We start from the raw sequence: 55,553 nt of genomic DNA, 5'->3' as shown, positions 1-55,553 counted from the left end.
CACTACAGCGATGACCGCCCGCTGTCCTGGGACATGGAAAAGCTGCGCGATTTCATCCGCGAAGCCGATGTGGGTCAGTGAAAGGCAGCTCCGAGCCGCCCGCCTGCGCCAAAGCTTCGGAGGGGCAACCTGCTTCGCACGAGGAGCGGGCTGTTCCCCGAAGCTCGAAGAACGAGCAGGATGGCGGAGAGGGAGGGATTCGAACCCCCGATGCCCTTGCGAGCATGCCGCATTTCGAGTGCGGTGCATTCGACCACTCTGCCACCTCTCCGCGGTCATGGTCGGCCGTTGCCGGCGCGGCGCACTAGATAACGACTGGACGTCAAGGTTACAAGGCCAAATCTGCCGGATGTCAGGCTTCTTTGACGTGGTGTCGATTTGGTCACCGCCAAGCGCTTCCCGCGGGGCGGCCAGGTGGCCAGTCGGCGGCGTCAACGTTCGCCTCTCACATGGATGACGGCGGCCGGCCTGGGCGCCGCTAACCGCCCGACGTTCATGGTGTCGGCTGCTTGCCTTGACTTTGACCGGACCTTCGGTTAGGGAACGCGCGCAATCGGCGTGGAGGGGTCTTCCGCGCCGCTTGTTTTTTGAACCCGCAGACTGACAAAAAGACGGCCGAACCGCTTGATGCGGTTCATCGAGGCCGACCGAACAGCGAAAGGCAAAAAATGTTCGCAGTCATCAAAACGGGCGGCAAGCAGTATCGCGTCGCCGCCAACGATCTCCTGAAGATCGAGAAACTCGAAGCCAAGGTCGGCGACATCGTCGAGATCGGCAATGTGCTGGCGCATGGCGAGGGCGAGAACGTCACCTTCGGCGCGCCGTTCGTCGATGGCGCTCTGGTCACGGCCGAAGTCGTCGAGCAGGGCAAGAACCGCACCGTCATCGCTTTCAAGAAGCGCCGCCGGCAGAATTCGCGCCGCAAGATCGGCCACCGCCAGCTTTTGACCACCGTCCGGATCGCCGAGATCCTGCTGGGTGGCGCCAAGCCGGCGAAGAAGGCCGCCGCCAAGCCGGAGGCCAAGGCAGAGGTTGCCGCCGAGGCGAAGGCCGAAGCCGCTCCGAAGGAGGCCAAGGCCAAGAAGGAAGCCGCTCCGAAGGCGGAAGCTACTGTCGAGGCCGCTGCCGCGCCGCTGTTCAAGGCGCCGAAGGGCGAGCCGGACGACCTGACCGTGATCAAGGGCATCGGCCCGGTCGCCGCCAAGGATCTCAACGAGCAGGGCATCATCACCTTCGCGCAGCTCGCCAAGCTCTCCGACAAGGATGTCGCCAAGATCGACGAGCACATGCCGTTCAGCGCCGACCAGATCAAGGACTGGCGCGAGCAGGCCAAGGAGCTGGCGAAGAAGTAAGGCGGAGCCGGCGAAACGATCGCCGGATCGGACTTGAAACGGAACGCGAACGCGTTCATAAGACCATTCAAACGCCCCTCGAGGCGTATCGGAGTTAGTTAGATGGCACACAAGAAAGCTGGCGGTTCGTCGCGCAACGGTCGCGACTCGCACTCCAAGCGGCTCGGCGTGAAGAAGTTCGGCGGCGAAGCCGTGATTCCGGGCAACATCATCATTCGTCAACGCGGCACCTCGTGGCATCCGGGCACCAACGTAGGCATGGGCACGGACCACACCCTGTTTGCGCTCGAAGCCGGCGCAGTCGCCTTCAACAAAAAAGCCAACGGCCGAACCTACGTTTCGGTGAACCCGATTACCAAAGCAGCGGAATAGCCGGTTCCGCACCACAACACCGGCACCCATCTCGGGAACCGGTGTCTGGCCAGGCCAGGAAAAGGATCAGGGGAGATGGGTTTCCATCTCCCCTTTTTCTTTGCCTGGAGGACTGAAAATGGTTGCCGAAGCGGAAGACACGGACGACGAAAGTTACGCGATAGACTGCCCGGCGCTGGCCACCGAGCGGCTGGTGATGCGCGCCCCGCGCGACAGCGATGTCGGGCAACTGGTGGCGCTCGCCGACAACCGTCATGTGGCCGAGATGCTGGCCCGCATGCCGCATCCCTACGGCGAGGCCGAGGCTCGCGCCTTCCTGGCCATGGCCTCATCGCGCCGGGCAGGCATCGTCTATGCGCTGACGCTAGCCGGCACCGGCACCTTCGTCGGCTGCGCGGGCTTGAACACCACCGATCGCGGGCTGGAGCTCGGCTACTGGATCGGCGAACCCTACTGGAAGCGCGGCTATGCGACGGAGGCCGCGCACGCGCTGGTCGACCTCGCCTTCCAGAACACCTCGACCCAGGTGCTGCACGCCTCGACCCGGGTCATCAATCCGGCCTCGCGCCGGGTCATCCACAAGTGCGGCTTCCAGTATGCCGGCCAGGGCATGCTGAACTCGATCGTCGCCGGCCAGGTGCCGGTCGAGCGCTACCGGCTCGATCGCAAGACGTGGACCAGCCTGCGCAACTGGGTCCACTTCTAAAGATGGGCCGATATTCAGGTGAGGCTGGCCTGCGAACGGCGACTTCCTGCGCTTCCGGTGCTCACGTGCTTCAAGCACGCTCCGCTCCGGGTCTCGGAAGTCACCATTCTCGGCGCAGCCTGACCTGAATCTCGACCCATCTTGGGCGCATCTGAGGGCGCTCAGCCCAACTCGACCCATACCGGCAAATGGTCCGAACCCACCGCTTGCCGGTCGACCCACGAGCGCTTCAGCGACCTGGCGAGCGAGGCGCTGGTGAAGATGTAGTCGATGCGCTTGTGGCGGCTCGCATCGTCGGGCCGTTTCGGGTCGACCCAGGTGGCGAGATCCGGGACGCCGAGGCGCTCGGCGACGTCGACGGCGAGGTCGGCGGTCAAGGGCATACCGAATTCGTGGTCCGGGCGGCCGGCAAGCTCGGCATATTCCGCCGAGCCGGGCAGCATGTTGAAGTCGCCCATGACGATGAAGGCTTCAGGGTAGGGCAGGTCCGGCAGGCCGATTTCGGGAATGCCGGAAAGGCCGCCGCCCTCCAGCGCATAGTTCAACAGGCGCTGGCGCAGGAAGCGGATCTGGCTCTGGCGCTCGACGGGGCTGCGATGGTCGAGATGGGTGGAGTAGAAGCGGATGAAGCCGAGCGGTGTCTCGATCAGCGCCTCGAGCGCGCCGCGCTGGAAGTTCATCGCTTCCAGGCTGCGGCTGCGCGGCAGAAGAAGGTTGCGCGACAGATGAATGGGTGTCTTCGACAGCACCATGTTGCCGAGCTGGAAGGTGGTGGTGATGGCGCGGCCGGCCTCCAGGCGCGAGGAGATGTTGACCTCGAAATTGCTGCCATAGGCGGCAAAATAGTCGGGCAGCGCCTCGCCGAGCTCGGCCACCATGTCGCGGTTGTTGTTCCTGGGGTTGTTGCGGGTGACCTCCTGCAAGGCGATCACATCGGCGCCGCGCACGGCATCGGCGATGCGGGAAACATCGTAGCTGCCGTCGAGACCTATGCCGTACTGGATGTTGTAGGTGACAAGCTTCATTCCCGCGCCCCTCCAGCTCCGCCCGCCCACAGTGCTACCGCGTCCCTGGCAAAAGGGCATCCGGCGCTTTAGTCGCAAACCGCCCTCGCCCTTCGCCCCGCTTGATGGACCGGGTCTGCGTTTCCCGGAAACGGCGACCCGCCCTATCTCGTTCTTCCTACGCAATTCCGGACGGAAAACCGCTCACACTTTTCCTGGAATTGCTTTAGAGCAATCCCGCAAGCGCAATAGCAGAAACCCGAAGATCCGATGAAATTTCTCGACCAGGCAAAGGTTTATATCCGCTCCGGCGACGGTGGCGCCGGCTCGGTGTCGTTCCGCCGCGAGAAATTCATCGAGTTCGGCGGACCGGATGGCGGCGACGGCGGCCGCGGCGGCGATGTCTGGGCGGAGGCGGTCGACGGGCTGAACACGCTGATCGACTATCGCTACCAGCAGCATTTCAAGGCCAAGACCGGCATGCACGGCATGGGCCGCAACATGACCGGCGGCAAGGGCGCCGACGTCACGCTCAAGGTGCCGGTCGGAACCCAGATCTTTGCCGAGGACAATGAGACGCTGATCTGCGACATCACCGTCGTCGGCCAGCGCTTCCTGCTCGCCAAGGGCGGCAATGGCGGCTTCGGCAACCAGCATTTCAAGACCTCGACCAACCAGGCGCCGCGCCGCGCCAATCCCGGCCTGCCGGGCGAGGAGCTCAGCATATGGCTGCGGCTGAAGCTGATCGCGGACGCCGGCCTGGTCGGCCTGCCCAATGCCGGCAAGTCGACCTTCCTCGCGGCCGTCACCGCGGCCAAGCCGAAGATTGCCGACTACCCCTTCACCACGCTCTATCCCGGCCTCGGCGTCGCCCGGATCGACGGTCGCGAATTCGTCATCGCCGACATCCCCGGGCTGATCGAGGGCGCGCATGAGGGCGTCGGCATTGGCGACCGCTTCCTCGGCCATGTCGAGCGCACGCGCGTGCTGCTGCATCTCGTCTCCGCCCAGGAAGAGAACCCCGGCAAAGCCTACAAGACCGTGCGCGCCGAGCTCGAGGCCTATGGCCACGGGCTGGCCGAGAAGGTCGAGATCGTGGCGCTCAGCCAGATCGACATCCTCGACGCCGAGGCGCGCAAGAAGAAGACGGCCTCGCTTAAGCGCGCCGCCGGCCGCGCGCCGCTGCTGTTGTCGGCCGTCACCGGCGAAGGCGTGGAAGCGGTGCAGCGCGCGCTGATGGCTGTCGTGGCCGAGGCCCGCGACGCCGTTCCGGCGCCCGTCGACACGCGCTGGCAGTGACCATGCAATCGCTGAAGAAATACCGGCGCATCACCGTCAAGATCGGCTCGGCGCTGCTCGTCGACCGCGGCACGGGGCTGAAGCGCGACTGGCTGGATTCGCTCGCCGACGACATCGCCGGGCTTGCCCATGGCGGCGCCGAGGTGCTCGTCGTCTCGTCGGGCGCGATCGCGCTCGGCCGCACGATCCTTGGCCTGGGAAAGAGAGCGCTGAAGCTTGAGGAGAGCCAGGCGGCGGCGGCCGTCGGCCAGATCGCGCTGGCCGGCGCCTGGTCGGATGCGCTCGGCAAGGGCGGGCTGAAGTCCGGCCAGATCCTGCTCACGCTCGGCGACACCGAGGAGCGACGGCGCTATCTCAATGCGCGCGCCACGATCTCGACCTTGCTCAAGATGAAGGCGGTGCCGGTCATCAACGAGAACGATACGGTGGCGACCTCGGAAATCCGCTACGGCGACAACGACCGCCTGGCGGCGCGTGTGGCGACGATGATGGGCGCCGACCTCCTGGTGCTGCTCTCCGACATCGATGGGCTCTACACGGCGCCACCGGCCAGGGACCCGCAAGCGAAATTCATCCCGGTGGTCGACCGCATCACCCCCGACATCGAGGCGATGGCGGGCGCGGCCGCCTCCGAGCTGTCGCGCGGCGGCATGCGGACAAAGCTCGACGCCGGCAAGATCGCCAATGCGGCCGGCACCGCCATGGTCATCACGTCGGGCACCAGGCTGTCGCCGCTGATGGCGATCGAACGCGGCGAACGCGCCACTTTCTTCAAGCCGAGCGCCAATCCGGTGAAGGGCTACAAGACCTGGATCGCCGGGCAGCTCGAACCGGCGGGGCGGCTCACCGTCGATGCCGGCGCCATCGGCGCGCTGCTATCGGGCAAGTCGCTGCTGCCGGCGGGCGTCAAGCTGGTCAGCGGCAATTTTTCGCGCGGCGATACGGTGGCGATCCTATCGCCCGAGGGCCGCGAGATCGCGCGCGGCCTGGTTGCCTACGATGCCGCCGATGCCGTAAGGATCGCAGGCCTGAAGACGGCCGAGATCGAAACCGTGCTCGGCTACGAGGCGCGCTCGGCGATGATCCACCGCGACGACCTTGTGGTGAGCCATTCGAGTGATCAAGTATTGGCCGTTGATCAAGTATTGGCCGGCCGAAGCGGAGGATGAGCCATGCTGAAGCTGCATGAAAAATCCCGAGACGACACTGCGGCGCTGATGGCCGATATCGGCCGCCAGGCGCGCGCCGCAGCCCGACCGCTGGCCATTGCCACCACCGCCGCCAAGAACGCCGCGCTTGTCGCCATGGCCGAAGCCATTCTTCGCAACGAGCAGGCGATCCTCGACGCCAACGCAATCGACGTCTCGAATGGCGAGGAATCCGGCCTTTCCGGTTCCTTCATGGACCGGTTGAAACTGACACCGTCGCGCATCGAGGCGATGGCCGACGGCATTCGCGAGATCGCCGCGCTAAAGGATCCGGTCGGCGACGTGATCGCAGAATGGGACCGGCCGAACGGACTCCATATCGAGCGCGTGCGCACGCCGCTCGGCGTCGTCGGCGTCATCTATGAGAGCCGGCCGAATGTGACGGCCGATGCCGGCGCGCTCTGCCTGAAGGCCGGCAATCCGGTGATCCTGCGCGGCGGCTCGGATTCGCTCAACTCGTCCGCGGCGATCCATGCCTGCCTGGTCGAGGGGCTGAAAGCGGCCGGCCTGCCGCAGGATGCGATCCAGCTGGTGCCGACCACCGACCGCGCCGCCGTCGGCGAGATGCTGAAAGGCCTCGGCGGCAATCTCGACGTGATCATTCCGCGCGGCGGCCGCAGCCTGGTCGAGCGTGTGCAGAGCGAGGCGCGGGTGCCGGTCTTTGCCCATCTCGAAGGCATTTGCCATGTCTATGTCGATCGATCGGCCGATCTCGACATGGCGGTGAAGATCGCCGTCAACGCCAAGATGCGGCGCACCGGCGTCTGCGGCGCGGCCGAGACGCTGCTGGTCGACCGTGCGGCGGCGGGAACGCATCTGGTGCCGATCCTCGAGGCGCTGCGGGCCGCCGGCTGCGAAATCCATGCCGATAACGAGGTGCTGAAGGCGTTCTCCGACGCCAGTCCCGCGACCGATGCCGACTGGGTAACCGAGTATCTCGAAGCCATCATCGCGGTGAAGCTGGTCGATGGCGTCACCGGCGCGATCGAGCACATCGAGAGCTTCTCCTCGCACCATACGGAGGCGATCCTGGCCGAGGACGCTGAAGCGGTGGAGCGCTTCTTCAACGAGATCGATTCGGCGATCCTGTTGCACAACGCCTCGACGCAATTTGCCGATGGCGGCGAGTTCGGCATGGGCGCCGAGATCGGCATCGCCACCGGCAAGATGCATGCGCGCGGACCGGTCGGCGTCGAGCAGCTGACCTCGTTCAAGTACCGCGTGCGCGGGTCGGGACAGGTGAGGCCTTGATGCTATTTGCCGCTAGAGGTTGAAGCTTGCGCCCAGGCCCCCCTCTCTGGCCTGCCGGCCATCTCCCCCTCAAGGGGGGAGATCGACTTGCGCATAGGGCTTCGCCAATCGCCTACGTCATAAGATTTGCGCCTGCGGACGATCTGCCGATCTCCCCCCTTGAGGGGGAGATGCCCGGCAGGGCAGAGAGGGGGGCCTAGCACCGTGCTCTCGTCCCCTCAGCCCGCCGTCCCAGCGCACTATCTGCGCATGCCGCATGCCGGCAAGGGCGTTGCCGTCGGCCTGTTCGGTGGCTCGTTCAATCCGCCGCATGCCGGCCACGCGCTGGTCGCCGAGATCGCGCTGAGAAGGCTGGCGCTCGACCAGCTGTGGTGGATGGTGACGCCGGGCAATCCGCTGAAGAGCACGCGCGAGCTGGCGCCGCTGGCCGAGCGGTTGCAGCTGTCCGAGCAGATCGCAAAAAATCCGAAGATCAAGGTCAGCGCTTTCGAGGCCGCTCAACACATCCGTTTCACCGCCGACACGCTGGCGCTGGTCAAGGCGCGCAATCCCGGCGTCGACTTCGTCTGGATCATGGGCGCCGACTCGCTTCGCGATTTCCATCGCTGGCAGCGTTGGCGCCAGATCGTCATGACCTTCCCGATCGCCGTCATCGACCGCCCGGGCGCGACGCTGTCGTTCCTCTCCTCGGTGGTCGCCAAGACCTTCGACTACGCCCGCGTCGACGAGGGTGACGCGCCGCGGCTTGCTCGTATGAAGGCGCCGGCCTGGACTTTCATCCACGGCCCGCGCTCGTCGCTGTCGTCGAGTGCCATCCGCAAGGCGGCAAGGAGCTGAAACGTCCCCCTTAGCGAGAAGGGGAAAGTTCGGCCATGTCGCTTTTGCGGCGGCCTTTCGCCGGCAGGTCGGCGATGCTGCGTGAATGCTGGAGAAGAACCGCACCACCATCGAGCCAGATGACGGCAACCAGCCGGCGCCGCTGATCGCCATTGCCAGCGTCGTGGCGTCGATGGCGCTGATCGCGATCGGCAACGGGCTGATGTTCGCCTTCATCCCGGTGCGGCTCGGCGCCGACGGCTTCGATCCGACCTGGGCCGGGCTGATCGTCACCGGGCTTTCGGCCGGTGGGCTCGCCGGCTGCATCCTGACCGGGCCTCTCGTCCGGAGAGTTGGTCACGCCCGCGCGTTCATGGTGCTTTCGGCGCTGATCGCGCTCTCCAACGCGGCGATCGGCGCTGGCCCGATCCCGCTTATCTGGATCGCGGCGCGCGCGCTTTACGGCTTTGCCATTTGCGGTCTGTTCATCGTCGCCCAGAGCTGGCTGAACGATGCCGTCCCCAATGCCATACGCGGCCGCGTCATGGCGGTGTTCTACGTCGCCTATGTCGCCGGCCTCGGCGTCGGCTATGCGACGCTCGCCGCCATCGACATCCGCACCGCGGCAGCGCCGCTGATCGGCATCACCTTCACGGCGCTGTCGATCCTGCCGGTCGGCATGACGCGGCTGGCGCAGCCGCCGCCGCCGCAGGCGGCCTCGGTGGCGCTCGGCCGCGCCTGGCGGATCTCGCCGGTCGGGGTGGCGGGCATGCTCGCCGTCGGCGGCCTGTCGATGATCATTTCCGGTTTCGCGCCGATCCATGCCACCGCCAAGGGCTACAGCCAGGCGGATGTGGCGCTGCTGCTGTCGGCGATGCCGGTCGGCACGCTGATCCTGCAGATACCGCTCGGCTGGATCTCGGACCGGACCGACCGGCGCTATGTGCTGATCGGCGCGGCACTGCTTGCCCTCGTTGCCAGCCTGCTCGCCATCGCCTTCGACGGCGGCGCGCTGGCCGTTCTGCTCGTGGTCTATCTGATCTGGGATGGCGCGTCGGAATCGATCTATTCGCTGTCCAGCGCGCATGCCGCCGACCGCGCCGGCAAGGACGATCTGCTCGCCCTGTCGAGCTCGATGCTGTTTGCATGGTCGCTGGCGGGGTTTGTGGTGCCGGGCATCGTGACAGGGCTTTCCGCGGTCTATGGCACCGGGACGTTCATCTATGTCGGGATTGTCATCGCCTCGGCGTTTTGCCTGTTCGTGTCGTGGCGGGTGCTGGCGGCACGGCCGGTCCCAGCCACCGCGACAGGCAGCTTCGCGCCGATGTGCGCGCAGGCGCCGCTGCCGGTGGAGCTTGCCTTCGCGCCGGACGAGCAGCCTCGCCCCGGCAATTGAGGCGCGTTGTCGACAGCTTGCGCTACTGCCTGGTTGAGGGCGGTTCCTGGTGCGATGCTTCCGGCGGCGGCACCGGGACGGAAATGCCTTCGGTGTCGAAGGCCTGCTTGGCGCGTTTGGTGAGATCGATCTGGGTGGCGAAGAAATCGGCGGACGAAGTCCAGTAGCGCAGGCTGATGGCGACGCCGCTGTCGCCGACCGTGGCGACGAAGGCGATCGGCGCCGGCTCGCGCCTGACGCGCCGCTCGGTGGCGGCGACGGCGAGCATCGTCTTTTGCGCGAGGTCGATGTCGTTCCAGGAGCCGATGGTCAGCGTGACGTCGCCGCGGCGGACGCCGTTGCGCGTATAGTTGCGCACCGGCTGGTTCCACAGCGTCGAATTGGGCGCCAGCACATAGACGCCGTCGACCGTCCGCAGCCGGGTCGCGAACAGGCCGATCTCCTCGATGGTGCCGGAAATGGGGCCGACCTCGACATACTCGCCGATGCGAAACGGTCTCAGCGCAAGCAGCATGATGCCGGCGGCGATGTTCTGCAGCGTGCCCTGCAGCGCCAGGCCGATGGCGAGGCCGATGGCGCCGATGGCGGCGATGATCGAGGCGGTCTGCACGCCGAACTGGCCGAGCACCATGATCACGACGAGGATCAGGATGGCGTAGCGGACGATCTTCGAGAAGAAATGGCGCAGCGTCGCGTCGAAGCCGTGGATGTGACCGAGGCCGGCGAAGATCGAGCGCTCGGCAAGGCCGGCGACGAGATAGCCGACGACCAGCAAGATGACGGCGCCGACGGCCGAGAAGGAGTAGGAGACGATCAGGCTGCTGAGTTGCGCGAGGCCAGCCTGCACGGAGAGGAGCGTGTCCTGGGGATCGATCGGCATGGTGGGAAATCCGGTTGGTGGGCGAGCCGATAACCCATGTGGACGCCATGGGTTCCCGACTTTTTTCCCGCTTTGCGGAACCAAGCGGAGGGGGTCGCGTTGGCGAGCGCGGGGCCACCGTCTTGAAACTGCAACGGAACTCTGCCTATCTAAGTGGTGTCACCTGATTTCACGGGTGATTTGGTTGTTCTTGCTGCGAAAGGAAAGACACTGAGAACAGCACTGCGGAAGAAGGCCGACATCGTGCCTTCGCCGGCCGGGATCAGCGGAAATGACGCCGTGTCCCGCGCCATCAAGACAGTCCTTGCCAGTCTGGAAGACTCCAAGGCCGAAAACATCGTCTCAATCGACATCCAGGGGAAATCGAGCCTCGGCGACTACATGGTCGTAGCGTCGGGCCGATCGCACCGTCATGTCTCGGCTGTCGCCGATCATCTCCTCAAGGCGCTCAAGGATGCCGGCCTCGGCATGGCGCGCGTCGAGGGGCTGGCCAGCGCCGACTGGGTCCTGATCGATTCGGGCGACATCATCGTCCATGTCTTCCGTCCCGAAGTCCGCGAATTCTACAATCTCGAAAAGATGTGGCAGGCGCCGGACCTCGAGGAAGAGACCCTTCACTGAGCCGTAACCGTTGGGGTGCGTGTCCCCGAATCCCTGGGTGACATGCACTAGCGGCTCTTCGAGGCAAGGATGAAGATCACCGTTCATGCCGTGGGCCGGATGAAAGCCGGCCCCGAGAGAGAACTCGCCGACCGCTATTTCGAGCGCTTCGCTAGGAGCGGCCCGGCGGTGGGGCTGGAATATGCCGGCCTCGTCGAGATTGCCGAAGGCCGCGCCCAGACCGCCAACGAGCGCCGGCGCGAGGAAGGCCAGAAGCTGCAGACGATGCTGCAGCAAGGCACGGCGCTGATCCTGCTCGACGAGCGCGGCAGGAGCTTCTCCTCCGAGGAATTCGCCGGCCGCCTCGGCCTGCTGCGCGACAGCGGCCGAAAGGCGCTGGTGATCGCCATCGGCGGCGCCGACGGCCACGACCAGTCGCTGCGCGACCAGGCAGATCTGGTGGTCTCGTTCGGCGCGCTGACCTGGCCGCATCAGCTGGTGCGGGTGATGCTGGGCGAGCAGCTCTACCGGGCCGCGACGATTCTTGCTGGACACCCCTACCATCGCTCCTGATGTCGCGGCCAAAGGACACGCCAGGGTCAGCACGCTCGGCCCAAGCTTTCCGGCGGCCGGATCGGCGTCATGAGCCATCCTGCATGATCGGATGGACGTGCCTGTACGCCTGGCCGAGGACCTGAGGACCCTGGAAGCGCGATCGGAAGATGCGTAGTTCTCCGAATTTCCGCCTCAATGGCCCGACATCACGGTAGTTGTGGGTTCTCCATCATGGTTGATGGTTCGTTAACGAAGCGGCGGATAGAGTCTGGGCCTGATGTCTGAAGGCTGGAATTCGAGAACGCGCGCCTGGCGCAGCCGCTGCGGCCTGACATTTGTCGCCGCGCTGATTGCGTTCCGTCCGGCGCTGGCGGCGGAAAACACCCTTGATCCAGCGCCCGATCCCGACCGGAGCCGGGCCGAATACGAACAGGTCTCGAAGGAAATCACGCTCTCGTCCGAGCGGCTGGCCAAGCTCGCCGCCGACATTGCGGCGGTCAAAAAGGACCATGCCTCGATTACCGCGGCGTTGATCCAGTCGGCGATGACCGAGCAGAAGCTCGGCCAGGACATCGAGGACATCGGCGCCAAGCTGGAAGGCCTGAAAGCGGAAGAGCAGAAGATACGTGCCTCCCTGGCGGCGCGGCGCGACGTGCTGGCCGAAGTGCTGGGCGCGTTGCAACGCATGGGCCTCAATCCGCCGCCGGCGATCCTGGTCAAGCCGGAGGACGCGCTGTCGTCGGTGCGTAGCGCCATCCTGCTCGGCGCGGTGGTGCCGGAATTGCGCCAGCAGACCGAGGTGCTGCTCGCCGACCTCAAGGAACAGACGCGGGTGACGACCTCGATCGAGGCGGAGCGGGCCAGGCTGACGACGGCGGTCGGCGAACAGGCGGCGGAAAAGAAGCGGCTGAGTATGCTGCTCGAGGCCAAGCAGAAGCTTCAGGCCGACACCGAGACGGAGATCGCCGCCGAGAAGCAGCGCTCACAGGTACTGGCCGCCAGGGCGGGCAGCCTCAAGGAACTGATCGCCTCGCTGGAGGCCGACAAGGCGCGCAGGGCGACAGACCAGGCCAAGGCGGCCGAGCGCAAATCGGCCGATGGCGACCAGGCTCCGGGAGGAGACGGCAAGACGCCGGCGCCGGCGGAATTGGCCGCGCTGCCGGTGCCGGAAGGCAACCGGCTCACGGCCGCGGCACCGTTCTCGGCGCTGCAGGGACAGATCGCGCTGCCGGTGACCGGCAAGATCAAGCGGCGCTTCGGCGCCGATGACGGTAACGGCGCGGTGATGCAAGGGGACATGGTTGCGACACAATCGGGAGCCATCGTCACCGCGCCGGCGGATGGAAATGTGCTTTATGCGGGGCCGTTTCGCTCTTATGGTCAACTCTTGATCCTCAATGCCGGCGACGGGTATCATGTCGTCCTGGCTGGGATGAGCAGAATCAGTGTCGCGACTGGCCAGTCGGTGCTCGCAGGAGAACCGGTCGGCGCGATGGGAGAGGCCCGGGTGGCGAGCACCTCGGCCTCGCAGAATGGAAATGCCACGCCGGAGCTCTATGTCGAGTTCCGCAAGGATGGAAAACCCGTCGATCCGACCCCATGGTGGGCGGACCGTTTTTCTGGAAGGACGTGAAATGATGCGGAAACTTTCGCTTCTGTTCGCCGGCGCGCTGATGGGCGCGTCAGCGATGAGCCTGGTCTACGGCGCGCCAGGCTCGACGGCGAACGCTGCGGGCTCCGAGACCTACAAGCAACTGGCGATCTTCGGCGACATTTTCGAGCGCGTGCGGGCGCAGTATGTGACGCCGCCGGACGACAAGTCGCTGGTCGAGAACGCCATCAACGGCATGCTGGCCTCGCTCGATCCGCACTCGTCCTACATGAACGCCGAGCAGGCGCAGGACATGCGCGTGCAGACCAAGGGCGAGTTCGGCGGCCTCGGCATCGAGGTCACCATGGAGAACGACCTGGTCAAGGTGATCACGCCGATCGACGACACGCCGGCCGCCAAGGCGGGCGTGCTGGCCGGCGACTACATCGCCAAGATCGACGGCGAGGAGGTGCGCGGCCTGACCCTCAACGACGCCGTCGAGAAGATGCGCGGACCGGTCAACACGCCGATCAAGCTGACCATCCTGCGCCAGGGCGCCGACAAGCCGATCGAGCTGACGGTGGTGCGCGACATCATCAAGGTCAAGGCGGTCAAGTTCCGCGTCGAGAACGACGTCGGCTACATGAAGATCACCTCGTTCACCGAGAAGACCTACGACGATCTCGAGAACGCCATCGACACCATCAAGAAGCAAGTGCCGGCCGACAAGCTCAAGGGCTATGTGCTCGATCTGCGCCTCAATCCGGGCGGCCTGCTCGACCAGGCGGTGAGCGTGTCGGATGCCTTCCTCGACCGCGGCGAGATCGTCTCGACGCGCGGCCGCGATCCGAAGGACGTCACCCGCTTCGACGCGAGGGCGGGCGACGACATCGGCGGCAAGCCGCTGATCGTGCTGGTCAATGGCGGTTCGGCGAGCGCGTCGGAAATCGTCGCCGGCGCGCTGCAGGACCTGCGCCGCGCCACCGTGGTGGGCACCCAGTCCTTCGGCAAGGGCTCGGTGCAGACCATCATCCCGCTCGGCGAGAATGGCGCGCTGCGGCTGACGACGGCGCTCTATTACACGCCTTCGGGCAAGTCGATCCAGGGCAAGGGCATCACGCCCGACATCAAGGTCGAGCAGCCGCTGCCGGCGGACCTGCAGGGCAGGGACCTGACGCGCGGCGAATCGGACCTCAAGGGCCATATCAAGGGCGCGGACGAGAGCTCGACCGGCTCCGGCTCGGCCGCCTATGTGCCGCCGGATCCGAAGGACGACCTGCAGCTGATCTACGCCGAGCAGCTCCTGCGCGGCCAGAAGACCGATCCGGCGTTCCCGCCGAATCCGCAGAAGGCCGTGCTCAACCAGTAAGGATTCGGCGGACCAGACCGAGAGGTCTGGCCGCCCGTTCGAAGCAATGCGATGCTGCCGGGACCGCGAGGTTCCGGCAGTTTGATTCGGGGGGTCGCGGCCGGCGCGCCGCGCCCGAGGCGTGGCAGGCGCCGAGGAGACTTGGATTGGCGTGGCGTTCCGGGAGGTGAGCCCACCTGCCGGTCCCAACGCTTCGGGGTTGCGGCTTGGTGGACATCGGCAAGGACATAGAACGACCGCTCGGGCAGGCTCCCAGGCCGCAGCGCGTTGCCTCGCGCGGCATCAGCACCGGCGCGGTCGCGGCGACGCTCGCTGTGCTTGCGGTGATCGGTGTCTCCGGCGCGATCGCCTTGCGCGAAAAACCGTTCCGCAAGCCGCAAGAGGTCGCGGTGTCGACGCCGAAGGTGACGCCGGCCGCGGCCGCGACGCCTGCCCCGGCACCCGCCGCGGAGACGGCGACGGCAGCACCCAAGGTCGAAACGCCCAAGACCGGCGGACCGCAGATCATCCATGTCCAGACCGAGGAAGGCGATGGCCCGCCCAAGGCGGCCATCGTCATCCGCGATCCTTCCTCGATCGGCCAGAACCTGAAGATCGCGCATATCCCTGACAAGGCGTTGATCGAAGCCAGCGACACCGGCCCGCTGCCGGTCCGCGCCGCCGACGGCAGGCGGCCGTTCGACGTCTATGCGCGGCCGTGGTCGGGATCGCGGGGCGCGCGCGTGGCGATCGTCATCGGCGGGCTCGCCGTCTCCCAGACCGGCACGCAGGCGGCGATCGCCAAATTGCCGGCCGAGGTGACGCTGGCCTTCGCTCCGCAAGGCAACAGCATCGGTCGCTGGATGCAGGCGGCGCGGCAGAGCGGGCACGAGATCGTCATGCAGATACCGCTCGAGCCGTTCGATTACCCCAACGTCAATCCCGGCCGCAACACGCTGACGGTGGCGGCGAGCCCGGACGAGAACCTGAAGAACCTGCACTGGGCGCTGTCGCGGACGACCAACTATACAGGCGTCATGAATTACATGGGCGCGCGCTTCTCGGCCGATCCAGGGGCGATGGCGAGTTTCATGGCGGAGCTCGGCAAAAGGGGTCTCGCCTATGTCGACGACGGCTCGTCGGCGCGCAGCCTGGCGCCCGACCTGGCGCTGAAGGACGGCGTGCCCTTCGTCGCCGGCGACACATCGATCGACGCCGTGCAGGATCGTGGCGCGATCCTGAAGAAGCTGGACGAGCTGGAAGCCACCGCGCGGGCGAAGGGCACTGCCGTCGGCATCGGCTCGGCCTTCGATCTCACCGTCGATACGGTTTCGGCCTGGGTGGCCGAGGCGAGGAAGCGCGGCATCGAGATCGTGCCGATTTCGGCGGTAGCCATCGATCCGCAAAAAGGGTGAATAGTGAATAGTGAATAGTGAATAGTGAATAGTTTCGGTGCCGTGATCTGATTCTGCCAGCTATAGGTACTTACTACTCACTACTCACTACTCACTACTCACTACTCAGACGTCACGCCGCAGCGCAGAAGGTCCGACGATGGCCAAGAATATCGATCCCGAAACGCTGCCTTACCGTCCCTGCGTCGGCCTGATGATCCTCAATGGCGACGGGCTGGTCTGGGTCGGCCATCGCATTGCCGAGCCGGACAGCGAGTTCGCCGGCACGACGCAGCTCTGGCAGATGCCGCAAGGCGGCATCGACAAGGGCGAGGAGCCGTTCGAGGCGGCGGGACGGGAACTTTACGAGGAAACCGGCATGCGCTCGGTCTCGCTGCTCGCCGAGGCGCCGGAATGGATCAACTACGATTTGCCGGCGCACTTGGTCGGCGTTGCCTTCAAGGGGCGCTATCGCGGCCAGACGCAGAAATGGTTCGCCTATCGCTTCCACGGCGACAGCGGCGAAATCCAGATCAACCCGCCGCCTGGCGGCCACACCGCCGAGTTCGACAAATGGGCTTGGCGGCCGATGCAGGACCTGCCCGGGCTGATCGTGCCGTTCAAGCGCAAGGTCTATGAAGAGGTGGTGGCGGCGTTCCGGCATCTCGTCCCGTAGAGGCGCGTTCGATCGCACTGTTCGGGATCGGGCACTCTTGATATTGATGCCGGTGCGCCGCAAGTACCAGAGGCTGACATGAACCATGCATGGCAAGAGCATCATAGAGGAGCGCCGGCGCTGCCCCTCACCTGCCTGCCGGCATCCTCTCCCCGTATAGTGACGGGGAGAGGGAAGCTGTCGGCGCCGATTTCGCTAATCGCCAACGTTGCAGGAAGACAACCGAGGCTGCGGCCAGCCCCTTCTCCCCGTCACTATACGGGGAGAAGTGGCCGGCAGGGCGATGAGGGGCGGCGCCGGCGTCGGCAATCGCGCGTCTTCGCAACAGGCGCAACCCTGGCGCGGTCGCCTCGATGAGCGGCGACAAGGCGCCTTTGCCGCAAGCGCCTGACGCGGGTAGCTGCATGCCTAGCGAGGCCACAGCCGGGGCGATCCTGACCATCGATCTTGGCGCCATCAGGGAAAACTACCGGCGGCTGAAGGCGCGACTCGGCGCCGCGCAATGTGCCGGCGTGGTCAAGGCGGACGGCTATGGGCTGGGTGCCGCCGAAGTGGCGCGGGCGCTGGCGGCGGAAGGCTGCACGAGCTTTTTCGTTGCGCTGCTCGCCGAAGGCGTGGCGCTGCGTCGGGCGCTCGGCCCCGGACCGGCGATTTATGTGCTGAACGGGCTGCCGCCCGGCTCGGAAAACGAGGCGGTCGAAGCCGAACTTGCTCCCGTCATCAACAGCGCCGCGCAGCTCAAGGCCTGGGGTGAGGCCGGCCAGGCCGCCGGCCGCAAGCTGCCAGCTGCGATCCAGGTCGACAGCGGCATGTCCAGGCTCGGCATGTCGCCGGCGGAGGTCGAGGCGCTGAGCCGTGAGCCGACTTCCTTCGACGGCGTCGCGGTCACCCTCGTCATGAGCCATCTCGCCTGCGCCGACGAGCCGGCGCATCCGGCCAACGAGCGACAGTGGCTGGCCTTCGAGCGCCTGCGCAAGATGCTCCCCGAGGCGCCCGCGTCGCTCGCCAACTCCTCCGGCATCTTCCTCGGACCGGCCTTCCATTTTGATCTCGTGCGCCCCGGCGCGGCGCTCTACGGCATCAATCCGACGCCGGCGGAGCCGAATCCGATGCTGCCGGTGGTGCGGCTGCAGGCCAAGGTGGTACAGACGCGAAGCGTCGAGAAAGGTGCCGGCGTCGGCTACGGCCACACCTATCGCGCGGAGGATCCGCTCGGGCTGGCGACGATCTCTCTCGGCTATGCCGATGGCTGGCATCGCCGCGCAGCCTCGGCCGCCTGGTTCGAAAACGTGCGGCTGCCCTTTGTCGGGCGGGTGTCGATGGATTCGATCATCCTCGACATTTCCGCGCTGCCGCAGGGCAAGCTCGGCGCAGGCGACCTGGTCGAGCTGCTCGGACCGTCGCAAAGCGTCGACGCCGCAGCCGGCCATGCCGGCACGATCGGCTACGAGATCCTGACCAGCCTCGGGCCGCGCTTTCACCGGCGCTATACCGGCTGAACGAGTGCCTTGCTTGACAAGCAGGCGCTTCTCGGCAAGGGTTCCGGGATGAGCAACCTCGCCCATACCAGAACCTTTTTCAGGGTCTGCCCCATCGCGGGAGCGTAGCCCCGGCCCGGCCACCAAGCTGGCGGCCGCCTGAACCGGGGCATTTGAATTCCATACATCGCCATTGAGCCGGCCGGCCTTGTGCGGCTGCCGGCTTTGTCCGCCGCCCCTGATTTGGCGCCAGCGCAGTCGTCCTGTGCGCCGGGCCCATGAGGTTTGCCATGCCTGCAACAACTCCATCACGTTACCGAAACCTGCTCCTCGTCAGCGACGCCGATCACAACAGGCTGACCGGCCTAGCCAGAGCCTGTCTCGACCGAGCGCCCGACATTGCCGAGGGTCTGCTCGCGGAAATGGACCGCGCCAGGGTCGCGGCAGCGGCGGCCATGCCGGCAGATGTAGTGCGGATGGGCTCGACAGTGACTTTGCGCAACAGCGATGGAAGTTGCCAACGCGTCACGCTGGTCTATCCCGGCGAAGCCGACATCGCCGAGAAGCGCATTTCCGTGCTGACGCCGCTCGGAACAGCGCTGATCGGAGCGCGTGCCGGCGGGTCGGTGCACTGGCAAAGCCGTGACGGCCGGGTCCTGTCGGGCACAATCGACGCTGTCGAGCAACTCCCGTCCGGGAGGCCGTCATGACCAAGACCATCTACTGCGTGACGACGAAGGATTTGGGGATGATTGAGGTGATGCTGTTGCGCAGGCGCGCCTTTGCCGATCCGATCGTGCCAGTGCTCGAGCGCAAGCTCTCGCAGAGCAGCATTGTTCCGGTCGACCTGGTCGGGCCCGACTTGGCGACGTTGGCCAGCCGCGTGACTTTTTGCATAGATGGCGGCCCGGCGGAGACGCGAACGCTGGTGCAGAGCGAAACATTCGCTTCCATAGGGGCCGGCCTGTCCGTCAGCACGTGGCGGGGCCTCAGCCTACTCGGCATGAGGAAAGGCCAGAGCCTACTGGTCGAACGGCCCGACGGCAGGAACGAGCGGATTGTGGTCGAAGATGTACCTTACCAGCCTGAGGCTGCGCGACGAGCAGCTCGGAACGTCGGCGGACGTCTGTCGCAGGGCCTGACCCTTGTCCACAGCGCCTCAGCGACCAGCAGGCCCCTTGGCGAGACGGGCAAAATCCGGCAGACAGAGGAAGACGATCCGGGCCCTTCGGCGGCATGATCGGCCTTTGAGGGAGCAAGCGATGAAGATCTTCGTGCTGGGCGGCGGCGTGATCGGGGTCACCACCGCCTACTTCCTCGCCGAGGCCGGCCACGAAGTGACGGTGTTCGACCGCCAGAAAGGTCCGGCGCTGGAAACCAGCTTCGCCAATGCCGGCGAGGTCTCGCCGGGCTATGCCTCGCCCTGGGCCGGCCCCGGCATTCCGCTGAAGGCGATCAAATGGCTGCTGATGAAGCATGGTCCGCTGGTGGTGCGGCCGGCCTTCGACCCGCATATGTGGACGTGGCTGCTGAAGATGCTGCGCAACTGCACGGCCGAGCGCTACGCGCTCAACAAGTCGCGCATGGTGCCGCTTGCCGAATACAGCCGCGACACGCTGAAGGCGCTGCGCCAGGCCACCGGCATCGCCTATGACGAGCGTTCCAAGGGCACGCTGCAGCTTTTCCGGACGCAAAAGCAGCTCGACGGCACCGGTGGCGATGTCGAGGTGCTGAAGAAATACGGCGTCCCCTATGAAGTCCTCGATCCCGAAGGCTGCATCGCGGCCGAGCCGGCGCTGGCCAACGTGCGCGGCAAGTTCGTCGGCGGCCTCAGGCTGCCGGGTGACGAAACCGGCGACTGCAAGATGTTCACCGACCGCCTGGCCGAGCTCTGCGTGGCGCGCGGCGTGACCTTCGAATACGACACCCTGATCAGGCGCATCATCCGCAGCCGCAACCGCGTCCACAACATGCATACCAGCACGGGCTGGAGGGCGGCGGATGCCTATGTGATGGCGATGGGCAGCTACTCGGCGCAGGCGATGCGCTGGCTGAAACGGCCGATCCCGGTCTACCCGGTCAAGGGCTATTCGATCACTGTGCCGATCAAGGATGCCGAGGCGGCGCCGGTTTCGACCGTCATGGACGAGACCTACAAGGTGGCGATCACCAGGCTCGGCGACCGCATCCGCGTCGGCGGCACGGCGGAGATTTCAGGCTTCGACATGAGGCTGCACGAATCGCGCCGGCGCACGTTGGAGCATTCGGTCGGCGATCTCTTCCCGGGCGGCGGCGATCTCAAGGCCGCAACCTTCTGGTGCGGCTTGCGGCCGATGACGCCGGACGGGCCGCCGCTGGTCGGCCGCAGCGAGCTGTCCAACCTCTATCTCAACACCGGCCACGGCACGCTCGGCTGGACCATGGCCTGCGGCTCGGCGAAGGTGCTGGCAGACATCATCTCCAGCCGGGTGCCCGAGATCAACGCCCACGACCTCGGGCCGGAACGCTACCTGAAGTAGGGCAACTGCTCCTTCAGGTTGTCCCCAGGACCGCAGCGCGCTTTGGGGCGACCTGCCTTAAAACGCCTGCTTCACCCAGCCCTCTCTGAACAGCAGCCGGTAGGCCCAGGGGATGGTCACGTTGGTGGCGACCGGCTTTGAATGGGCAAGATAGTCGTCATAGACCGGTTTCATCCTGGCGTAGAAGGCGGGGTCGAGAACGGTCATGCCGTTCTCCGAATCGTGGAAGAAGCTGCGGTTGTTGAGGTTGACCGACGAAATCGTCACCAGCCTCTCATCGATCATCATGATCTTGGAATGCAGGACCACGTCGGGCGCCTTGAATTCGCGGATATCGATGCGGTCGCCATACTTCTCGACGAACAGCTTGTTGAGCGCGGTGAGGAACTTGCCGCCGATGTCGCCCTTGAGGTCGATGCGGCCGACAATGTCGATCTTCACGCCTCTGGCCAGCGCCCGGTCGAAAGCCAGCGCAAGCTTTGGCGTCAAGTTCAGGTAAGGGTTGACGATCTGGATATGGTGCTCGGCGGTGTCGATCAGCTCGACGAAATAGCTCTCCAGCGCGTGCCCGTCTTCATAGGGCACGGAGATGAAATGCCGGGCGACGCCTTGCGGCGGCCGGCCGCTGGCGCGGACCGGGATCGAAAACGGGCGCGAGATGTTGGTGTCGGGATCGCGCAGCCACACGGTCGAAAGATGCGCGGCCAGCGTCTCGACCGTGGCCGGATCGGCGATCTCGACGTCGAAATCGCTCCAGTTCGAATAGTAGTTCAGCGAGAAGCCGTCGGTCCTGCCGTATTGCTGCAGGTCCGGATAGCGCGACAGGTCGACCGGCTTGTGGAACAGGAAGCCGTCATGGATGTTGCGGCCGCCGATGATGACGCGCGATCGGCCGGGATCCTCGGCCAGCGTCGCCAGCATCTTGACGTGGTGGGTCTTGTGCAGCTGTGAGATCTGCTCGTCGATCGGCGCGCCGTGGTCGGCCCGCCAGCGGTATTCCTGAAGCTGGATATTGGGGAATTCGGCCGCCAGTCGGTGCAGCATGGCGTCGTCCTTCTCGCGCTCCAGCACGTCGGTCACCAGGATGCGCACCTTGGTGCCCGAGGCGGCATGATGGCGGATCAGCCGCTCGATGATGCGGCCGGAAAAGTCCGCCTTGAACTCCAGCGACGATAGATAGATCAGCCTGAGTTTCGGCGCGTGCGAGAAATCGAGCGGCAGCTCGGGATCGGCCTTGTCGAACGCGCTGTCGGGAAGCCGCTCTCCCAGCAGCGCCTCGACCTTGGCGTTGAAGCCGTCGCGCGACTTGCGCAGCAGCAGCGGTTTGCCAAGTGGCAGCGCGCAAGTCTGCGACAGCCAGCGGCCGGCGTAGAAAACGCGGTCGAGCTCCTTGAGCCCATCGGGATCGGGCACCGGGCAGCGGTCGTAGCGGCTGTCGAGGCCGGCGACCCAAGGGTCGGCAACCTCCTCGCGGAAAATGGTCAGCGGCGCGCCGGCCGGCGCCAGGCCGGAGCTGACGCTGAGGTCGCAGCGGCTGAGCGCCTCGCCGGGATAGAGGCTCGCGGATGCCTCGCCCGCCGGCAGGGTGAGATGGAATGCCGAGCCCGCGGCGATTGTGCTCGATCGTCCCGACGCGCGGATCGCCAACGGCCCATCGCAGGTGCCGCCGATGTCGAGGGGCTTCTGGCCGGCCTGGCTGAGCACAATCTCGACCGAGCGCGCCTCCAGTCCGGAAAAGCTGAATGTCTTGGGCGCAAAGGGTCGGGCGGCGGCATCGAGATAGAGTGTCTGCCGCGACATGCGCCAGCGCCCGGTGAAATGATCCTCGCCGGGTTTGCCGCGCGCCGGCGTCACCGCGGTCGTGTCGAGCGGCTTTGCCAGCTGTTGCAGCGCCCGGTAGGTCGCCTGGAAACGGCTGTTGTGAATGTCGCGCCAGTCATGCCCGAAACGGCCGGTGCCGTTCGTGCGGTCGAGCGCGTCGAGCCGGCTTTGGGCCAGCAGCGCCTGGAAGCGTTTCTCGTAGGCGCTGTCGCCGGCCTTGAAGTAATGCGCGGTGGCGATCGCGGCGCCGGTGCTGTCGGCCGAGATCGGCGGCCGGTCGCAGGCATCGTCGCCTGGAAAGAAGGCGCAGGCGGAGCGGCCGGGCATGCCGGCGCAGCCGGCCATCGCCGCGAGCGCCAATCCGAACAGCGCTTTTGTTGCCGCGGACCTTACGTTCACCCGGTCGCCCCGTTCATCGCCTTGAGCTGAGCGGGGTCGCGCGGCGGCATGAAGCCTTGCGGAAAGACCTTGCAGACCGGGACGGCGAAAGTGGCGATCAAAAGCTCGGCCTCGTTGCGCATCGTCCTCGGGGCGGTCTTGTCGTCGCGGATCACTTTCGCCGAGGCGACAAGCGCACCGTCGCAGTCGCAATGGTTGCGGCGGGCGATGTAGCAGGCGTCGTGGACCTGGCAAGCGGCGTCGAGGCGGCCGACCGGCCGCAGCGACAGATCGCCGGAGCGGGTCCCCGGCCCGCAATAATTGCCGAAGACGAAAGCCGAGGGGCGCGCCATCGCAGTGCGGATCGGCTTCGGAAGTTCAGCCTCCGGCACTTTCGTCCACGGGTTGGCGCAAGCCGAGAGGAAGGCCAGCGGCAGGATGGCAAGAACGGCTCGCATTTTATCCGCGCCAGCTTTCTGAATGACTTTCCCACGCGGGCTATCGTTCCCGCGCCGACGGCCGCGTGCCTGATGCCACACTGGCCGGTTTTGTGGCAAGTAAAAGGCCGCGTGTATCGCCCGATTGTGATATGCCGCCTTGTCCCATCCACCCGGGCATAGCTCCCGTCTTGGCATTTCGCGAGCATCGTGATGCGTTTCTGCTTTCTGACTACCAGTGTTGGATTTCTGTTCTACGCCTCCGTGGTCAGCGCCGCGGACAAGACCGTCCACGACCAGCAGAACGGGTTTTCTCTGACCTTTCCAGAGGAATGGATCAACGAGCCGCTCTCCGAAGAAGAGATACGGCTGAGCGTGAAATTTGCCGATCTCATCTGCATGGTATCGGCTTCATTTTACGATCAATCGGCACCGGGCTCGCCGTCCGATACGGGCAAATTCATGGAGGGCTGGTCGATGAATAATTGGGAAAAGACAATAGGCACCTCATTCAGCACAGCCGATTTCAGCAATGATAGCCTTGCAAGGTTTCCCGACGGCTACCCCGTCCGCCTGGCCGACGTGGACTTCACGGTTCTCAGCGGGAATGCCACCTTTTATGGCCATTCCAGGTTCGCGTTCTCCGTCCGGGCGCGCGCTACGGTTATGTGAACTGCGGCGTGATGGGCGAGAGCGCCGAGCAGGTGGCGCGGATGTGGGCGCCGCTGGCGGACAAGGCTGAACGAGTGGTGAATTCGTTCATTCTCGACACGCCTTGAAACACGAACTGCGTTGCAGGCTTGTGAAATCAGCTAAACAGGCCGCGCTCCCGCTCCACCGCCCTGTTGATGAAATTGGCGACGAGCTGGACGCGACGCAGCGGCCTCACCGATTCGTGATAGACCAGCCAGTAGGCGCGGCGGATCGGCGCCACGATATCGACCGGCACCAGCTCCGGCATCGAGCGGGCGACGAAAGTGTGCAGGATGCCGATGCCGGCGCCGGAGCGCACCGCTTCGGCCTGGCCGAGCGCCGAGGAGATGGCGAAGCTCGAACTCCAGTCGGCGCTGAACTCGGCGGCATAGTCGAGCGAAGGGCTGACGATGAGGTCGGGCACGTAGCCAATCAGCGTGTGCCGGCCGAGCTCGGCCGCTGTCGCCGGCAGACCATTGGCTTCGGCATAGGCGCGCGAGGCGAACAGGCCGAGCGTGTAGTCGACCAGCTTTCCCGCCACCAGCCGGCCTTCGGTCGGGCGTTCCACGGTAATGGCGATGTCGGCCTCGCGCCGCGACAGCGAAAACGAGCGCGGCACCGGCACAAGCTGGATGGTGAGCTCGCGGTGGAGGGCGGTCAGTTCTCCCAGCCGTTTTGCCAGGAAGGCGACGCCAAAACCGTCCGGCGCGCCTATGCGCACCGTGCCCGAGACATCGTCGCCTTCGCCGGCAATGGTCGCACGCGCTGCGATCATGTCGCTTTCCATGCGCTCGGCAATGTCGAGGAAACGCTCGCCGGCCGGCGTCAGCTCGCTGCCGGTGGTCAGGCGGCGGAAGAGTTTTGTGCGCAGCGCGTCCTCGAGCGCGGCGATGCGGCGCGAGACGGTGGCATGGTTGAGCTCCAGGCGTTTCGCCGCGCCGAGGATCTGGCCGGCGCGCGCCACGGCGAGGAAGATGCGGACGTCATCCCAGTTCATGGGAGTGACCTTGATGACAACTCACCCTGAAAAATCCTTCACGACACGGCAGCTCGCTATTTGCGAGAATTAATGCACAGTCGGCTGCCGTTGTCCATTTCCTGCACAACGGTTGCGATTCCGCTCGCGTTGCCATCGCCGCCGCAAAGGCGGACAATGCCTCATCACCAAAACAGGGAGAGAAACCATGATCGACTACGGTCATTTCATCGGCGGCAAGCGTGTCGCCGGCACCAGCGGCCGCAAGCAGGACGTGATGCAGCCGATGGACGGTTCCGTGCGCGGCACGGTGGCGCTGGCTTCGCAGGCGGAACTGCGCGCCGCTGTCGAAGACGCCAAGGCGGCGCAGCCCAAGTGGGCGGCCACCAACCCGCAGCGCCGCGTGCGCGTGCTGATGAAGTTCCTCGAACTGGTCCAGCGCGACTATGACGAACTGGCCGACATCCTGGCGCGCGAGCACGGCAAGACCATCGCAGACGCCAAGGGCGACATCCAGCGCGGCCTCGAAGTGGTTGAAGTCTGCATCGGCGCGCCGCACATGATGAAGGGTGAGTTCACCGACGGCGCCGGCCCCGGCATCGACGTCTATTCGATGCGCCAGCCGCTCGGCGTCGTCGCCGGCATCACGCCGTTCAACTTCCCGGCGATGATCCCGCTGTGGAAAATCGCGCCGGCGATCGCCTGCGGCAATGCCTTCATCCTGAAGCCGTCGGAGCGCGATCCTGGCGTGCCGATCCGCATCGCCGAGCTGTTCATCGAGGCTGGCCTGCCTGCCGGCATCCTCAACGTCGTCAACGGCGACAAGGAAGTGGTCGACGCCATCCTCGACGATCCCGACATCAAGGCCGTCGGCTTCGTCGGTTCGACGCCGATCGCCCACTACATCTATTCGCGCGGCACCGCCGCCGGCAAGCGCGTGCAGTGCTTCGGCGGCGCCAAGAACCACATGATCATCATGCCCGACGCCGACATGGACCAAACTGTCGACGCGCTGATCGGCGCCGGCTACGGCTCGGCCGGCGAGCGCTGCATGGCGATCTCGGTGGCGGTTCCCGTCGGCAACGATACCGCCAACCGGCTGATGGAAAAGCTGGTGCCGCGCGTCGAGAGCCTGAAGGTCGGCCCGTCCACCGATTCCTCGGCCGATTTCGGCCCGCTGGTGACGGCGCAGGCGCTGGAGCGCGTCAAGGGTTATGTCGACATCGGCGTCAAGGAAGGCGCGAAGCTCGTCGTCGACGGCCGCGGCTTCAAGATGCAGGGCTATGAGAACGGCTACTATATGGGCGGTTGCCTGTTCGACAACGTCACCGCCGACATGCGCATCTACAAGGAAGAGATTTTCGGCCCGGTGCTCTCCGTGGTGCGCGCGCCGACCTACGAGAACGCCATCAAGCTCGCCAACGACCACGAGATGGGCAATGGCGTCGCCATCTTCACCCGCGACGGCGACGCCGCGCGCGACTTCGCATCCAGAGTCCAGGTCGGCATGGTCGGCGTCAACGTGCCGATCCCGGTGCCGATCGCCTACTACACGTTCGGCGGCTGGAAGGCCTCGTCCTTCGGCGATCTCAACCAGCACGGCCCGGATGCGTTCCGCTTCTACACCAAGACCAAGACGGTCACCTCGCGCTGGCCGTCCGGCATCAAGGACGGTGCCGAGTTCGTCATCCCGACGATGAACTAGCCGGACGGTTTACTGCTTGCGCGTCCTCGCCGCGATGCGGCTGCGGGCGCGCGGGCAGGCATCAAGGATGGTGCCGAGTTCGTCATCCCGACGATGAACTGATCCAGATCCGACGACCGACTGATAAAGGCCCGGCCATCGCCGGGCCTTTACGCTTTCCGATCGCGGCCGGTATCCGCCAAAACACCGATGTGATGGAACCAAGCGGGCTCGATCCGTCTTAGGTTGTATTCCTGCAAACTTGCAGGCCAATCCAACAGCGCCGGTGGCTGCCGGGGTTCTCGTCTGGCGCAAGGAGTTGTCAGATGACACGACGTCTTTTGGCGGGAACGTGCTTTGCGGTGTTTGCGATATGCGGTGGTGTCGCGCAGGCCGTTGCGGGGGGACAATGCGCCGCGCGTGCCGACGTCATCAAGGCGCTCGGCGAGAAGTTCCATGAAAGCGAGGCCGCGCGCGGTCTGGTCAACCCGAATGTGATTCTCGAAATCTTCGTGTCGGAAAAGGGCACTTGGACCATCCTGGCCACCGACACGCACGGCCTGAGCTGCATCATCACGGCGGGCGACGGTTGGGACGGAGCCATGATGGCGGCTGCCCTGCCGGGCACCTGAGCGGACGTCGTTCCCGCTGTCGTAGGGAGGCGGCCCGCGGCCGGGTCTTTTGGCATTTCGAATGGATTGCGGGCGCCCGAAAGGGTGCCCGCTTGTGCTTTGCCTTCGCCGTCACCATATATGGAACATAATGGGAACATCCGGAAGGTTCCCATTGGTGGCAGACCGGAACGCAGAAAGGAACGACGCGATGATGACGTCGGAACCGGGCTGGGCCGCTCCGGCAAAATGAGGCTGTCTCCTTTTGCCGGGACGCGATGGCAAAAGGAGGTGCCCCATGGCACGCAAATCCCTGTTGGGTTGGGTGAGAAACCTGGTTCTTGCCAGCGCGCTGGCGATGGGTACGAACAGCGCCGGCGCTCAATATCAAAACTGTGCCGAACACAGCGCTCTGGTTACCCACCTGAGCGAGAACTTCCAGGAACGGCAGTTTGCCTTCGGGCTGATCGGCCAAGTCGCGATCATGGAAATGTTTGTCGGCCAGAGCGGAACGTGGACCATCATCGTCACTGACGTTACCGGCACGAGCTGCATAATCGCCGCCGGCAACAGTTGGGAAAGCGTGGCGGCGCCGGCCGACCATAGCGCGCGATACTGAGATCGAGCATCGCTCAGCGGGTGGCGGCCACCTCGGCATGGCTGCGCAGCAGCGCCATCAGCCGCTTGGCATCCTTGGCCGCCCCCTCCTCGTCGCCGTCGAGGATCGAGCGGATCAGCGCGACATGATGTTCGGCCGATTCGGCCAGGCCGGTATCCGACTTGTAGCGGAACCAGAAGCGGCGGCTGTGGGTCTGCAAGGGCGCCGCCAACCGCGCCGCGAAGGGGTTGTCGGCGGCCAGTGCGAGCGCCTCGTCGAGCGCCTTGTCGGCCTGGATGAAGGCCAGCACATTGCCCGAGATGACCGCCTTCTGCATGGCAAGGGCGGCGTCGTGAAAGAGGTCGGCTGCCTCGCGGGTGACGAAACGCGCGGCCGAGCGGGCCAGCACCACCTCGACGCCGCGCCTGGCATCGAGGACACGCAGCCAGTCGCCGGGATGGAGCGGCGCAATCGCGATGCCGGCGCGCGGCCGGACATCGAGCAGGCCCTCCCAGGCCAGACGCTGGATCGCCTCGCGCACCGGCGTGCGGCCGAGCCCGAGACGCTCGATCAGCGCACCCTCGGTGACAAAGCTCGACGGCGCCAGTTCGAGCGTGACGATCATGTGCTCGAGCGCGCGATAGGCCTTCGCAGCCGCCGGCTCGAAACGAGATATATCTTCCAATAGAGCCATTGGGCCTCCTGATATATTTTCCATATATCATAGCAGATTCCGCATTGACAGCCGGTTTCCTGTTAGATATATCACTGATATATCAGATTGGAGATGATGCCATGTGGACTGGAGTTTTCCCCGCCGTCACGACCAAATTCACCGAGGACGACCGTCTCGATCATGCCGAGATGGAGCGCTGCTTTTCGCTGCAGATGGAGGCCGGCTGCGACGGCATCATCGTCTGCGGCTCGCTCGGCGAAGGGCCAATGCTGTCGCATGATGAGAAGATCGAGGTGCTGAAGACGGCGCAGCAGGTCGCCGGAGGCAAGCCGGTGCTGCTCACTGTGAACGAGCCCGGCACCCGCGAGGCGGCAAGCATCGCGCGTCGCGCCGCGCAGGCCGGAGCCAGCGGGCTGATGGTGGTGCCCAGCCCGATCTACCATACCGACCCGGCAGAGACGGCCGCCGCCCTGCGCGCCGTGGCCGAGGCCGGCGACCTGCCGGTCATGATCTATTCGAACAGGCTGGCGTACCGCGTCGACGTCACCGTCGACCTGATGGAGGAGCTGGCGTCCGACGCGCGCTTCGTCGCCATCAAGGAATCCTCCGACGACATCCGCCGCTCGACCGAGATCATCAACCGGTTCGGCGACCGCTACGACCTGTTCACCGGCGTCGACAATCTTGCCTTCGAGGCACTGTCGGTCGGCGCCATCGGCTGGGTGGCGGGGCTGGTCACCGCCTTCCCGCGCGAGACGGTGGCGATCTACCAGCTGATGAAGCAGGGCCGGCGCGAGGAGGCGCTGACGATCTATCGCTGGTTCCGGCCATTGCTCGACCTCGACGTCTCGACCTATCTGGTCCAAAACATCAAGCTTGCTGAAGTGCTGGCGATCAATACCAATGATCGCGTTCGCATGCCGCGCCGGCCGCTGTCGGGCGAGCGCCGCAAGGCGGTGGAAAAGATCGTCATGGATGCGCTGGCTGTGCGGCCGAAACTGCCGGCGCTGCAGGCGTCTCCTCGATCGGCGGACAAGCTGGTGGCAGCCGAATAGGGGTAGCATCGCGTGCAGGAAAATTCCGATGAGACCGAGGAGGGACGCCGCCCCTCATCCGCCCTTCGGGCACCTTCTCCCCGTGAACGGGGAGAAGGGCAAGACATCGCCATCATCGGCGGCGGCATCATCGGCATCTGCGCCGCCACCTACCTGACCGAGGCAGGGCGAAACGTCACGATCTTCGATCGCACGGGCATCTGCGAGGAAACGAGCTCGGGCAACGCCGCCGCCTTCGCCTTCACCGACGTGCTGCCGCTGGCGCATAAGGGCATGGTGCGGCAATTGCCGAAATGGCTTGCCGATCCGCTCGGCCCGCTCACCATTCCGCCCGCCTATCTGCCGAAGCTGCTGCCCTGGCTGATCCGCTTTTGGCGCGCCGGGCGCGGCGCCCGCTACGAGACCAGCCTTGCCGCACAGGCCGCGATGATGAGGCTTGCCGAAGCGGAGTGGATGGGCCTGCTCGACCGCTCCGGGACGAGGCCGATGCTGCGCGAGGACGGCTCGCTCGAACTCTACGAGAGCGAGGCCGAGTTCCGCGCCTCGCTTTCCGGCTGGGCGGCACGTGAGCGCTACGGCATCGGCTTCAACCATGTCGAGGGCGCGGAGATGGCTGCCCTGCAGCCGGGGCTTTCGCCGCGCTTCATCAAAGCCACCTTCGTGCCGGGCTGGAAAACGGTCTCCGACCCCAAGCTGCTCGGCAAGGCGGTCTGGGCCCACGCCGCACGGCTCGGCGCCCGCTTCGAGCACGCGCTCGTCGCGCGGATCGTGGGCGGCGCGGATGGAGCGACGATCGTGCTTGCCGACGGCTCGACCCGGAAGGCGAACCAGCTCGTCATCGCCGCTGGCGCATGGTCGCATCTTCTGGCCAGGGACCTCGGCGAGCGCATCCCGCTGGAGACCGAGCGCGGCTACAACACCACGCTGCCTAAGGCCGCGTTCGATGTCAGGCGGCAGCTGATCTTCTCCGGGCACGGTTTCGTCATCACGCCGCTGGAAACCGGCCTGCGCGTCGGCGGCGCCGTCGAACTCGGCGGCATCGAGCGCCCGCCTAATTTCGCGCGGTCGAAGGCCATGCTGGAAAAGGCCAGGCGCTTCCTGCCGGGGCTCGATCCGTCGGGCGGGCGCGAATGGATGGGCTATCGCCCGTCGCTGCCGGATTCGCTGCCCGTCATCGGCCGGGCGCGCGCGCCGAACGCTTTCTATGCTTTCGGCCACGGCCATCTCGGCCTGACCCAGGCAGCGGCAACCGGGCGCTTGATCCGCGATCTCGTTCTCGGGCAGGCTCCGCCCGTCGATCTCGCCCCCTTCAGTCCGCAGCGGTTCTGACCGGTCTCTCTTGTCTTGACGCAATTGCGGACGGAAGGTTACGGCGAAGGCGCCGAACTTAACCGCTTCACACTTTTCCTGAAATTGCTTTAGGAAGCATCATCATGGCCAAGAAAACCTTCTCCTGCATCGACGGCCACACTTGCGGCAATCCGGTCAGGCTGGTCGCCGGCGGTGGGCCGCTGCTCGAGGGCAAGACGATGATGGAGCGGCGGGCGCATTTCCTCGCCGAGTACGACTGGATCCGCACCGGGCTGATGTTCGAGCCGCGCGGCCATGACGTGATGTCGGGCTCCATCCTCTATCCGCCGACGCGCGAGGACTGCGACATCGCCATCCTGTTCATCGAGACGTCGGGCTGCCTGCCGATGTGCGGCCACGGCACCATCGGCACGGTGACGATGGCGATCGAGCATGGGCTGGTGCAGCCGAAGACGCCGGGGATCTTGCGGCTCGACACGCCGGCCGGCCTGGTCATCGCCGAATACAAGCAGGTCGGCGAGTATGTGGAGGAGGTGCGCATCACCAACGTGCCCTCCTTCCTCTATGCCGAGGGGCTGACGGTCGAGTGTCCCGGCCTCGGCGAGATCAGCGTCGACGTCGCCTATGGCGGCAATTTCTACGCCATCGTCGAGCCGCAGGCGAACTATCGCGACATGGCCGACCATTCGGCCGGCGACCTCATCGCCTGGAGCCCGGTGGTGCGGCAGCGGCTCAACGAGAAGTACTCCTTCGTGCATCCGGAGAACCCCGGCATCAACCGGCTGTCGCACATGCTGTGGACCGGCCAGCCGACCAATCCGGAAGCCGATGCGCGCAATGCCGTTTTCTACGGCGACAAGGCGATAGACCGCTCGCCTTGCGGCACCGGCACCTCGGCGCGCATGGCGCAGCTGCACGCCAAGGGCAAGCTCAAGGCCGGCGACAGCTTTGTCCACGAATCGATCATCGGTTCGCTGTTCAAGGGCAGGGTCGAAAAGGAGGTCGTCGTCGCGGACAAGCCGGCGATCGTCCCCTCGATCGGCGGCTGGGCGCGGATGACCGGGTTGAACACCATCTTCATCGACGACCGCGATCCGTTCGCGCACGGGTTCGTCGTCACCTAGAGCAATTCCAGGAAAAGTGTGTAGCGGTTAAGTTCGGCGCCTTCGCCGTAACCTTCCGTCCGGAACTGCGTAAAAAGCAAATAAGGCGACGCCGTCGCTGCTCGAGGGCGTCAGGCTTCCTCGCCGTTCGTCGAGACCTGATCGCGGAACCAGTCGGCGAAGGTGATTTCGGCGGCCGAGGGTTGCGCCGACATGGTCAGATAGTAGCCCTTGTCCGTGTCGGTCGCGATGTCGGAGACGACGACGAGATCGCCGCGCCGCAGCTCCTCGCGAAAAACCTCGATCGGGCAAAGGGCGACGCCGTGACCGGCGATGACGGCCGTCGCCAGTATGTTGAAATCGGCAAAGACAGGCCCGGTGCCCACGTCGGCCCCGGCCATGCCGGCTTGCGAGAACCACTCGCGCCAGCCCTGACGGGTCTCGTCATGCAGAAGGTCCGCCGCGGCAATCTCCGCCGGCGACCCGAGCCGGCCCTTGCGCGCCAGATAGTGCGGGCTGCAGGCGGGCCGGCTCATGCGCGAAAACAGCTTGAGGCTGGCGGCGGTGGGAGACGGGTCCGCGCCAAGCGTGATGAGGACGTCGTTGTCGTCGTCCTCGAGCCGGTCTTCGGCTTTCGCGTAGGCGACGCGGATGGCGATCTCCGGGTGGCGTTCGGTGAAGTCCGGCAAGCGCGGCACCAGCCATCGGCTGGCGATGGATGGAATGCAGCCCACCGACAGCGATGCTACGGCCGCGTTCCTGCGGATGCGCCGGCAGGCGGCGGCAAGGTCGGAGAGCGCGGCGTTCGCCGAGAGCTGCAGGGTCAGGCCGGCATCGGTCAGGCGGACCTTGCGGGCATCCCGGTGGAACAGAGGCACGCCCAACCATTCCTCCAGCCGCCTGATCTGATGGCTGATCGCCGGATGGGTGACATGCAGCTCCTCGCCGGCGGCCGAGAAGCTGAGATGGCGCGCGGCGGCCTCGAAAGCGCGGATGGCGTTCAGCGGCAGATAGTCCATTTGTAAATTTTTCTAATGTGTCTAACGAAAAACGGTCATTTGAAACCCGCCTCGGGTCGCGACATGCTGAAGGAAGCTTCGAATGTTGATCCAGAAAATAGCAGCCAAAACAGAGCGAAGCCAGATCATTCCGTCGTCGTGGTCGTCCCACGCCCCTTTCATAGAGAGAGATACCATGTTCACCAGGCAACTGGCCGATGTAGAAAAAACTGACTTCTTCGTCGACTGGGGCAACGGCACCAGCCACCGGCTGCTGACCCAGCGAGACGGCATGGGGTTCACCGTCTGTCATACAGTCGTGCGGGCAGGGAGCGAGTCGCGCCTGCAATACCGGCGGCATCTCGAGGCCTGCTATTGCATCTCGGGCCAGGGCGAAGTCGAGGATATGTCGGGCGCGATCCATCGCATCGAGCCCGGGACCATCTATGTGCTTGACGCGCATGACGATCATTACCTGCGCGCCGATGCCGCCGGCGACATGGTGCTGGTCAGCGTCTTCAACCCGCCGCTGAGCGGCACCGAGCGGCACAGCCTGAGCGGAGAAGGCGGCTCCGCCTACTGAAACTTCATGCCCCGCAAGCAACCCCAACGAGCAGGCCGGCGCTCGCCCACGGCCGAGCCGTCACACGAATGTCATATGTCAAAGAATCCCGACCTGGCGAAAGGCGAAGGAGCGCGAGACGGGCGACCTTCGCCGACGCAAGGAATCGCTCCATCACCTAATCTTGACGGCGATTTCTTCGAAACGAAGCGCATCATACGGCCGAATCGTCAAAGACATTGCGTTATGCCAATGATAGGGTCCGCGATAGTCCAGGGGTCGGACGGCGTAAAACGGGCAATCGGACGGCGTGCTTCCAAAACACGCGAGGCGATTGAAAAATCACGTTGCAATCCGGGCTCGAAACTTTACGACTAGGGGAAATACGAAAAGGAGTGCGACCCGAAAGCGGGCGACATTCCAGGGGAGCCACGGCAGTATGCAGTACTTCGTCCAGCAGCTTATCAACGGGCTGACGCTGGGATCGATCTATGGCCTGATCGCGATCGGCTACACGATGGTCTACGGCATCATCGGCATGATCAATTTCGCCCATGGCGACATCTTCATGGTCGGGGCCTTCACCGCCCTCATCGTCTTCCTCATCCTCGGCGCCCTGTTCTATTCGGTGCCGGTCGTCATCGCGCTCTTGATCATGATGATCGTGGCGATGCTTCTGACCAGCCTCTACAACTGGACGATCGAGAAGGTAGCCTACCGGCCACTGCGTGGTTCGTTCCGGCTGGCGCCGCTGATCACCGCCATCGGCATGTCGATCGCGCTGTCCAATTTCGTCCAGGTCACGCAGGGCCCCCGCAACAAGCCGATCCCGCCGCTGGTGTCCAAGGTCTACAGCTTCGACGGGATCAGCGTGTCGCTGAAGCAGATCATCATCGTGGTGGTCACCGTGGTGCTGCTGGCGCTGTTCTGGTACCTGGTCAACAGGACGGCGCTCGGCCGGGCGCAACGCGCCTGCGAGCAGGACCGCAAGATGGCCGCGCTGCTCGGCATCGACGTCGACCGCACCATTTCGATCACCTTCATCATGGGCGCTGCGCTGGCCGCCGTCGCCGGCACGCTGTTCCTGATGTATTACGGCGTGGTGGTGTTCTCGGACGGCTTCGTGCCCGGCGTGAAGGCCTTCACCGCCGCGGTGCTCGGCGGCATCGGCTCGCTGCCCGGCGCCGTGCTCGGCGGCCTCTTGATCGGCTTCATCGAGAGCATGTGGTCGGCCTATTTCTCCATCGACTACAAGGACGTCGCCGCCTTCTCGATCCTGGCGATCGTCCTGATCTTCCTGCCTTCCGGCATTCTGGGCCGGCCTGAAGTCGAAAAGGTCTGAGCTCATGGCCGTTACCGTGTCCCCGGAGAGCGATACCGTCGCCACTCCCATCCAGCGCGCTTTCCGCGAGGCGCTCTATGCCGGCGCCGTCTCGCTCGGCCTGTTCGTGCTGTTCATCGGTCTCAGGACCGACCAGAACATCTCCAACGAACTGATCCTGGTGCAGCGCTGGGGCCTGCTTGCCCTGGTGGTGATCCTCACCGCCGTCGGGCGCTTCCTCTATGTCGGCTTCGGGCAGCCGGCGCTGGAGCGCGCCAAGGCGCAGAAGGCTGCGGCGCCCGCCGTCGCGGCTGAACCCAGCTTCGTGCGCCGCAACTTCAACAAGATCGGCATCGCCGTGCTGTTCCTGTACCCGATCGCGATGGTCCTGCTTTTCGGCTTCCAGGGCTCGCTGAAATGGGTCGATAATTTCGGCATCCAGATCCTGATCTACGTGATGCTTGCCTGGGGGCTGAACATCGTCATCGGGCTGGCCGGCCTGCTCGACCTCGGCTACGTCGCCTTCTACGCGGTCGGCGCCTATGCCTACGCGCTGCTCGGCACGCATTTCGGCCTGTCGTTCTGGATCCTGCTGCCGGCCGCCGGCTGCATGGCCGCCTTCTGGGGCGTCATGCTCGGCTTCCCGGTGCTGCGGCTGCGCGGCGACTATCTGGCCATCGTGACGCTTGCCTTCGGCGAGATCATCCGCCTGGTGCTGATCAACTGGCGCGAGGTGACCAACGGCTCGGCCGGCATTTCCGGCATTCCGAAAGTCTCCTTCTTCGGCCTGATATCGTTCAACGTCTCGGATCCGAACTACATCTCCAAGGTGCTGGGCATCGCCCAGTCGGGCGCCTACTACAAGATCTTCCTCTACTATCTCATCCTGCTGCTTTGCCTGCTCACCGCCTTCGTCACCATCAGGCTGCGCCGGCTGCCGGTCGGCCGGGCCTGGGAAGCGTTGCGCGAGGACGAGATCGCCTGCCGCTCGCTCGGCATCAACACCACCACCACCAAGCTGACGGCGTTCGCCACCGGCGCCATGTTCGGCGGCTTCGCCGGGTCGTTCTTCGCTGCCCGCCAGGGCTTCGTCAGTCCGGAGTCCTTCGTCTTCCTGGAATCGGCGATCATCCTTGCCATCGTCGTGCTGGGAGGCATGGGCTCGCTGGGAGGCATCGCGGTCGCGGCGGCGGTGATGATTGGCGGCACCGAGATCCTGCGCGAGCTGGACTTCCTCAAGACCGGCCTGAGATGGGGCGACACAACCCTCATTCCCGGCTTCGGTCCCGACTTCACGCCGGAACTCTACCGCATGCTTTTGTTCGGCGTGGCGATGGTCGTCGTCATGCTATGGAAGCCGCGCGGCTTCGTCGGCAGTCGCGAGCCGACAGCCTTCCTGAAGGAGCGAAGAGCGGTCTCAGGCTCCTTCACCAAGGAGGGTCACGGCTGATGAACGCGACCCCTTCCTCGAGCGACTTCATCCTGCAGGTCGAGCACCTGTCCATGAAGTTCGGCGGCCTCATCGCCATCGGCGACCTGTCCTTCCAGGCCAGGCGCGGCGAGATCACCGCGCTGATCGGCCCCAACGGCGCCGGCAAGACCACCGTGTTCAACTGCATCACCGGCTTCTACAAGCCGTCGGAAGGCATGATCACGCTCAACCGGAAAGACGGTTCAAGCTATCTGCTCGAGCGCCTGCCCAACCATGAGATCCCGGCGCGCGCCAAGGTGGCGCGCACCTTCCAGAACATCCGCCTGTTCTCCGGCATGACGCTGCTCGAGAACCTTCTGGTCGCTCAGCACAACAAGCTGATGAAGGCCTCCGGCTACACGTTCCTCGGCCTGTTCGGCTTCTCGAGCTACCGGCAGGCCTCGGCCGAATCGATCGAGCTTGCCAAGCACTGGCTGGAGAAGGCCAACCTGGTCGATCGCGCCGACGATCCGGCGGGCGACCTGCCCTATGGCGCGCAGCGGCGCCTGGAGATCGCGCGCGCCATGTGCACGGGCCCCGAGCTTCTGTGCCTCGACGAGCCGGCCGCCGGCCTCAATCCGAAGGAATCGGCGGCCCTCAACGAGCTGCTGAACGACATCAAGGACAACACCGGCACCTCGATCCTGCTCATCGAGCACGACATGTCGGTGGTGATGCAGATCTCCGACCATGTCGTCGTGCTCGAATACGGCCGCAAGATCTCCGACGGCAGTCCGCAGTCGGTCAGGACCGATCCACGCGTCATCGCCGCCTATCTCGGCGTCGACGACGAGGAGGTCGAGACGGTGCTGACCGAGGTCGGCGACGAGGCCGTGATCGAGCAGCTCGACACCGGCCCCGATTCCGCGCACGGGCCAGGAAGCTCGGCTTCGATGATGGCGGGCCCGGTTTCCGATTCTGTCGAGCATGCGGACCAGGGCGAGCGGGTCACGGTGTCGAGGGGCGCCTCGAAGGCAGCTCAGGTCGATGCGCGCGCGCGCGCCGCCGTTGCGAGCAAACCTGTGAAGCCCGTTGCCGCCGCGAAGCCCGCTTCGCCGGCCCCGGCCAAGCCGACCGGAAGATCCCCGACACCCAAGCCGCGTGGAGGGCGCAAGTAATGGCCGGCACAACGCTGCTCGATATCAAGGGCGTCCAGACCTACTACGGCAACATCCGGGCGCTGAATGGCGTCGACGTCACCGTCAACCAGGGCGAGATCGTGGCGCTGATCGGCGCCAACGGCGCCGGTAAGTCGACGCTGATGATGACCATCTTCGGCGCGCCGCGCGCCCGCGCGGGCACCATCACATTCGCCGGCACCGACATCACACAGTTGCCGACGCACGAAATCGCCCGCATGCGCATCGCCCAGTCGCCGGAAGGACGCCGCATCTTCCCGCGCATGACGGTGATGGAAAACCTGCAGATGGGCGCCAGCCTCGACAACCTCAAATACTATGACGAGGACGTCGAGAAGGTGTTCACGCTGTTCCCGCGGCTCAAAGAGCGCATCGGCCAGCGCGGCGGCACGCTGTCGGGCGGCGAGCAGCAGATGCTGTCGATCGGACGCGCGCTGATGGCGCGGCCGAAGCTGCTCCTGCTCGACGAGCCGTCGCTGGGCCTGGCGCCGCTGATCGTCAAGCAGATCTTCGACGCCATCCGCGAGCTGAACCGCATGCAAGGGCTGACCGTGTTCCTGGTCGAGCAGAACGCCTTCGGCGCGCTGAAGCTCGCCAATCGCGGCTATGTCATGGTCAACGGCAATGTGACGATGAGCGGTTCCGGCAAGGAACTGCTCGCCAATCCGGAAGTGCGCGCCGCCTATCTCGAAGGCGGCCACCACTGAGATTGGAGCGGAATATGTGCATCCGGTATTCCGCTCCACCTTGTTTGTTTGTCGCATGATCGTTGTCCGAAAAGTCTGCACCTTTTCGGGATCGTGCTAGGGAGACTTCATCATGCAGGGCATTCTCTACGAGGAACCCTCGATCTTCCAGTTCCTGTTCGTCACCTGCCTGCTCGGCGGCTGGGCCGCCTGGATGACCGGCAAGGCCAGCGCGCAGACATGGCGCAGCTTCTTCCAGCTGTTCCTCTACATGCTCGGGCTCGGCATCGGCATCCGGTTCATCCATCATGCGCTGTTCGACGGCACGATGTTCTCGCTGCATTACTATATCGTCGACACCATCGTGCTGATCATACTGGGCTTCCTTGGCTATCAATACACGCGCACCAACCAGATGGTGACACAGTATAATTGGCTCTACGAAAGAGCCTCGCTTTTGAGCTGGAAGCCGAAAGGCTGACGTTCATGATTAACGCCGTCTCGGGGATGAAACGGCGTGACAAGTGCCTGAAAATCGGCAAACTATGCTTTCTGCGATAAGGGTGGGCATCGCATGAAAGTATCATCCACGCCCACTCCGTAAATGGGAGCGTTTATATGAAAAAGTCACTCTTGTCCGCCGTGGCTCTGACCGCGCTTGTCGCGTTCAGCGGCAGCGCGTGGGCTGACATCCTGATCGGCGTCGCCGGTCCGATCACCGGCCCGAACGCCGCCTTTGGCGCGCAGCTGCAGAAGGGCGCCGAGCAGGCCGCCGCCGACATCAATGCTGCAGGCGGCATCAACGGCCAGCAGATCAAGCTCGAGATCGGCGACGACGTGTCGGATCCGAAGCAGGGCATCTCGGTCGCCAACAAGTTCGTCGCCGACGGCGTCAAGTATGTTGTCGGTCACTTCAACTCGGGCGTCACCATCCCGGCCTCGGAAGTCTATGCCGAGAACGGCATCCTGGTGATCACGCCTTCGGCCACCAACCCGCAGCTGACCGAGCGCGGCCTGTGGAACACGTTCCGCACCTGCGGACGCGACGACCAGCAGGGCAAGGTCGCCGGCGACTATCTCGCCAAGAACTTCAAGGACGCCAAGATCGCCGTCATCCACGACAAGACGCCTTACGGCCAGGGCCTCGCAGACGAAACCAAGAAGGCGCTGAACGGCAATGGCGTCACCGAAGCCCTCTATGAAGGCATCAATGTCGGCGACAAGGACTTCTCGGCCCTCATCGCCAAGATGAAGGAAGCCGGCGTCTCCGTCGTGTACTATGGCGGCCTGCACACCGAAGCCGGCCTGATCATGCGCCAGCTGGCCGACCAGGGCCTCAAGGCCCAGTTCATGTCGGGCGATGGCATCGTCTCGAACGAACTGGCCTCGATCGCCGGCGACGCCGTCAACGGCACGCTGATGACGTTCGCTCCGGATCCGCGCAAGAACCCGAACGCCAAGGAACTCGTCGAGAAGTTCCGCGCCGCCGGTTTCGAGCCGGAAGCCTACACGCTCTACTCCTATGCCGCCCTGCAGATCGTCGCCGCTGCCGCCGCCAAGGTCGGTTCCGCTGACGACGCGCAGAAGGTTGCGGACGAGATCAAGAAGAGCGGCCCGTGGAAGACCGCCATCGGCGACATCGGCTATGACGCCAAGGGCGACATCACCCGCCCTGACTACGTGCTGTACACCTGGAAGAAGGGTGACGACGGCAAGTACACCTACTTCGAGCAATAAGCCGGCAAAACGGCCTCAATTGCGAATGCCCGGCGCTACGCGCCGGGCATTTTCTTTTGTTCGAACAAGGTTGGCGCGAACGAACTATTTAAATCGGTTTAGGTGTCGCGCGAATCCGTTTGCACTGCAGCATTTTCACGCTAATCATTGCTCCAGCCCCCATCCTCCCAGCCTTTGGAGCCCTGTCCTTGGCCATCACGAAGATCCTCGTCGCCAACCGATCCGAAATCGCCATCCGCGTCTTTCGCGCGGCCAACGAGCTCGGCCTCAAAACCGTGGCGATCTGGGCCGAGGAGGACAAGTACTCGCTGCACCGCTTCAAGGCTGACGAAAGCTACCAGGTCGGGCGCGGACCGCATCTTGCCAAGGACATGGGGCCGATCGAAAGCTACCTGTCGATCGACGAGGTGATCCGCGTCGCCAGGCTGTCGGGAGCCGACGCCATCCACCCGGGCTATGGCCTGCTTTCGGAAAGCCCGGAATTCGCGGAGGCTTGCGCCGCCGCCGGCATCACCTTCATCGGCCCGAAGCCGGAGACGATGCGCCGGCTCGGCAACAAGGTCGCGGCGCGCAATCTGGCGATCGAGGTCGGCGTGCCCGTCGTGCCTGCCACCGATCCGCTACCGGACGACATGGAAGCGGTGAAGAAGCTTGCCGAGAAAATCGGCTATCCGGTGATGCTTAAGGCCTCGTGGGGTGGCGGCGGCCGCGGCATGCGCGCCATCCGCGCCGAAGCCGACCTTGCCCGCGAGGTGATGGAAGGCAAGCGCGAGGCCAAGGCCGCCTTCGGCAAGGACGAGGTCTATCTCGAGAAGCTGATCGAACGCGCCCGCCATGTCGAGGTGCAGGTTCTCGGCGACACGCATGGCAATGCCGTGCATCTGTTCGAGCGCGACTGCTCGATCCAGCGCCGCAACCAGAAGGTCGTCGAGCGGGCGCCGGCGCCTTATCTGAGCGAAGCGCTGCGCCAGGAGCTGTGCGGGTACGCGCTGAGGATCGCCAACGAGACCAGCTATATCGGCGCCGGCACGGTCGAGTTCCTGCAGGACGCCGATACCGGCAAATTCTACTTCATCGAAGTCAATCCGCGCATCCAGGTCGAGCACACCGTCACCGAGATGGTGACCGGCATCGATATCGTCAAAGCGCAGATCCACATCCTCGACGGCTTCGCCATCGGCACGCCGGACTCGGGCGTGCCGGCGCAGAAGGACATCAGGCTGAACGGCCACGCGCTGCAGTGCCGCATCACCACCGAGGATCCGGAGCACAATTTCATCCCGGACTATGGCCGCATCACCGCCTATCGCGGCGCCACCGGCTTCGGCATCCGGCTTGACGGCGGCACCGCCTATTCGGGCGCGGTCATCACCCGCTTCTACGATCCGCTGCTGGAGAAGGTGACGGCGTGGGCGCCGACGCCGGCCGAGACGATCGCTCGCATGAACCGCGCGCTGCGCGAGTTCCGCATTCGCGGCGTGGCAACCAACCTCACCTTCCTCGAGGCGATCATCAATCACCCGAGCTTCGCCGACAATTCCTATACGACGAAGTTCATCGACACGACGCCGGAACTGTTCCAGCAGGTGAAGCGGCAGGACCGCGCCACCAAGCTGCTCAACTACCTTGCCGATGTCAGCGTCAACGGCCATCCGGAAACGCGCGGCCGGCCGATGCCCAAGGCCGATGCGGCGGCGCCCGTGGTGCCCTATCTCAACGGCAAGGTGCCGGACGGCAGCAAGCAGCAGCTCGATGCGCTCGGCCCGGAAAAATTCGCCGCCTGGATGCGCGCCCAGACCCAGGTGCTGGTCACCGACACGACGATGCGCGACGGCCACCAGTCGCTGCTCGCCACCCGCATGCGCACGCATGACATTGCCGGCATCGCCGGCACCTATGCGCGGGCGCTGCCGCAGTTGCTGTCGCTGGAATGCTGGGGCGGCGCCACTTTCGACGTCGCCATGCGCTTCCTCACCGAGGATCCCTGGGAGCGGCTGGGCAAAGTGCGGGAGGCCGCGCCGAACCTTTTGCTGCAGATGCTTTTGCGCGGCGCCAACGGCGTCGGCTACACCAACTATCCCGACAATGTCGTGCAACATTTCGTCCGCCAAGCCGCTGCCGGCGGCGTCGACCTGTTCCGCGTCTTCGACTGCCTGAACTGGGTCGAGAACATGCGCGTCGCGATGGACGCGGTCGGCGCCGAGGGCAAGCTGATCGAAGCGGCGATGTGCTACACCGGCGACATCCTCGATCCGGCAAGGGCCAAATACGACCTCAAATACTATGTCGGGCTGGCGAAGGAACTCGAGGCCGCCGGCGCCCACATCATCGCCGTCAAGGACATGGCCGGACTCTTGAAGCCGTCGGCGGCGCGCGTGCTGTTCAAGGCCTTGCGCGAGGCGACCGACCTGCCGATCCATTTCCACACCCATGACACGTCGGGCCTGTCGGCGGCCACCGTGCTGGCGGCGGTCGAGACCGGCGTCGATGCCGTCGACGCGGCGATGGATTCCTTCTCCGGCAACACCTCGCAGCCCTGCCTCGGCTCGATCGTCGAGGCGCTGAAGGGCACCGAGCGCGATCCCGGCCTCGATCCGCAATGGATCCGCAAGATCTCGTTCTACTGGGAAGCGGTGCGCAACCAGTACGCGGCCTTCGAAAGCGACCTCAAGGGGCCGGCCTCGGAAGTCTACCTGCACGAAATGCCCGGCGGACAGTTCACCAACCTCAAGGAACAGGCGCGCTCGCTCGGCCTCGAAACGCGCTGGCACGAGGTGGCGCAGGCCTATCACGACGTCAACCTGATGTTCGGCGACATCGTCAAGGTGACGCCGTCGTCCAAGGTCGTCGGCGACATGGCGCTGATGATGGTGAGCCAGGACCTCACCGTCGCCGATGTCGAAAACCCGGCGCGCGACATCGCCTTCCCGGATTCGGTGGTCTCGATGCTGCGCGGCGATCTCGGCCAGTCGCCCGGCGGCTGGCCGCCGGCGCTGCAAAAGAAGGCGCTGAAGGGCGACAAGCCGATCACGGTGCGGCCAGGCTCGCTGCTTAAAGCGGCCGACCTCAAGGCCAGCCGCAAGGACATCGAGGGAAAGCTTGAGCGCAGGCTCAGCGAGTATGAATTCGCCTCCTGGCTGATGTACCCGAAGGTGTTCACCGACTTCGCCGCCGCGCAAGAAACCTATGGGCCGGTCAGCGTCTTGCCGACGCCGACCTATTTCTACGGCATGAAGTCGGAAGACGAGATCTTCGTCGATATCGAGAAGGGCAAGACGCTGGTGGTGCGCTGCCTTGCCATCGGCGACGTCGACGAGAAGGGCATGGTCACCGTGTTCTTCGAGCTCAACGGCCAGCCGCGGCGCGTCAAGGTGCCGGACCGCGCGCATGGCGCGTCAGCCGCCAAGGCGCGGCGCAAGGCGGAGCCCGGGAACGAGGCGCATGTCGGCGCGCCGATGCCGGGCGTGGTCTCGGCACTTGCCGTTGCCGCCGGCCAGGCGGTCAAGGCCGGCGACGTGCTGCTTTCAATCGAGGCGATGAAGATGGAGACGGCGCTGCATGCCGAGCGCGACGGGGTGGTCGCCGAAGTGCTGGTCAAGGCCGGCGACCAGATCGATGCCAAGGATCTGCTGATCGCATTCAGCTAAAGTGTGTTGCCATTCAGGTGATGCCGGCCTGCGAATGGCGGCTTCCTGCGCTTCCGGTGCTCACGTACTTCAAGTACGCTCCGCGCCGGTTCTCGGAAGCCACCATTCTCGACTCGGCCTGACCTGAATCTCAACGCACCTTGGGGCGTGCCTAACCGTTCATGCCGCACCGATAATGTCTTGACCCGCCGCGCCTGCTCGGGCATCGAACCCGCTCCAATTTGCCGGCCGGCCTTCGCGAGTCGCCGGTAGCCAAACGATGCGGAGAGAAAAATGGCCGACGATATCACCGAGACCAGCCAGACTGTTGCCGCCGGCCAGCTGCGCGCCTTCATCGAGCGCATCGAGCGGCTCGAGGAAGAGAAGAAGACGATTTCCGACGACATCAAGGACGTGTTCGCCGAGGCCAAGGGCACCGGCTTCGACACCAAGGCGATGCGCAGCATCATCCGGCTGCGCAAGAAGGACCAGGCGGAGCGCCAGGAGGAGGAGTCCATTCTCGACCTCTACAAAGCCGCCCTCGGCATGGTCTGAGAACGCGGTCCGATCCGCTTTCGCAATTCTTTCGGACTGACGCGGGCGAGGCATCTGGAGCCTCGCCCCATAGCCTCCTCGCTTTAGCCTGGAGGCATTGCCGCGCGCGATAGCCGGCGGAGCGGCGTCGACTGCATTCACCACGACATGATTGACCCGGCCGCCCTTGGCGACCGGGATGTATCAGTTGTGCTCCGGCCGGCTGCTGTGCTGTAAGACAGGCTCTATACCTTTGCATTGACGCAATTCCGGACGGAAACGGTTTCACACTTTTCCTGGAATTGCTCTGGGCAGGCTGCTGCGAGCATCAGACCATGAGCGAATTCGACTTTGGCGGCCGCCGCGCCTCGGAGTTCCGCCAGCGCGGCTTCTGGACCCTGTTCGCGGAGCGGCACCCTGAGGAAAGGGCCTCGCTGGCGCGCCGCGGGCCCTGGTTCTGGCAGCGCGGGCTGCCGGATTTCGCACTGGTCCTTTCCATGTATGTCGCGCCGGCGCAGAACCATGTCGGCGTCTTCTTCGGCCGCAATGAAAAGTTCGGCGCCACCGAATCGTGGTCGCGGCTGAAGCCGTTTCAGCCGGCGATCGAGGGCAGGCTGAAACTCACATCCGAACAGAGTTGCGAGGGCCTAGGCATCAATTCGATGTGGCGGGTGAATTGCTACGCCGAGGACAACTGGCCGGCGATGGCCGACTGGCTGGTGACGGAATGCTCGCGCTTCGAGCAGGCCGTCGTCATGGTTTTGGGGGAAGCCCGGCCTTAGGCCCGACGGTCGTTCGCTCTCCCGACCTGCCTGCTTCTCAGTTTGGCCCGGACCCGTCGCGGCCGATTTCGTCCAGATGCTGCTGCAGCGCCAGTTTGTCGAGCGAACCCATCGGCAGGTTGGTGAACACCGCGATGCGGTTGCTCAGCATGCGATAGGCTTCGGCGAAGGCGAGATGCTGTTCGGCCTCGGTGCCGGATGCCTTGGCGGGGTCCGGGACCGCCCAAAGCGCGGTCATCGGATGGCCGGGCCAGATCGGACAGCTTTCATTCGCCGTGTTGTCGCAGACGGTGAAGACGAAGTTCATCTCCGGCGCGTCAGGTCCGGAAAACTCCTCCCAGCTTTTCGACCGGGCGAAAGACGTGTCGTATTTCAGGCTTTCCAGCAGCTGCAGCGCATAGGGGTTGACGGTTCCTTTCGGCTGCGAGCCGGCAGAATAGGCTTTGAAACGACCGGCGCCGACCCGGTTCAGGATGGCCTCCCCCATGATCGACCGGGCCGAGTTCGCATTGCAGAGAAAAAGTACATTGTAGACATGATCGCTCATTTTGAACTCCTCCATGCTGGCGCTGCAAAATGACTGGCTGGCAATGCGGAACACAGGTTTCCGGCCCGCTTGAGCATTGATGCCAGATTTCCGTGTCATATTCGCGTCACGTGTCGCGGGGGCTTGCTTTGACGGCAGGCTCCGGCATTTTCGAAGCGGCATGATCGCAAGCGGGGCCCCAACCGATGGACGATTCGCATCCGGCCGGCATGGTGTCCAGCAAGCTCGTTGGCCTGGCCGGCTTCTTCCGCTCGCGCTGGCGGGGCCGGGCGCCGCTCGAGCGGCTGTTCTGGCGCGACATGGCCTTTGTCGGCACGGCCATCAACATCGCATCGTCGGTGCTGGCGCTGATCCTGCTCGGGCTGAAGCTGCCGCTCTGGCTGGTCCTGAGCGTGCATTTCGCGCCGGTGCCCTACAATCTCTTCCTGACCTTCGCCGTCTGGCGAACCGCGGAAAAGTCAGGCGGTGGCAAGGCCTCGCTGATGATGCTGGGCTCGGCGCTGTGGCTGATCGCGACAGTCGTGGCTTGAAACGAAAAAGGGCGGCCGGAGCCGCCCTTTGCAGACAATGAGGTTGCGACGGCCGTTAGTGCGGTTCAGCGTTTCATGAGATCGCTGACCCGCCCTAACTATTTATTTTTACGCAATTCCGGACGGAAAACCGCTGCGCACTTTTCCTGGAATTGCTCTAGGCGGCCGGCTCGAATTTCAGCGCCACGCCGTTGATGCAGTAGCGCAGGCCGGTCGGCGGCGGGCCGTCCTCGAAGACATGGCCGAGATGGCTGCCGCAGCGGGCGCAGTGGCATTCGGTCCGCACCATGCCGTAGCTGCGGTCGACCGTGGTCTCGACGGAGCCCGGCACCGGGTCGTTGAAGCTAGGCCAGCCGGTGCCGCTCTCGAATTTCAGCTTGGATTCGAACAGCGGCTGGTCGCAGCCGACGCAGGAAAACGTGCCGGCGCGCTTCTCGTAAAGCAGGGCGCAACTGCCGGGCCGCTCGGTGCCATGATTGCGCATCACGGCATATTGCTCGGGCGTCAGCCGGGCGCGCCATTCGGCATCGGTACGGGTGACGGGATAGGCGTGGGTGTCCATGAAAATCTCCTCGGCCTTGGCGGCTCGTTGTTGGTTGGCGCCTCATATTCGCACCAAGATAGGTGTTTGTTACACCACTGACCAGCGCAGGGACTGACAAGGCAATCGCCGCTGGCTTCGAATTGGCCTCTCCTTATTGTCGTCGGCGCCGCCCCTCACCTGCCTGCCGGCATCCTCTCCCCGTATCGTGACGGGGAGAGGGGCGCTCTCATTGATGGTTTCGCCAATCGCCAACGTCGCAGGAAGAAGTGTTGAGCTTGCGGCCGGCCCCCTTCGCCCCGTCACTATACGGGGAGAAGGTGCCGGCAGGCGGATGAGGGGCGGCGCCGACTTCCGCGAATTACCGCCACGCTCAATGCTTCCTTGAAAGCTGCTTCGTCGCGGCTTCCAGCCCGGCAAGCGTCAGCGGAAACATGCGGCCGCCGAAGGTGTCGCGGATCATCCCGATAGAATGGGTGTAGCCCCAGTTCTTCTGGCTCTCCGGATTCAGCCATATCGCATTCGGCCATTGCTGCAGCAGGCGGCCGAGCCAGACGTTGCCGGCCTCAGGGTTCCAGTGCTCCACCGAGCCGCCGGGATGCGCCAGCTCGTACGGGCTCATCGAGGCATCGCCGACGACGATCACCTTGTAGTCAGGGCCGTATTTGTGGATGAGGTCGAAGGTCGGAATCGTTTCGGCCAAGCGGCGGCGATTGTCCTTCCAGACGCGCTCGTAGAGGCAATTGTGGAAGTAGAAATATTCGAGCTGTCGGAATTCGGCGCGAGCGGCGGAGAACAGCTCCTCGACGCCTCTGATATGATCGTCCATCGAACCGCCGACATCGAAGAACATCAAAAGCTCGACCGCGTTGCGCCGCTCCGGCCGCGTCTTGACGTCGAGATAGCCGTGCTCGGCGGTGGCGTGAATGGTGCCGGGCAGATCGAACTCCTCCTCGGCGCCTTCGCGTACCCAGCGGCGCAGCCGCTTCAGCGCCACCTTGATGTTGCGCGTGCCGAGCTCGACGCCGTCGTCGAAATTCCTGAATTCGCGCTTGTCCCAGACTTTTACCGCGCGGCGGTGGCGGCTTTCGTGCTGGCCGATGCGCACCCCTTCGGGGTTGTAGCCGTAGGCGCCGAAGGGCGAAGTGCCGCCGGTGCCGATCCATTTCGAGCCGCCCTGGTGGCTGCCCTTCTGCTCCTCCAGCCGCTGCTTCAGGGTCTCCATCAGCTTCTCGAAGCCCCCCAGAGCCCCGACCAGCTTTTTCTCCTCCTCGGTCAGGTGCTTCTCGGCGAGCCGGCGCAGCCATTCCTCGGGGATGTTGGCGACTTCGACGGCGTCCGGCCCGCCAAGCGCCTCGACGCCCTTGAAGACATGCGCGAACACCTGGTCGAAGCGGTCGATATGGCGCTCGTCCTTCACCAGGGCCGCGCGGGCGAGGTAATAAAAACCCTCGACATCATAGTCGACCAGCCCGGCTTCCAGCCCCTCCAGCAGCGACAGATATTCCCTGAGCGAAACGGGAACCCGCGCGGCTTTCAATTCGAGGAAGAAGGGGATGAACATGCGGCCATCTATAGCAGATCGTATTCGATGAAGCCCGTGCGGCGCGCGACATGGTCGTAGAGCCGGCGCGCCGTGGCGTTGGTCTCGTGCGTCATCCAGTAGACGTTCTTCACCCCGATCTTGCCGGCCTCGTCCTGCACCGCCTTGATCAACGCGGCGCCCACGCCCTTGCCGCGCACGCCCGGGTCAGCGAACAGGTCCTGCAGGTAGCAGTTGTTGACCAGCGACCAGCAGGAGCGGTGGTAGAGATAGTGGGTGAGGCCGACGGCCTTGCCGTCGAGCGTGGCGATAAAACCCTTCGGCTCGAACTCGCCTTCCGTGAACAGCCGCTTCCAGGTCAGGTCGTAGACCTCGTCCGGCAGCTTGGTCTCATAGAAGGTGAGGTAGGCCGTCCACAGGCGCCGCCAGTCGGCATGGTCTGACTGCGCGAGCGGGCGGATGGTGATCTGGGTCATTTCGTTTCCTCCGAACTTTTCCGATAAGACGCTGCCTCGGAGGCCGGTTGACGGCAAAGGTCCACAGCCGGGGAAAGCGCTGTTGCTGGCGGCCTAGCCCTGCCGTCTCGCCATGAAGGCCAGGCGCTCGAAAAGATGCACGTCCTGTTCGTTCTTCAGCAGCGCGCCGTGCAGCTTCGGCAGCATGTTCTTGGGGTCGGCGCGCAGGTCTTCCAGCGCGATGTCGTCGGCGACCAGCAGGCGGATCCAGTCGAGCGCCTCGGAGGTCGACGGCTTCTTCTTCAGGCCCGGCACGTCGCGGATCTCGTAGAACTGCGTGAGCGCCGCCCGCACCAGGTTCTGCTTGATGCCCGGATAGTGGACGTCGACGATGCGGTGCAGCGTCTCGATGTCGGGGAAGCGGATATTAGTGGAAGAAGCAGCGGCGCAGGAAGGCGTCCGGGAGTTCCTTCTCGTTGTTCGAGGTGATGATGACGATCGGCCTCAGCGCCGCGTGGATCGTCTCGCCGGTCTCGTAGACGAAGAATTCCATGCGGTCGAGTTCCTGCAGCAGGTCGTTGGGAAACTCGATGTCGGCCTTGTCGATCTCGTCGATCAGAAGCACCACCTTCTTCGGCGCAGCGAAAGCATCCCAGAGCTTGCCGCGCTTGATGTAGTTCCTGATGTCGCTGAAGCGGTCGTCGCCGAGCTGGCTGTCGCGCAGCCGCGAAACGGCGTCATACTCGTAGAGGCCCTGCTGCGCCTTGGTGGTCGACTTGACGTTCCATTCGATGAAATCCAGCCCGAGCGCTGACGCCACCTGGCGGGCAAGCTCGGTCTTGCCGGTGCCGGGCTCGCCCTTGACCAGCAAGGGCCGCTCGAGCGCGATCGCCGCGTTGACCGCAACCATCAGATCCTTGTCGGCAACATAGGCCGCGGTGCCTTCGAAACGCATTTTTTCTCCTGGCCGTTTTGCGGCGACCGTAAGGAGGCGAACTCGGCGGCGCAAGAGCGGGGCAGGGGGACGCTTCATTCGGCGGTCCCGGAAGCGGCGAATAACGTCGGTGCGGCCAGCCGTTTCTCTGGCGCTCGGGCAGCCATCGGCCTATATTGGTCTCGGCGGTCTGCGCTTCCCGGCAGGTGAAACTTATCCCCGGGGCCTTATCGATCCTTAGGGAGCTGTCCCTGGGAAGACCCGTGGGTTTTCTCACACGGCGCCCACCTACTTTGTAGGCACCCGGGATCGACCTCTCCACCGGTTGTGTGGATCGTCACCTGACGGCAAAGGATCCACTCCCCGTGGATGATGTGTCAGAAAACGTCGCTCCTAAAGCTCCCTCCAGATCTGACCTTTTCTAGCGTCCGCGCATGACCTCTTCCAAAGACCTGAAAAAACATCTGCGCAAGGAAGCGCTGGCGCGCCGCGATGCGCTCGACGAATTCTGGCGCGTGGAGATCGCGCTCGAGATGGCCGAGACGGCGCGCGACCAGATCGCCGTCGAGCCGGGGCAGATCATCTCCGGCTTCTGGCCGATGCGCTCCGAGGTCGACGTGCGGCCGCTGATGTTCGCGCTCCGCGAAAAGGGCGCCAGGCTCTGCCTGCCGGCCATCCTCGACAAGAGCACGATCGTCTTTCGCGAGCTGGTGCGCGGGGCGCCGATGGTCGAGATGGGCTTCGGCACGGTCGGACCGCATGAGGAGGCGGCGGTGCTCGATCCGTCCGTCATGCTGGTGCCGCTCGCCGCCTTCGACGCGCGCGGCCATCGCATCGGCTACGGCGCCGGCTACTACGACCGTGCCATCGGCAAGCTGGCCGACAAGGGGCTGACGCCGAGGCTGATCGGCATCGCCTTCGACTGCCAGGAGGTGGCACAGGTCCCCGATGAGAACCACGACGTCATCATTCCGGAAATACTGACAGAGAGCGGGTTGCGCCGGTTCACGCCGGAATTGTAGAAAAGCGTTTGAGAACGCATGATCTTTTGCGGAAAGTCATGCAGCTTTTGCTTGGCGGACTTTCGGCACGGGATCATATGAGACTTCTTTTCCTCGGCGACATGGTCGGAAAAACTGGACGCACGGCGGTGTGGGAGCAACTGCCGGGCCTGATCTCCGACTTCAAGCTCGACTTCGTCATCGTCAACGGCGAGAACGCCGCCGGCGGCTTCGGCATCACCGAGGAGATTTTTCGCGAGACGCTCGCCGCCGGCGCCGACGTCGTCACCACCGGCAATCACGTCTGGGACCAGCGCGACGCGCTGGTCTTCGCGCCGCGCGAGGAGCGCTTCCTGCGTCCGTCCAATTTCCCCAAGGGCACGCCCGGGCGCGGCTCCGGCGTCTACATCGCCCGGAACGGCGCGCGCGTGCTGGTCGCCAACATCATGGGGCGGGTCTTCATGCATCCCGAGCTCGACGATCCATTCCAGGCCGGCGAGCGCGAGCTCGCCGCCTGCCCGCTCGGCGAGCAGGCTGATGCCGTCGTCATCGATTTCCACGCCGAGGCAACGTCGGAAAAGATGTGCTTCGCGCATTTCGTCGACGGCCGCGCCAGCCTGGTCGTCGGCACCCATACCCACCAGCCGACCGCCGACCACCAGATCCTCAACGGCGGCACCGCCTACCTGTCGGATGCGGGCATGTGCGGCGACTACGATTCCTCGCTCGGCATGGACAAGGAGGAGCCGCTCAACCGCTTCCTGTCGAAAGTGCCGAAAGGCCGCTTCGAGGCGGCGAGCGGGCCGGCGACGCTGTGCGGCATCGGCGTCGACATCTCCGACCGCACCGGGCTGGCCGAGAAGATCGCGCCGTTTCGTCGCGGGCCGCGGCTCGAGGAAACCGCACCGTCCTTCTGGTCGTGACATTGATATGAGCGGCGTCAGTACCTAACTGGCGGCGACATCTGCTTCAGATCGTAGAGGGGACGACCTCCATGCAGCTCATCGAATTCCTGGCGCCACACTTTGCCTTCGTCTCCGACCCGACCGCCTGGGTGGCGCTGCTGACGCTGGTGGTGCTGGAGGTCGTGCTCGGCATCGACAATCTGATCTTCATCTCGATCCTGACCAACAAATTGCCCGAGGCGCAAAGGGCGCGCGCGCGCCGGCTCGGCATTTCGGCGGCGCTGATCATGCGGCTGGTGCTGCTCGCCACCATCTCGATCATCGTCCAACTGACGACGCCGGTGTTCACCGCGCTCGGCCACGGCTTCTCCTGGCGCGACCTGATCCTGATCGCCGGCGGCCTGTTCCTGGTCTGGAAGGCGACCAAGGAAATCCACCACACGGTCGATCCCGAGGATCACAAGGACACGATGCTCGGCGAGACGCTGCAGATCTCGCTCGCCGGCGCGATCTTCCAGATCCTGTTGCTCGACCTCGTCTTCTCGATCGATTCGATCATCACCGCCGTCGGCATGACCGACGAGATCGCCATCATGTACATCGCCGTCATCGTGGCGGTGAGCGTGATGATGCTGGCGGCCGGGCCGCTTGCCGACTTCATCGCCAAGAACCCCAGCATCGTCATGCTGGCGCTGGGCTTCCTTTTGATGATCGGCATGACGCTGATCGCCGACGGCATGGGCTACCACGTGCCGAAGGGCTACATCTACGCGGCGATGGGTTTTTCGGCGCTGGTCGAGGGCCTCAACATGCTGGCGCGGCGGCGCAAGAAGGCAAGGTCCGGCGAAGGGCATTGAAGCGAAGCAGGTTTCGTCGTCAACTCCGAGGCCTGCGGCAGATGCCTTGCGCATCCGATGTCACGCGCGGCTGGACGAATTGAGCCGATTTATCTATAAGCCGGCCATTCCGACAGCGAGCGCCATATGCCCTACAGGCGTATCAGGGACGCTCTGAAATTTTGAATTCGAGCATTTTGAGAAGAGCGAGGTGTCTTCACCTGGCTTCAGGATGCTCTAGCCGAACACGACAGGGGTGCCATGGCTGGCCATTCACAGTTCAAGAACATCATGCACCGCAAGGGCCGCCAGGACGCGGTGCGGTCGAAAATGTTTTCCAAGCTGGCGCGCGAAATCACCGTCGCCGCCAAGACCGGCACGCCGGACCCGGCGATGAATCCGCGGCTGCGCCTTGCCGTGCAGAACGCCAAGGCCGTGTCGATGCCGAAGGACAACATCCAGCGCGCCATCAACAAGGCTTCGGCCGGCGACGGCGAAAACTACGAGGCCGTGCGCTATGAAGGCTACGGCCCGGGCGGCGTGGCGCTGATCGTCGAGGCGCTCACCGACAACCGCAACCGTTCGGCTTCGAACGTGCGCGCCGCCTTCACCAAGGCCGGCGGGGCGCTGGGCGAAACCGGCTCGGTGTCGTTCATGTGGAACCGGGCCGGCGAGATCTACTATCCGGCATCGGCCGGCGACGCCGACAAGGTCATGGAAGCGGCGATCGAAGCCGGCGCGGACGACGTCGAATCGGACGAGGAAGGCCACACCATCTACTGCGCCTTCGAGAATCTCGGCGACGTGTCGAAGGCGCTGGAAGCCTCGCTCGGCGAGGCGGAATCGGTGAAGCCGATCTGGCAGCCGCAGAACAACGTTCCGGTCGACGAGGAACGCGCGCAGTCGCTGATGAAGCTGGTCGCCACGCTCGAGGACGACGACGACGTGCAGAGCGTCTACGCCAATTTCGAGGTCGACGACGAGACCATGGCCAAGCTCAGCGCGGCCTAAGTCCGAAATATGAGCGAAGCTCAATCCGAAATGAGCGACAAACCGCTGCCCACCGTCCGCATCACCTATTGCACGCAGTGCCAGTGGCTGCTCAGAGCCGGCTGGATGGCGCAGGAGCTGCTCTCGACCTTCGGCACCGATCTCGGCGAAGTGACGCTGGTGCCCGGCACCGGCGGCATCTTCAGCATTTCCTGCAACGACACGCTTGTCTGGGAGCGCAAGCGCGACGGCGGGTTTCCCGACGCCGCGAAGCTCAAGCAGCTGGTCCGCGACGTCATCGATCCGGAGCGGGATCTCGGCCACTCGGATCGCAAGGGCCACAAAACGAAAGACCCGGCTTGAAGCCGGGTCTTTTGCGTTGAGCCAGACGCCTTTCAAATCAGCGCCATGATAAAGCAGGCCATCGACACGATGGCGGTGACGGTGCGGACGTGGTTCCACATCACCCATGCATTCAGATGGTTCGCCCACACGGCGGCGCCGTTGGCACTTGCCGGGTCGACGGCGGCGAGCGCGTCGTTGAGCGGCACGTTGAAGACCATGGTCACGATCGGGTTGCCGATCAGGTAGATCACGGCGCCGACCACAAGCCAGTACGAGCCCGACTGGCTCCAGCCAAAGAGAACGGCGGCAATGAGCACGAGACAAATGAGGCCGGTGCCGAACAGCGCCGTCATGAAGGTCGGCGTGATCACCGTGACGTTGATCGAATTCATTGCAGCGATGCCGCTTGGGACAGGAAGCCGGGCGAGCGCCGCCATGACGAAATTGGAAAAGGCGAAGAAGACGCCGCCGACGACGCCGGAGCCGATCGCGGCGATGAAGGTGAGTGTGGGAAGCAGTTTCATCATCTCAGTTGCTCCAGACGCCGCTGGCGGCGGTTTCGGTTGCGTAAGCGGAAAAGTCCTTCGGCTGGCGGCCGAGCGCGCGCTGCACGCCGTCGGCCAGCGTCTCGTTGCGGCCGTCGAGCACCTTCGTGAAGAGCTCGTCGAGCAGCCAGGCGAATTCCGGCGGCAGGTTGTGCGCCGCCACCGCCTCGGTGAATTCGGCATGTGAGATCTGCCGGTAGCGGATGTCACGGCCGGCGGCCTTGCCGATCTCGGCGACGGCGTCGGCGAAGCTCAGCAGGCGCGGGCCGGTGAGCTCGTAAAGCTGGCCGATATGACCTGGCTCCGTCAGGACGGTTGCGGCGACGTCGGCGATGTCGTCGACATCGACGAAAGGTTCACCGACATTGCCGACCGGTAAGGCGACCTCGCCTTCGAGGATAGACTCGATCAGGAAGCCCTCGCTGAAATTCTGCGAGAACCAGGGGCAACGCAGGATGGTCCAGTCGGCGCCCGAGGCCTTCAACATCTCCTCGGCGCGCTGGGCTTCAGGCTCGCCGCGACCGGAGAGCAGCACCAGGCGCTTGACGCCGCGTTCGACGGCAAGCCGGGCAAACGCCTCGACGGTTTCGGCGGCGCCCGGCACGGCGATGTCTGGATAGTAGCTGATGTAGACGGCGCCGACGCCTTCGAGCGCACGGCCCCATGTTTCCTTGTCCAGCCAGTCGAAGGGTGGCGTGCCAGCGCGGGAGCCGATGCGCACGGGAATGTTCCTGGCGGTCAGCCGTTCGGCCAGGCGCCGGCCGGTCTTGCCGGTGCCGCCCAGGATCAAAATAGGTTTTGTAGTCATCTCGATCTCCTCGGTTCATAAATATGAGTAATCCTCACATTTGCAAAACGTGATAAACCCTCGTATTTTGTGAGTCAAGCCAGTCGTCGCAGAATCTTTCCGGAGGGCTCCATGGAAGGCAGAAGTGCCGCGCCGCATCAGCAGGACGGATCAGTGGCCTCGCCACGCCGCTCCCCGACCCAGCAGCGCAGCCGCGAACGGGTCGAACGCATGCTCGCCGCCGCCTCGGCGCTGATCGCCGCGCAAGGCAGCGACGCCATGCGCATGGGCGAGGTGGCAGAGCGGGCAGGCGTGTCGATCGGCTCGCTCTACCAGTTCTTCCCCGACAAGCGGGCGATCGTCTGGGCGCTGGCCGAGCGCTACACGGCCGAAAGCCAGGCCTGTATCGCCGCGGCGCTCAAGGATGTCGCAGACGCCGAGGGCTTGCGGCGGGCATTCTCGGAACTGGTCGATATTTACTACCGGCTGTTCCTGGCCGAGCCGGTGATGCGCGACATCTGGTCGGGCACCCAGGCCGACAAGGCGTTGCGCGAGCTCGAGCTCGCCGACAGCCGGGCCAATGCCGAATTCCTGGTCGCGGTGCTGAAGCGACTGCGGCCCGACGCCGATCCGGTGGCACTGGAAACCACAGCCTTCCTGGTCTGGCAGATGGGCGAGGCGGCCATGCGGCTGGCGATCTCCGTCGACCGGCAGGAGGGCGACAGGCTGGTCGCGGCCTACAAGCGCATGGCGCTGAGGGAGCTGGTGGACGCGTGAGAGTTTGCGAAACCGCCGGCGAGAGCGCCCCTCTCCCCGTCACTATACGGGGAGAGCGACTGTCTTGGCTGTCAAGCTGTTTGCCATGGTTTTTGGTCGCGGATGATGGCGTTGAGAATGGTCAGCAGCTTTCGCATGACGGCCACGACGGCGACGATCTTCGGCTTGCCGAC

55 protein-coding genes, 1 tRNA gene, 1 other RNA gene and 3 pseudogenes (1 of these 60 running past the window's edge) are annotated in these 55,553 nt (G+C 64.8%); 44 read left to right on the top strand and 16 right to left on the bottom strand.

All coding sequences use genetic code 11. From position 1 onward, the window contains the following. Window positions 1-81 carry the 3' portion of a histidine ammonia-lyase gene (gene hutH, locus EN846_RS15285; RefSeq protein ID WP_127390805.1) on the top strand. The gene continues 1,407 nt to the left of window position 1, outside the view, so the window shows 81 of its 1,488 coding nt (coding positions 1,408-1,488); the start codon falls outside the window, past its left edge; the stop codon is at window positions 79-81. A 100-nt stretch (window positions 82-181) separates the two neighbouring features. On the opposite strand, the gene EN846_RS15280 is transcribed toward hutH, so the two are convergent. Then, a tRNA-Ser gene (locus EN846_RS15280) sits at window positions 182-271 on the bottom strand. Between the two features lie 397 nt (window positions 272-668). Between EN846_RS15280 and EN846_RS15275 the strand changes: the two genes are divergently transcribed. The 3 genes from EN846_RS15275 to EN846_RS15265 all read left to right on the top strand — a co-directional run bounded on the left by EN846_RS15275 (window position 669) and on the right by EN846_RS15265 (window position 2,430). Beyond that, a complete protein-coding gene (locus EN846_RS15275) occupies window positions 669-1,352 on the top strand; it encodes a 50S ribosomal protein L21 (RefSeq protein ID WP_127390818.1) in 684 nt (227 codons plus the stop codon). 102 nt (window positions 1,353-1,454) lie between these two features. Next, on the top strand, window positions 1,455-1,724 hold the full coding sequence (gene rpmA / locus EN846_RS15270) for a 50S ribosomal protein L27 (RefSeq protein ID WP_126057796.1): 270 nt from the start codon (window positions 1,455-1,457) through the stop codon (window positions 1,722-1,724). 118 nt (window positions 1,725-1,842) lie between these two features. Further along, a complete protein-coding gene (locus EN846_RS15265; RefSeq protein ID WP_127390819.1) occupies window positions 1,843-2,430 on the top strand; it encodes a GNAT family protein in 588 nt (195 codons plus the stop codon). A gap of 161 nt (window positions 2,431-2,591) precedes the next feature. On the opposite strand, the gene EN846_RS15260 is transcribed toward EN846_RS15265, so the two are convergent. Then, complete coding sequence (locus EN846_RS15260; RefSeq protein ID WP_127309312.1) at window positions 2,592-3,455, bottom strand: endonuclease/exonuclease/phosphatase family protein; 864 nt, start codon at window positions 3,453-3,455, stop codon at window positions 2,592-2,594. A gap of 249 nt (window positions 3,456-3,704) precedes the next feature. Here EN846_RS15260 and obgE point away from each other — a divergent pair, with 249 nt between their 5' ends. The 5 genes from obgE (at window position 3,705) to EN846_RS15230 (ending at window position 9,404) form a co-directional block, all read left to right on the top strand. Further along, the gene (gene obgE / locus EN846_RS15255; protein ID WP_127284549.1) at window positions 3,705-4,733 is read left to right on the top strand and encodes a GTPase ObgE; all 1,029 of its coding nucleotides are present in this window, start codon (window positions 3,705-3,707) and stop codon (window positions 4,731-4,733) included. 2 nt (window positions 4,734-4,735) lie between these two features. Further along, a complete protein-coding gene (gene proB, locus EN846_RS15250) occupies window positions 4,736-5,902 on the top strand; it encodes a glutamate 5-kinase (RefSeq protein WP_127390820.1) in 1,167 nt (388 codons plus the stop codon). 3 nt (window positions 5,903-5,905) lie between these two features. After that, window positions 5,906-7,192: a glutamate-5-semialdehyde dehydrogenase gene (locus EN846_RS15245; RefSeq protein WP_127390821.1), complete on the top strand. Its 1,287-nt coding sequence runs from the start codon at window positions 5,906-5,908 to the stop codon at window positions 7,190-7,192. A gap of 249 nt (window positions 7,193-7,441) precedes the next feature. Beyond that, window positions 7,442-8,029: a nicotinate-nucleotide adenylyltransferase gene (locus EN846_RS15235; protein ID WP_127394277.1), complete on the top strand. Its 588-nt coding sequence runs from the start codon at window positions 7,442-7,444 to the stop codon at window positions 8,027-8,029. 85 nt (window positions 8,030-8,114) lie between these two features. Next, window positions 8,115-9,404: an MFS transporter gene (locus tag EN846_RS15230; RefSeq protein WP_135858899.1), complete on the top strand. Its 1,290-nt coding sequence runs from the start codon at window positions 8,115-8,117 to the stop codon at window positions 9,402-9,404. 22 nt (window positions 9,405-9,426) lie between these two features. Here EN846_RS15230 and EN846_RS15225 read toward each other — a convergent pair whose 3' ends face one another. Further along, on the bottom strand, window positions 9,427-10,284 hold the full coding sequence (locus tag EN846_RS15225) for a mechanosensitive ion channel family protein (protein WP_127310251.1): 858 nt from the start codon (window positions 10,282-10,284) through the stop codon (window positions 9,427-9,429). A 243-nt stretch (window positions 10,285-10,527) separates the two neighbouring features. On the opposite strand from EN846_RS15225, the gene rsfS reads away from it, so the two are divergent. From rsfS to EN846_RS15175, 10 genes are all read left to right on the top strand, one after another. Next, window positions 10,528-10,905 (top strand): ribosome silencing factor, encoded by a 378-nt coding sequence (rsfS, locus tag EN846_RS15220; protein ID WP_127284554.1) that lies wholly within the window; start codon window positions 10,528-10,530, stop codon window positions 10,903-10,905. A 69-nt stretch (window positions 10,906-10,974) separates the two neighbouring features. Then, on the top strand, window positions 10,975-11,457 hold the full coding sequence (rlmH, locus tag EN846_RS15215; RefSeq protein ID WP_127284555.1) for a 23S rRNA (pseudouridine(1915)-N(3))-methyltransferase RlmH: 483 nt from the start codon (window positions 10,975-10,977) through the stop codon (window positions 11,455-11,457). 259 nt (window positions 11,458-11,716) lie between these two features. Beyond that, the gene (locus EN846_RS15210; RefSeq protein WP_128345955.1) at window positions 11,717-13,072 is read left to right on the top strand and encodes a murein hydrolase activator EnvC; all 1,356 of its coding nucleotides are present in this window, start codon (window positions 11,717-11,719) and stop codon (window positions 13,070-13,072) included. 1 nt (window position 13,073) lies between these two features. Then, a complete protein-coding gene (locus EN846_RS15205) occupies window positions 13,074-14,399 on the top strand; it encodes a S41 family peptidase (RefSeq protein WP_187331394.1) in 1,326 nt (441 codons plus the stop codon). Window positions 14,400-14,605: 206 nt separating this feature from the next. Beyond that, window positions 14,606-15,793 (top strand): divergent polysaccharide deacetylase family protein, encoded by a 1,188-nt coding sequence (locus tag EN846_RS15200; protein WP_127391008.1) that lies wholly within the window; start codon window positions 14,606-14,608, stop codon window positions 15,791-15,793. 139 nt (window positions 15,794-15,932) lie between these two features. Next, window positions 15,933-16,448, top strand: a complete 516-nt coding sequence (locus tag EN846_RS15195) for an RNA pyrophosphohydrolase (RefSeq protein WP_127391009.1) — start codon at window positions 15,933-15,935, stop codon at window positions 16,446-16,448. A 404-nt stretch (window positions 16,449-16,852) separates the two neighbouring features. After that, window positions 16,853-17,947 carry an alanine racemase gene (alr, locus tag EN846_RS15190; protein WP_127391010.1) on the top strand — a complete coding sequence of 365 codons (1,095 nt, stop codon included), beginning with the start codon at window positions 16,853-16,855 and terminating at the stop codon, window positions 17,945-17,947. Window positions 17,948-18,216: 269 nt separating this feature from the next. Then, on the top strand, window positions 18,217-18,636 hold the full coding sequence (gene rnk / locus EN846_RS15185; RefSeq protein ID WP_127286148.1) for a nucleoside diphosphate kinase regulator: 420 nt from the start codon (window positions 18,217-18,219) through the stop codon (window positions 18,634-18,636). Next, window positions 18,633-19,166, top strand: a complete 534-nt coding sequence (locus EN846_RS15180) for a nucleoside-diphosphate kinase (RefSeq protein WP_127286147.1) — start codon at window positions 18,633-18,635, stop codon at window positions 19,164-19,166. Before rnk ends, EN846_RS15180 begins: the two co-directional genes overlap by 4 nt. A 22-nt stretch (window positions 19,167-19,188) precedes the next feature. Next, window positions 19,189-20,445 carry a D-amino acid dehydrogenase gene (locus EN846_RS15175; protein ID WP_127310258.1) on the top strand — a complete coding sequence of 419 codons (1,257 nt, stop codon included), beginning with the start codon at window positions 19,189-19,191 and terminating at the stop codon, window positions 20,443-20,445. A gap of 57 nt (window positions 20,446-20,502) precedes the next feature. Here the strand turns inward: EN846_RS15175 and EN846_RS15170 are convergent, their stop codons facing one another. Both EN846_RS15170 and EN846_RS15165 read right to left on the bottom strand, forming a co-directional pair. Further along, a complete protein-coding gene (locus EN846_RS15170) occupies window positions 20,503-22,665 on the bottom strand; it encodes a phosphatidylserine/phosphatidylglycerophosphate/cardiolipin synthase family protein (RefSeq protein WP_187331396.1) in 2,163 nt (720 codons plus the stop codon). Then, complete coding sequence (locus tag EN846_RS15165) at window positions 22,662-23,102, bottom strand: hypothetical protein (RefSeq protein WP_127286145.1); 441 nt, start codon at window positions 23,100-23,102, stop codon at window positions 22,662-22,664. The genes EN846_RS15170 and EN846_RS15165 overlap by 4 nt, the downstream gene beginning before the upstream one ends. Before the next feature lie 192 nt (window positions 23,103-23,294). On the opposite strand from EN846_RS15165, the gene EN846_RS15160 reads away from it, so the two are divergent. Next, a complete protein-coding gene (locus tag EN846_RS15160; protein ID WP_245511333.1) occupies window positions 23,295-23,753 on the top strand; it encodes a hypothetical protein in 459 nt (152 codons plus the stop codon). Between the two features lie 136 nt (window positions 23,754-23,889). On the opposite strand, the gene EN846_RS15155 is transcribed toward EN846_RS15160, so the two are convergent. Next, on the bottom strand, window positions 23,890-24,771 hold the full coding sequence (locus EN846_RS15155) for a LysR family transcriptional regulator (protein ID WP_127309973.1): 882 nt from the start codon (window positions 24,769-24,771) through the stop codon (window positions 23,890-23,892). Window positions 24,772-24,958: 187 nt separating this feature from the next. Between EN846_RS15155 and EN846_RS15150 the strand changes: the two genes are divergently transcribed. From EN846_RS15150 to EN846_RS15140, 3 genes are all read left to right on the top strand, one after another. Further along, on the top strand, window positions 24,959-26,455 hold the full coding sequence (locus tag EN846_RS15150) for a CoA-acylating methylmalonate-semialdehyde dehydrogenase (protein WP_127282950.1): 1,497 nt from the start codon (window positions 24,959-24,961) through the stop codon (window positions 26,453-26,455). A gap of 305 nt (window positions 26,456-26,760) precedes the next feature. Then, window positions 26,761-27,066: a hypothetical protein gene (locus EN846_RS15145; RefSeq protein WP_127282951.1), complete on the top strand. Its 306-nt coding sequence runs from the start codon at window positions 26,761-26,763 to the stop codon at window positions 27,064-27,066. 277 nt (window positions 27,067-27,343) lie between these two features. Continuing rightward, entirely contained in the window at window positions 27,344-27,664 is a 321-nt protein-coding gene (locus EN846_RS15140; protein WP_127282952.1) for a hypothetical protein, read from the top strand. Window positions 27,665-27,677: 13 nt separating this feature from the next. Here EN846_RS15140 and EN846_RS15135 read toward each other — a convergent pair whose 3' ends face one another. Further along, complete coding sequence (locus EN846_RS15135) at window positions 27,678-28,337, bottom strand: GntR family transcriptional regulator (protein WP_127282953.1); 660 nt, start codon at window positions 28,335-28,337, stop codon at window positions 27,678-27,680. A gap of 101 nt (window positions 28,338-28,438) precedes the next feature. On the opposite strand from EN846_RS15135, the gene EN846_RS15130 reads away from it, so the two are divergent. The 3 genes from EN846_RS15130 (at window position 28,439) to EN846_RS15120 (ending at window position 31,809) form a co-directional block, all read left to right on the top strand. Then, window positions 28,439-29,374, top strand: a complete 936-nt coding sequence (locus EN846_RS15130; RefSeq protein WP_127282954.1) for a dihydrodipicolinate synthase family protein — start codon at window positions 28,439-28,441, stop codon at window positions 29,372-29,374. 12 nt (window positions 29,375-29,386) lie between these two features. Beyond that, a complete protein-coding gene (locus EN846_RS15125; protein ID WP_127309972.1) occupies window positions 29,387-30,703 on the top strand; it encodes an FAD-dependent oxidoreductase in 1,317 nt (438 codons plus the stop codon). A 104-nt stretch (window positions 30,704-30,807) separates the two neighbouring features. Beyond that, a complete protein-coding gene (locus EN846_RS15120; protein WP_127282956.1) occupies window positions 30,808-31,809 on the top strand; it encodes a 4-hydroxyproline epimerase in 1,002 nt (333 codons plus the stop codon). A 110-nt stretch (window positions 31,810-31,919) separates the two neighbouring features. Here EN846_RS15120 and EN846_RS15115 read toward each other — a convergent pair whose 3' ends face one another. Beyond that, complete coding sequence (locus EN846_RS15115; protein ID WP_127309971.1) at window positions 31,920-32,807, bottom strand: LysR substrate-binding domain-containing protein; 888 nt, start codon at window positions 32,805-32,807, stop codon at window positions 31,920-31,922. Window positions 32,808-32,982: 175 nt separating this feature from the next. Here EN846_RS15115 and EN846_RS15110 point away from each other — a divergent pair, with 175 nt between their 5' ends. The 10 genes and pseudogenes from EN846_RS15110 (at window position 32,983) to EN846_RS15065 (ending at window position 44,644) form a co-directional block, all read left to right on the top strand. Then, the gene (locus EN846_RS15110; protein ID WP_127282958.1) at window positions 32,983-33,369 is read left to right on the top strand and encodes an ectoine synthase; all 387 of its coding nucleotides are present in this window, start codon (window positions 32,983-32,985) and stop codon (window positions 33,367-33,369) included. Window positions 33,370-33,787: 418 nt separating this feature from the next. Next, complete coding sequence (locus EN846_RS15105) at window positions 33,788-34,690, top strand: branched-chain amino acid ABC transporter permease LivH (RefSeq protein ID WP_127282959.1); 903 nt, start codon at window positions 33,788-33,790, stop codon at window positions 34,688-34,690. A 4-nt stretch (window positions 34,691-34,694) separates the two neighbouring features. After that, entirely contained in the window at window positions 34,695-36,119 is a 1,425-nt protein-coding gene (livM, locus tag EN846_RS15100) for a high-affinity branched-chain amino acid ABC transporter permease LivM (protein WP_127309970.1), read from the top strand. Beyond that, window positions 36,119-37,207 (top strand): annotated as a pseudogene (locus EN846_RS15095) (ABC transporter ATP-binding protein); the annotation flags it as partial. The gene livM and the pseudogene EN846_RS15095, both read left to right, overlap by 1 nt. A 50-nt stretch (window positions 37,208-37,257) precedes the next feature. Beyond that, window positions 37,258-37,986: an ABC transporter ATP-binding protein gene (locus EN846_RS15090; RefSeq protein WP_127282962.1), complete on the top strand. Its 729-nt coding sequence runs from the start codon at window positions 37,258-37,260 to the stop codon at window positions 37,984-37,986. Window positions 37,987-38,098: 112 nt separating this feature from the next. Next, window positions 38,099-38,446, top strand: a complete 348-nt coding sequence (locus tag EN846_RS15085) for a DUF6867 family protein (protein ID WP_127282963.1) — start codon at window positions 38,099-38,101, stop codon at window positions 38,444-38,446. Between the two features lie 137 nt (window positions 38,447-38,583). Further along, a complete protein-coding gene (locus EN846_RS15080) occupies window positions 38,584-39,702 on the top strand; it encodes a branched-chain amino acid ABC transporter substrate-binding protein (RefSeq protein ID WP_127282964.1) in 1,119 nt (372 codons plus the stop codon). Between the two features lie 188 nt (window positions 39,703-39,890). After that, window positions 39,891-43,349, top strand: a complete 3,459-nt coding sequence (gene pyc / locus EN846_RS15075; RefSeq protein WP_127282965.1) for a pyruvate carboxylase — start codon at window positions 39,891-39,893, stop codon at window positions 43,347-43,349. Between the two features lie 273 nt (window positions 43,350-43,622). Beyond that, window positions 43,623-43,883: a DUF2312 domain-containing protein gene (locus EN846_RS15070; protein ID WP_127282966.1), complete on the top strand. Its 261-nt coding sequence runs from the start codon at window positions 43,623-43,625 to the stop codon at window positions 43,881-43,883. A 314-nt stretch (window positions 43,884-44,197) separates the two neighbouring features. Beyond that, the gene (locus tag EN846_RS15065; protein ID WP_127391012.1) at window positions 44,198-44,644 is read left to right on the top strand and encodes a hypothetical protein; all 447 of its coding nucleotides are present in this window, start codon (window positions 44,198-44,200) and stop codon (window positions 44,642-44,644) included. Window positions 44,645-44,681: 37 nt separating this feature from the next. Here EN846_RS15065 and EN846_RS15060 read toward each other — a convergent pair whose 3' ends face one another. Further along, window positions 44,682-45,191 (bottom strand): arsenate reductase ArsC, encoded by a 510-nt coding sequence (locus EN846_RS15060; protein WP_127391013.1) that lies wholly within the window; start codon window positions 45,189-45,191, stop codon window positions 44,682-44,684. A 185-nt stretch (window positions 45,192-45,376) separates the two neighbouring features. Between EN846_RS15060 and EN846_RS15055 the strand changes: the two genes are divergently transcribed. Beyond that, window positions 45,377-45,721 (top strand): hypothetical protein, encoded by a 345-nt coding sequence (locus EN846_RS15055; protein ID WP_245493219.1) that lies wholly within the window; start codon window positions 45,377-45,379, stop codon window positions 45,719-45,721. A gap of 157 nt (window positions 45,722-45,878) precedes the next feature. Here the strand turns inward: EN846_RS15055 and msrB are convergent, their stop codons facing one another. From msrB to EN846_RS15030, 4 genes and pseudogenes are all read right to left on the bottom strand, one after another. Then, on the bottom strand, window positions 45,879-46,283 hold the full coding sequence (msrB, locus tag EN846_RS15050) for a peptide-methionine (R)-S-oxide reductase MsrB (protein ID WP_127391014.1): 405 nt from the start codon (window positions 46,281-46,283) through the stop codon (window positions 45,879-45,881). A gap of 352 nt (window positions 46,284-46,635) precedes the next feature. Further along, window positions 46,636-47,826 (bottom strand): VWA domain-containing protein, encoded by a 1,191-nt coding sequence (locus EN846_RS15040; RefSeq protein ID WP_127391015.1) that lies wholly within the window; start codon window positions 47,824-47,826, stop codon window positions 46,636-46,638. Window positions 47,827-47,834: 8 nt separating this feature from the next. Beyond that, a complete protein-coding gene (locus tag EN846_RS15035) occupies window positions 47,835-48,281 on the bottom strand; it encodes a GNAT family N-acetyltransferase (RefSeq protein ID WP_128272223.1) in 447 nt (148 codons plus the stop codon). A gap of 93 nt (window positions 48,282-48,374) precedes the next feature. Next, window positions 48,375-49,215: pseudogene (locus EN846_RS15030) on the bottom strand (MoxR family ATPase). 163 nt (window positions 49,216-49,378) lie between these two features. Between EN846_RS15030 and ssrS the strand changes: the two are divergent. The 6 genes from ssrS to EN846_RS15000 all read left to right on the top strand — a co-directional run bounded on the left by ssrS (window position 49,379) and on the right by EN846_RS15000 (window position 53,289). Then, window positions 49,379-49,534, top strand: a non-coding RNA gene (gene ssrS, locus EN846_RS15025) — 6S RNA. Window positions 49,535-49,628: 94 nt separating this feature from the next. Beyond that, on the top strand, window positions 49,629-50,216 hold the full coding sequence (locus tag EN846_RS15020; RefSeq protein WP_127282973.1) for a 5-formyltetrahydrofolate cyclo-ligase: 588 nt from the start codon (window positions 49,629-49,631) through the stop codon (window positions 50,214-50,216). A gap of 77 nt (window positions 50,217-50,293) precedes the next feature. Next, a complete protein-coding gene (locus EN846_RS15015; protein ID WP_127393446.1) occupies window positions 50,294-51,118 on the top strand; it encodes a YmdB family metallophosphoesterase in 825 nt (274 codons plus the stop codon). Between the two features lie 71 nt (window positions 51,119-51,189). After that, window positions 51,190-51,957 (top strand): TerC family protein, encoded by a 768-nt coding sequence (locus tag EN846_RS15010; RefSeq protein WP_127282975.1) that lies wholly within the window; start codon window positions 51,190-51,192, stop codon window positions 51,955-51,957. A gap of 240 nt (window positions 51,958-52,197) precedes the next feature. Further along, window positions 52,198-52,947: a YebC/PmpR family DNA-binding transcriptional regulator gene (locus tag EN846_RS15005; RefSeq protein ID WP_127282976.1), complete on the top strand. Its 750-nt coding sequence runs from the start codon at window positions 52,198-52,200 to the stop codon at window positions 52,945-52,947. Between the two features lie 30 nt (window positions 52,948-52,977). After that, a complete protein-coding gene (locus tag EN846_RS15000) occupies window positions 52,978-53,289 on the top strand; it encodes a SelT/SelW/SelH family protein (RefSeq protein ID WP_281015742.1) in 312 nt (103 codons plus the stop codon). A gap of 32 nt (window positions 53,290-53,321) precedes the next feature. On the opposite strand, the gene EN846_RS14995 is transcribed toward EN846_RS15000, so the two are convergent. Together EN846_RS14995 and EN846_RS14990 are read right to left on the bottom strand one after the other, a co-directional pair. Further along, the gene (locus EN846_RS14995) at window positions 53,322-53,798 is read right to left on the bottom strand and encodes a DUF1772 domain-containing protein (protein ID WP_127393444.1); all 477 of its coding nucleotides are present in this window, start codon (window positions 53,796-53,798) and stop codon (window positions 53,322-53,324) included. A 1-nt stretch (window position 53,799) separates the two neighbouring features. After that, a complete protein-coding gene (locus tag EN846_RS14990) occupies window positions 53,800-54,624 on the bottom strand; it encodes an NAD(P)H-binding protein (RefSeq protein ID WP_128345954.1) in 825 nt (274 codons plus the stop codon). Window positions 54,625-54,735: 111 nt separating this feature from the next. Between EN846_RS14990 and EN846_RS14985 the strand changes: the two genes are divergently transcribed. Continuing rightward, a complete protein-coding gene (locus EN846_RS14985; RefSeq protein ID WP_127394341.1) occupies window positions 54,736-55,380 on the top strand; it encodes a TetR/AcrR family transcriptional regulator in 645 nt (214 codons plus the stop codon). A gap of 71 nt (window positions 55,381-55,451) precedes the next feature. On the opposite strand, the pseudogene EN846_RS14980 reads toward EN846_RS14985, so the two are convergent. Beyond that, window positions 55,452-55,553 (bottom strand): annotated as a pseudogene (locus EN846_RS14980) (IS110 family transposase); the annotation flags it as partial.

Origin of the sequence: Mesorhizobium sp. M4B.F.Ca.ET.203.01.1.1, assembly GCF_004791025.1 — a bacterium.
In the GTDB taxonomy this organism is placed as follows: domain Bacteria; phylum Pseudomonadota; class Alphaproteobacteria; order Rhizobiales; family Rhizobiaceae; genus Mesorhizobium; species Mesorhizobium abyssinicae.
This window is presented reverse-complemented; position numbering and strand designations above follow the sequence as displayed.

Coding starts and splice junctions, on each gene's coding strand:
- EN846_RS15175 (WP_127310258.1), top strand. CDS start 19,189: ATGAAGATCTTCGTGCTGGGCGGCGGCGTGATCGGGGTCACCACCGCC.
- EN846_RS15085 (WP_127282963.1), top strand. CDS start 38,099: ATGCAGGGCATTCTCTACGAGGAACCCTCGATCTTCCAGTTCCTGTTC.
- EN846_RS15245 (WP_127390821.1), top strand. CDS start 5,906: ATGCTGAAGCTGCATGAAAAATCCCGAGACGACACTGCGGCGCTGATG.
- msrB (WP_127391014.1), bottom strand. CDS start 46,283: ATGGACACCCACGCCTATCCCGTCACCCGTACCGATGCCGAATGGCGC.
- EN846_RS15060 (WP_127391013.1), bottom strand. CDS start 45,191: ATGAGCGATCATGTCTACAATGTACTTTTTCTCTGCAATGCGAACTCG.
- EN846_RS15040 (WP_127391015.1), bottom strand. CDS start 47,826: ATGTTCATCCCCTTCTTCCTCGAATTGAAAGCCGCGCGGGTTCCCGTT.
- proB (WP_127390820.1), top strand. CDS start 4,736: ATGCAATCGCTGAAGAAATACCGGCGCATCACCGTCAAGATCGGCTCG.
- EN846_RS15225 (WP_127310251.1), bottom strand. CDS start 10,284: ATGCCGATCGATCCCCAGGACACGCTCCTCTCCGTGCAGGCTGGCCTC.
- EN846_RS15070 (WP_127282966.1), top strand. CDS start 43,623: ATGGCCGACGATATCACCGAGACCAGCCAGACTGTTGCCGCCGGCCAG.
- rlmH (WP_127284555.1), top strand. CDS start 10,975: ATGAAGATCACCGTTCATGCCGTGGGCCGGATGAAAGCCGGCCCCGAG.
- EN846_RS15115 (WP_127309971.1), bottom strand. CDS start 32,807: ATGGACTATCTGCCGCTGAACGCCATCCGCGCTTTCGAGGCCGCCGCG.
- EN846_RS15035 (WP_128272223.1), bottom strand. CDS start 48,281: ATGACCCAGATCACCATCCGCCCGCTCGCGCAGTCAGACCATGCCGAC.
- EN846_RS15015 (WP_127393446.1), top strand. CDS start 50,294: ATGAGACTTCTTTTCCTCGGCGACATGGTCGGAAAAACTGGACGCACG.
- EN846_RS15105 (WP_127282959.1), top strand. CDS start 33,788: ATGCAGTACTTCGTCCAGCAGCTTATCAACGGGCTGACGCTGGGATCG.
- EN846_RS15155 (WP_127309973.1), bottom strand. CDS start 24,771: ATGAACTGGGATGACGTCCGCATCTTCCTCGCCGTGGCGCGCGCCGGC.
- EN846_RS15150 (WP_127282950.1), top strand. CDS start 24,959: ATGATCGACTACGGTCATTTCATCGGCGGCAAGCGTGTCGCCGGCACC.
- EN846_RS15080 (WP_127282964.1), top strand. CDS start 38,584: ATGAAAAAGTCACTCTTGTCCGCCGTGGCTCTGACCGCGCTTGTCGCG.
- EN846_RS15205 (WP_187331394.1), top strand. CDS start 13,074: ATGATGCGGAAACTTTCGCTTCTGTTCGCCGGCGCGCTGATGGGCGCG.
- rnk (WP_127286148.1), top strand. CDS start 18,217: ATGCCTGCAACAACTCCATCACGTTACCGAAACCTGCTCCTCGTCAGC.
- EN846_RS15140 (WP_127282952.1), top strand. CDS start 27,344: ATGGCACGCAAATCCCTGTTGGGTTGGGTGAGAAACCTGGTTCTTGCC.
- EN846_RS15160 (WP_245511333.1), top strand. CDS start 23,295: ATGCGTTTCTGCTTTCTGACTACCAGTGTTGGATTTCTGTTCTACGCC.
- EN846_RS15165 (WP_127286145.1), bottom strand. CDS start 23,102: ATGCGAGCCGTTCTTGCCATCCTGCCGCTGGCCTTCCTCTCGGCTTGC.
- EN846_RS14995 (WP_127393444.1), bottom strand. CDS start 53,798: ATGATGAAACTGCTTCCCACACTCACCTTCATCGCCGCGATCGGCTCC.
- EN846_RS15010 (WP_127282975.1), top strand. CDS start 51,190: ATGCAGCTCATCGAATTCCTGGCGCCACACTTTGCCTTCGTCTCCGAC.
- EN846_RS15195 (WP_127391009.1), top strand. CDS start 15,933: ATGGCCAAGAATATCGATCCCGAAACGCTGCCTTACCGTCCCTGCGTC.
- EN846_RS15020 (WP_127282973.1), top strand. CDS start 49,629: ATGACCTCTTCCAAAGACCTGAAAAAACATCTGCGCAAGGAAGCGCTG.
- EN846_RS15110 (WP_127282958.1), top strand. CDS start 32,983: ATGTTCACCAGGCAACTGGCCGATGTAGAAAAAACTGACTTCTTCGTC.
- EN846_RS14985 (WP_127394341.1), top strand. CDS start 54,736: ATGGAAGGCAGAAGTGCCGCGCCGCATCAGCAGGACGGATCAGTGGCC.
- EN846_RS15055 (WP_245493219.1), top strand. CDS start 45,377: ATGGACGATTCGCATCCGGCCGGCATGGTGTCCAGCAAGCTCGTTGGC.
- EN846_RS15180 (WP_127286147.1), top strand. CDS start 18,633: ATGACCAAGACCATCTACTGCGTGACGACGAAGGATTTGGGGATGATT.
- EN846_RS15235 (WP_127394277.1), top strand. CDS start 7,442: ATGCCGCATGCCGGCAAGGGCGTTGCCGTCGGCCTGTTCGGTGGCTCG.
- EN846_RS15065 (WP_127391012.1), top strand. CDS start 44,198: ATGAGCGAATTCGACTTTGGCGGCCGCCGCGCCTCGGAGTTCCGCCAG.
- EN846_RS15000 (WP_281015742.1), top strand. CDS start 52,978: ATGAGCGACAAACCGCTGCCCACCGTCCGCATCACCTATTGCACGCAG.
- EN846_RS15230 (WP_135858899.1), top strand. CDS start 8,115: ATGCTGGAGAAGAACCGCACCACCATCGAGCCAGATGACGGCAACCAG.
- EN846_RS15005 (WP_127282976.1), top strand. CDS start 52,198: ATGGCTGGCCATTCACAGTTCAAGAACATCATGCACCGCAAGGGCCGC.
- EN846_RS15265 (WP_127390819.1), top strand. CDS start 1,843: ATGGTTGCCGAAGCGGAAGACACGGACGACGAAAGTTACGCGATAGAC.
- EN846_RS14990 (WP_128345954.1), bottom strand. CDS start 54,624: ATGACTACAAAACCTATTTTGATCCTGGGCGGCACCGGCAAGACCGGC.
- alr (WP_127391010.1), top strand. CDS start 16,853: ATGCCTAGCGAGGCCACAGCCGGGGCGATCCTGACCATCGATCTTGGC.
- rpmA (WP_126057796.1), top strand. CDS start 1,455: ATGGCACACAAGAAAGCTGGCGGTTCGTCGCGCAACGGTCGCGACTCG.
- EN846_RS15135 (WP_127282953.1), bottom strand. CDS start 28,337: ATGGCTCTATTGGAAGATATATCTCGTTTCGAGCCGGCGGCTGCGAAG.
- EN846_RS15145 (WP_127282951.1), top strand. CDS start 26,761: ATGACACGACGTCTTTTGGCGGGAACGTGCTTTGCGGTGTTTGCGATA.
- EN846_RS15260 (WP_127309312.1), bottom strand. CDS start 3,455: ATGAAGCTTGTCACCTACAACATCCAGTACGGCATAGGTCTCGACGGC.
- livM (WP_127309970.1), top strand. CDS start 34,695: ATGGCCGTTACCGTGTCCCCGGAGAGCGATACCGTCGCCACTCCCATC.
- EN846_RS15275 (WP_127390818.1), top strand. CDS start 669: ATGTTCGCAGTCATCAAAACGGGCGGCAAGCAGTATCGCGTCGCCGCC.
- EN846_RS15130 (WP_127282954.1), top strand. CDS start 28,439: ATGTGGACTGGAGTTTTCCCCGCCGTCACGACCAAATTCACCGAGGAC.
- EN846_RS15120 (WP_127282956.1), top strand. CDS start 30,808: ATGGCCAAGAAAACCTTCTCCTGCATCGACGGCCACACTTGCGGCAAT.
- EN846_RS15210 (WP_128345955.1), top strand. CDS start 11,717: ATGTCTGAAGGCTGGAATTCGAGAACGCGCGCCTGGCGCAGCCGCTGC.
- EN846_RS15090 (WP_127282962.1), top strand. CDS start 37,258: ATGGCCGGCACAACGCTGCTCGATATCAAGGGCGTCCAGACCTACTAC.
- obgE (WP_127284549.1), top strand. CDS start 3,705: ATGAAATTTCTCGACCAGGCAAAGGTTTATATCCGCTCCGGCGACGGT.